The organism is Rhodococcus sp. Q, from assembly GCF_005503035.1.
Lineage (GTDB): Bacteria > Actinomycetota > Actinomycetes > Mycobacteriales > Mycobacteriaceae > Rhodococcus_G.
The window spans coordinates 1-56,499 of record NZ_SCOY01000014.1; the positions used below are offsets into that span (position 1 = coordinate 1).

Annotated in this window: 56 protein-coding genes, 1 pseudogene and 1 riboswitch; of the genes and pseudogenes, 31 read left to right on the forward strand and 26 right to left on the reverse strand. The window is 68.7% G+C overall.

Going from position 1 to position 56,499, the window contains the following annotated elements; genetic code table 11:
- Positions 1-160: 160 nt before the first annotated feature.
- Together FFS72_RS14860 and FFS72_RS14865 are read right to left on the reverse strand one after the other, a co-directional pair.
- Complete coding sequence (locus FFS72_RS14860; protein WP_137874665.1) at positions 161-1,180, reverse strand: AraC family transcriptional regulator; 1,020 nt, start codon at positions 1,178-1,180, stop codon at positions 161-163.
- 7 nt (positions 1,181-1,187) lie between these two features.
- Complete coding sequence (locus FFS72_RS14865) at positions 1,188-2,372, reverse strand: pyridoxal phosphate-dependent aminotransferase (RefSeq protein WP_137874666.1); 1,185 nt, start codon at positions 2,370-2,372, stop codon at positions 1,188-1,190.
- Positions 2,373-2,494: 122 nt separating this feature from the next.
- Here FFS72_RS14865 and FFS72_RS14870 point away from each other — a divergent pair, with 122 nt between their 5' ends.
- Entirely contained in the window at positions 2,495-3,097 is a 603-nt protein-coding gene (locus FFS72_RS14870) for a carboxymuconolactone decarboxylase family protein (RefSeq protein WP_137874667.1), read from the forward strand.
- Here the strand turns inward: FFS72_RS14870 and FFS72_RS14875 are convergent.
- Positions 3,072-4,001: a sigma-70 family RNA polymerase sigma factor gene (locus FFS72_RS14875; protein ID WP_171018690.1), complete on the reverse strand. Its 930-nt coding sequence runs from the start codon at positions 3,999-4,001 to the stop codon at positions 3,072-3,074. The two genes, FFS72_RS14870 and FFS72_RS14875, sit on opposite strands and share 26 nt — an antisense overlap.
- A 257-nt stretch (positions 4,002-4,258) precedes the next feature.
- Here FFS72_RS14875 and FFS72_RS14880 point away from each other — a divergent pair, with 257 nt between their 5' ends.
- The 11 genes from FFS72_RS14880 to FFS72_RS14930 all read left to right on the forward strand — a co-directional run bounded on the left by FFS72_RS14880 (position 4,259) and on the right by FFS72_RS14930 (position 15,391).
- Positions 4,259-5,329, forward strand: a complete 1,071-nt coding sequence (locus FFS72_RS14880) for an ABC transporter substrate-binding protein (RefSeq protein ID WP_137874669.1) — start codon at positions 4,259-4,261, stop codon at positions 5,327-5,329.
- Positions 5,326-5,526, forward strand: coding sequence for a hypothetical protein (locus FFS72_RS14885; protein ID WP_137874670.1), 201 nt, complete (start codon positions 5,326-5,328; stop codon positions 5,524-5,526). The genes FFS72_RS14880 and FFS72_RS14885 overlap by 4 nt, the downstream gene beginning before the upstream one ends.
- Positions 5,523-6,359: an ABC transporter ATP-binding protein gene (locus tag FFS72_RS14890; RefSeq protein WP_137874671.1), complete on the forward strand. Its 837-nt coding sequence runs from the start codon at positions 5,523-5,525 to the stop codon at positions 6,357-6,359. The genes FFS72_RS14885 and FFS72_RS14890 overlap by 4 nt, the downstream gene beginning before the upstream one ends.
- Entirely contained in the window at positions 6,352-7,227 is an 876-nt protein-coding gene (locus FFS72_RS14895; protein WP_137874672.1) for an ABC transporter permease, read from the forward strand. The genes FFS72_RS14890 and FFS72_RS14895 overlap by 8 nt, the downstream gene beginning before the upstream one ends.
- Before the next feature lie 41 nt (positions 7,228-7,268).
- Complete coding sequence (locus tag FFS72_RS14900; RefSeq protein WP_137874673.1) at positions 7,269-8,615, forward strand: LLM class flavin-dependent oxidoreductase; 1,347 nt, start codon at positions 7,269-7,271, stop codon at positions 8,613-8,615.
- Positions 8,612-9,868 (forward strand): MFS transporter, encoded by a 1,257-nt coding sequence (locus tag FFS72_RS14905; RefSeq protein ID WP_249353325.1) that lies wholly within the window; start codon positions 8,612-8,614, stop codon positions 9,866-9,868. Before FFS72_RS14900 ends, FFS72_RS14905 begins: the two co-directional genes overlap by 4 nt.
- Positions 9,869-9,881: 13 nt before the next feature.
- Positions 9,882-10,871, forward strand: a complete 990-nt coding sequence (locus FFS72_RS14910) for an LLM class F420-dependent oxidoreductase (protein ID WP_137874674.1) — start codon at positions 9,882-9,884, stop codon at positions 10,869-10,871.
- Positions 10,872-10,875: 4 nt separating this feature from the next.
- Positions 10,876-11,436: a GNAT family N-acetyltransferase gene (locus FFS72_RS14915; RefSeq protein ID WP_137874675.1), complete on the forward strand. Its 561-nt coding sequence runs from the start codon at positions 10,876-10,878 to the stop codon at positions 11,434-11,436.
- 162 nt (positions 11,437-11,598) lie between these two features.
- A complete protein-coding gene (locus FFS72_RS14920) occupies positions 11,599-12,987 on the forward strand; it encodes a CitMHS family transporter (protein ID WP_137874676.1) in 1,389 nt (462 codons plus the stop codon).
- Between the two features lie 89 nt (positions 12,988-13,076).
- Positions 13,077-14,735: an ATP-binding protein gene (locus FFS72_RS14925; RefSeq protein ID WP_137874677.1), complete on the forward strand. Its 1,659-nt coding sequence runs from the start codon at positions 13,077-13,079 to the stop codon at positions 14,733-14,735.
- On the forward strand, positions 14,732-15,391 hold the full coding sequence (locus FFS72_RS14930) for a response regulator (RefSeq protein ID WP_137874678.1): 660 nt from the start codon (positions 14,732-14,734) through the stop codon (positions 15,389-15,391). Before FFS72_RS14925 ends, FFS72_RS14930 begins: the two co-directional genes overlap by 4 nt.
- A gap of 30 nt (positions 15,392-15,421) precedes the next feature.
- On the opposite strand, the gene FFS72_RS26490 is transcribed toward FFS72_RS14930, so the two are convergent.
- From FFS72_RS26490 to FFS72_RS14950, 6 genes are all read right to left on the reverse strand, one after another.
- Positions 15,422-15,811, reverse strand: a complete 390-nt coding sequence (locus FFS72_RS26490; protein ID WP_171018691.1) for a hypothetical protein — start codon at positions 15,809-15,811, stop codon at positions 15,422-15,424.
- Positions 15,812-15,878: 67 nt separating this feature from the next.
- A complete protein-coding gene (locus FFS72_RS14935; protein ID WP_137874679.1) occupies positions 15,879-16,526 on the reverse strand; it encodes a DUF3239 domain-containing protein in 648 nt (215 codons plus the stop codon).
- Between the two features lie 26 nt (positions 16,527-16,552).
- Positions 16,553-18,232, reverse strand: coding sequence for a DNA repair helicase XPB (locus FFS72_RS14940; protein WP_137874680.1), 1,680 nt, complete (start codon positions 18,230-18,232; stop codon positions 16,553-16,555).
- Between the two features lie 203 nt (positions 18,233-18,435).
- Positions 18,436-18,801 carry a hypothetical protein gene (locus FFS72_RS14945; protein WP_137874681.1) on the reverse strand — a complete coding sequence of 122 codons (366 nt, stop codon included), beginning with the start codon at positions 18,799-18,801 and terminating at the stop codon, positions 18,436-18,438.
- 10 nt (positions 18,802-18,811) lie between these two features.
- Positions 18,812-18,937 (reverse strand): hypothetical protein, encoded by a 126-nt coding sequence (locus FFS72_RS26980; RefSeq protein WP_283235417.1) that lies wholly within the window; start codon positions 18,935-18,937, stop codon positions 18,812-18,814.
- Positions 18,938-19,074: 137 nt separating this feature from the next.
- Positions 19,075-21,360, reverse strand: coding sequence for a helicase-associated domain-containing protein (locus FFS72_RS14950; protein ID WP_137874682.1), 2,286 nt, complete (start codon positions 21,358-21,360; stop codon positions 19,075-19,077).
- Positions 21,361-21,420: 60 nt separating this feature from the next.
- Between FFS72_RS14950 and FFS72_RS14955 the strand changes: the two genes are divergently transcribed.
- A complete protein-coding gene (locus FFS72_RS14955) occupies positions 21,421-21,612 on the forward strand; it encodes a hypothetical protein (RefSeq protein ID WP_137874683.1) in 192 nt (63 codons plus the stop codon).
- Positions 21,613-21,715: 103 nt separating this feature from the next.
- Here FFS72_RS14955 and FFS72_RS14960 read toward each other — a convergent pair whose 3' ends face one another.
- The 4 genes from FFS72_RS14960 to FFS72_RS14975 form a co-directional block, all read right to left on the reverse strand.
- Complete coding sequence (locus FFS72_RS14960) at positions 21,716-22,330, reverse strand: transglycosylase family protein (RefSeq protein ID WP_137874684.1); 615 nt, start codon at positions 22,328-22,330, stop codon at positions 21,716-21,718.
- A 4-nt stretch (positions 22,331-22,334) separates the two neighbouring features.
- A riboswitch (cyclic di-AMP (ydaO/yuaA leader) is annotated at positions 22,335-22,521 on the reverse strand.
- A 146-nt stretch (positions 22,522-22,667) separates the two neighbouring features.
- On the reverse strand, positions 22,668-23,990 hold the full coding sequence (locus FFS72_RS14965; protein ID WP_137874685.1) for a glycosyltransferase 87 family protein: 1,323 nt from the start codon (positions 23,988-23,990) through the stop codon (positions 22,668-22,670).
- Positions 23,990-24,394 carry a YccF domain-containing protein gene (locus FFS72_RS14970; RefSeq protein WP_137874686.1) on the reverse strand — a complete coding sequence of 135 codons (405 nt, stop codon included), beginning with the start codon at positions 24,392-24,394 and terminating at the stop codon, positions 23,990-23,992. Before FFS72_RS14970 ends, FFS72_RS14965 begins: the two co-directional genes overlap by 1 nt.
- Entirely contained in the window at positions 24,394-24,654 is a 261-nt protein-coding gene (locus tag FFS72_RS14975) for a hypothetical protein (RefSeq protein ID WP_137874687.1), read from the reverse strand. The genes FFS72_RS14970 and FFS72_RS14975 overlap by 1 nt, the downstream gene beginning before the upstream one ends.
- Positions 24,655-24,786: 132 nt before the next feature.
- On the opposite strand from FFS72_RS14975, the gene FFS72_RS14980 reads away from it, so the two are divergent.
- Positions 24,787-25,197, forward strand: coding sequence for a cold-shock protein (locus FFS72_RS14980; protein WP_050066572.1), 411 nt, complete (start codon positions 24,787-24,789; stop codon positions 25,195-25,197).
- 103 nt (positions 25,198-25,300) lie between these two features.
- Here FFS72_RS14980 and FFS72_RS14985 read toward each other — a convergent pair whose 3' ends face one another.
- From FFS72_RS14985 to FFS72_RS14995, 3 genes are all read right to left on the reverse strand, one after another.
- Positions 25,301-25,804 carry a DUF2771 family protein gene (locus tag FFS72_RS14985; protein WP_137874688.1) on the reverse strand — a complete coding sequence of 168 codons (504 nt, stop codon included), beginning with the start codon at positions 25,802-25,804 and terminating at the stop codon, positions 25,301-25,303.
- A 51-nt stretch (positions 25,805-25,855) separates the two neighbouring features.
- On the reverse strand, positions 25,856-27,526 hold the full coding sequence (locus FFS72_RS14990; protein WP_171018692.1) for an MFS transporter: 1,671 nt from the start codon (positions 27,524-27,526) through the stop codon (positions 25,856-25,858).
- Between the two features lie 91 nt (positions 27,527-27,617).
- On the reverse strand, positions 27,618-28,442 hold the full coding sequence (locus FFS72_RS14995) for a glutaminyl-peptide cyclotransferase (protein ID WP_249353327.1): 825 nt from the start codon (positions 28,440-28,442) through the stop codon (positions 27,618-27,620).
- A 41-nt stretch (positions 28,443-28,483) separates the two neighbouring features.
- Here FFS72_RS14995 and FFS72_RS15000 point away from each other — a divergent pair, with 41 nt between their 5' ends.
- The 4 genes from FFS72_RS15000 to FFS72_RS15015 all read left to right on the forward strand — a co-directional run bounded on the left by FFS72_RS15000 (position 28,484) and on the right by FFS72_RS15015 (position 34,685).
- On the forward strand, positions 28,484-29,437 hold the full coding sequence (locus tag FFS72_RS15000) for a DUF3027 domain-containing protein (RefSeq protein WP_137874690.1): 954 nt from the start codon (positions 28,484-28,486) through the stop codon (positions 29,435-29,437).
- Positions 29,434-32,166 (forward strand): sacsin N-terminal ATP-binding-like domain-containing protein, encoded by a 2,733-nt coding sequence (locus FFS72_RS15005; protein ID WP_137874691.1) that lies wholly within the window; start codon positions 29,434-29,436, stop codon positions 32,164-32,166. The genes FFS72_RS15000 and FFS72_RS15005 overlap by 4 nt, the downstream gene beginning before the upstream one ends.
- Positions 32,126-32,731: a phosphatase PAP2 family protein gene (locus FFS72_RS15010; RefSeq protein WP_502704121.1), complete on the forward strand. Its 606-nt coding sequence runs from the start codon at positions 32,126-32,128 to the stop codon at positions 32,729-32,731. Before FFS72_RS15005 ends, FFS72_RS15010 begins: the two co-directional genes overlap by 41 nt.
- 64 nt (positions 32,732-32,795) lie before the next feature.
- The gene (locus FFS72_RS15015) at positions 32,796-34,685 is read left to right on the forward strand and encodes a YhgE/Pip domain-containing protein (RefSeq protein WP_137874692.1); all 1,890 of its coding nucleotides are present in this window, start codon (positions 32,796-32,798) and stop codon (positions 34,683-34,685) included.
- Positions 34,686-34,697: 12 nt separating this feature from the next.
- Here FFS72_RS15015 and FFS72_RS15020 read toward each other — a convergent pair whose 3' ends face one another.
- Complete coding sequence (locus tag FFS72_RS15020) at positions 34,698-34,946, reverse strand: DUF2530 domain-containing protein (RefSeq protein WP_050066695.1); 249 nt, start codon at positions 34,944-34,946, stop codon at positions 34,698-34,700.
- Between the two features lie 105 nt (positions 34,947-35,051).
- Between FFS72_RS15020 and FFS72_RS15025 the strand changes: the two genes are divergently transcribed.
- From FFS72_RS15025 to FFS72_RS15040, 4 genes are all read left to right on the forward strand, one after another.
- Entirely contained in the window at positions 35,052-36,506 is a 1,455-nt protein-coding gene (locus FFS72_RS15025; protein ID WP_137874693.1) for an NCS2 family permease, read from the forward strand.
- Between the two features lie 50 nt (positions 36,507-36,556).
- Positions 36,557-36,988 (forward strand): MarR family winged helix-turn-helix transcriptional regulator, encoded by a 432-nt coding sequence (locus tag FFS72_RS15030; RefSeq protein WP_137874694.1) that lies wholly within the window; start codon positions 36,557-36,559, stop codon positions 36,986-36,988.
- A gap of 107 nt (positions 36,989-37,095) precedes the next feature.
- Positions 37,096-37,899, forward strand: coding sequence for a TrmH family RNA methyltransferase (locus FFS72_RS15035; protein ID WP_137874695.1), 804 nt, complete (start codon positions 37,096-37,098; stop codon positions 37,897-37,899).
- Positions 37,896-38,144 carry a DUF2537 domain-containing protein gene (locus FFS72_RS15040; protein WP_137874696.1) on the forward strand — a complete coding sequence of 83 codons (249 nt, stop codon included), beginning with the start codon at positions 37,896-37,898 and terminating at the stop codon, positions 38,142-38,144. The genes FFS72_RS15035 and FFS72_RS15040 overlap by 4 nt, the downstream gene beginning before the upstream one ends.
- Positions 38,145-38,160: 16 nt before the next feature.
- On the opposite strand, the gene FFS72_RS15045 is transcribed toward FFS72_RS15040, so the two are convergent.
- From FFS72_RS15045 to sepH, 3 genes are all read right to left on the reverse strand, one after another.
- The gene (locus tag FFS72_RS15045) at positions 38,161-38,868 is read right to left on the reverse strand and encodes a DUF6928 family protein (protein WP_137874697.1); all 708 of its coding nucleotides are present in this window, start codon (positions 38,866-38,868) and stop codon (positions 38,161-38,163) included.
- A 27-nt stretch (positions 38,869-38,895) separates the two neighbouring features.
- A complete protein-coding gene (locus tag FFS72_RS15050; protein ID WP_502704122.1) occupies positions 38,896-40,059 on the reverse strand; it encodes a polyhydroxyalkanoate synthase family protein in 1,164 nt (387 codons plus the stop codon).
- A 79-nt stretch (positions 40,060-40,138) separates the two neighbouring features.
- The gene (gene sepH / locus FFS72_RS15055; RefSeq protein ID WP_137874698.1) at positions 40,139-41,050 is read right to left on the reverse strand and encodes a septation protein SepH; all 912 of its coding nucleotides are present in this window, start codon (positions 41,048-41,050) and stop codon (positions 40,139-40,141) included.
- Positions 41,051-41,313: 263 nt separating this feature from the next.
- On the opposite strand from sepH, the gene FFS72_RS15060 reads away from it, so the two are divergent.
- From FFS72_RS15060 to FFS72_RS15070, 3 genes are read left to right on the forward strand one after another with little or no spacing between them, the layout of a single operon-like run.
- Positions 41,314-42,192 (forward strand): hypothetical protein, encoded by an 879-nt coding sequence (locus FFS72_RS15060; protein WP_137874699.1) that lies wholly within the window; start codon positions 41,314-41,316, stop codon positions 42,190-42,192.
- Positions 42,189-42,680: a nucleoside deaminase gene (locus FFS72_RS15065; protein ID WP_137874700.1), complete on the forward strand. Its 492-nt coding sequence runs from the start codon at positions 42,189-42,191 to the stop codon at positions 42,678-42,680. The genes FFS72_RS15060 and FFS72_RS15065 overlap by 4 nt, the downstream gene beginning before the upstream one ends.
- Positions 42,681-42,693: 13 nt before the next feature.
- Positions 42,694-43,083 carry a RidA family protein gene (locus tag FFS72_RS15070; RefSeq protein WP_171018693.1) on the forward strand — a complete coding sequence of 130 codons (390 nt, stop codon included), beginning with the start codon at positions 42,694-42,696 and terminating at the stop codon, positions 43,081-43,083.
- Positions 43,084-43,149: 66 nt separating this feature from the next.
- On the opposite strand, the gene FFS72_RS15075 is transcribed toward FFS72_RS15070, so the two are convergent.
- The 3 genes from FFS72_RS15075 to FFS72_RS15085 all read right to left on the reverse strand — a co-directional run bounded on the left by FFS72_RS15075 (position 43,150) and on the right by FFS72_RS15085 (position 47,029).
- Complete coding sequence (locus tag FFS72_RS15075) at positions 43,150-44,604, reverse strand: flavin-containing monooxygenase (protein ID WP_137874701.1); 1,455 nt, start codon at positions 44,602-44,604, stop codon at positions 43,150-43,152.
- Positions 44,605-44,743: 139 nt separating this feature from the next.
- Positions 44,744-45,862: a phosphoserine transaminase gene (gene serC, locus FFS72_RS15080; protein ID WP_137874702.1), complete on the reverse strand. Its 1,119-nt coding sequence runs from the start codon at positions 45,860-45,862 to the stop codon at positions 44,744-44,746.
- 42 nt (positions 45,863-45,904) lie between these two features.
- Positions 45,905-47,029 (reverse strand): citrate synthase 2, encoded by a 1,125-nt coding sequence (locus tag FFS72_RS15085; RefSeq protein ID WP_050066590.1) that lies wholly within the window; start codon positions 47,027-47,029, stop codon positions 45,905-45,907.
- A gap of 229 nt (positions 47,030-47,258) precedes the next feature.
- On the opposite strand from FFS72_RS15085, the gene pdxH reads away from it, so the two are divergent.
- From pdxH to FFS72_RS26795, 6 genes and pseudogenes are all read left to right on the forward strand, one after another.
- On the forward strand, positions 47,259-47,909 hold the full coding sequence (gene pdxH, locus FFS72_RS15090) for a pyridoxamine 5'-phosphate oxidase (RefSeq protein WP_137874762.1): 651 nt from the start codon (positions 47,259-47,261) through the stop codon (positions 47,907-47,909).
- 16 nt (positions 47,910-47,925) lie between these two features.
- Positions 47,926-49,233: an MFS transporter gene (locus FFS72_RS15095; protein ID WP_502704120.1), complete on the forward strand. Its 1,308-nt coding sequence runs from the start codon at positions 47,926-47,928 to the stop codon at positions 49,231-49,233.
- Between the two features lie 78 nt (positions 49,234-49,311).
- Positions 49,312-50,250, forward strand: coding sequence for an aldose 1-epimerase family protein (locus FFS72_RS15100; RefSeq protein WP_137874703.1), 939 nt, complete (start codon positions 49,312-49,314; stop codon positions 50,248-50,250).
- 166 nt (positions 50,251-50,416) lie between these two features.
- Entirely contained in the window at positions 50,417-51,715 is a 1,299-nt protein-coding gene (locus FFS72_RS15105) for a citrate synthase (RefSeq protein ID WP_084734396.1), read from the forward strand.
- 6 nt (positions 51,716-51,721) lie between these two features.
- Positions 51,722-52,078, forward strand: a pseudogene (locus FFS72_RS26790) (FKBP-type peptidyl-prolyl cis-trans isomerase); the annotation flags it as partial.
- Complete coding sequence (locus FFS72_RS26795) at positions 52,079-52,447, forward strand: FKBP-type peptidyl-prolyl cis-trans isomerase (protein ID WP_249353341.1); 369 nt, start codon at positions 52,079-52,081, stop codon at positions 52,445-52,447.
- A 78-nt stretch (positions 52,448-52,525) separates the two neighbouring features.
- Here the strand turns inward: FFS72_RS26795 and FFS72_RS15115 are convergent, their stop codons facing one another.
- Genes FFS72_RS15115 through FFS72_RS15125 form a run of 3 tightly spaced genes read right to left on the reverse strand, consistent with a single transcriptional unit; the run spans position 52,526 to position 56,494 of the window.
- Positions 52,526-53,845 carry a sensor histidine kinase gene (locus FFS72_RS15115; RefSeq protein WP_249353329.1) on the reverse strand — a complete coding sequence of 440 codons (1,320 nt, stop codon included), beginning with the start codon at positions 53,843-53,845 and terminating at the stop codon, positions 52,526-52,528.
- Positions 53,846-53,855: 10 nt separating this feature from the next.
- Positions 53,856-54,560: a response regulator transcription factor gene (locus tag FFS72_RS15120; RefSeq protein ID WP_137874706.1), complete on the reverse strand. Its 705-nt coding sequence runs from the start codon at positions 54,558-54,560 to the stop codon at positions 53,856-53,858.
- Positions 54,561-54,583: 23 nt separating this feature from the next.
- Positions 54,584-56,494, reverse strand: a complete 1,911-nt coding sequence (locus FFS72_RS15125; RefSeq protein WP_137874707.1) for a propionyl-CoA synthetase — start codon at positions 56,492-56,494, stop codon at positions 54,584-54,586.
- Between the last annotated feature and the right edge of the window lie 5 nt (positions 56,495-56,499).

Sequence of the window (56,499 nt, forward strand, 5' to 3'; positions counted from 1 at the left end):
CGCCGTCAGCACGGAATCGACGGCACCGCCGTCAGCACGGAATCGACGGCACCGCCGTCAGCACGGAATCGACGGCACCGCCGTCAGCACGGAATCGACGGCACCGCCGTCAGCACGGAATCGACGGCACCGCCGTCAGTGTGCATCGACGGCACCGCCGTCAGCGGTACGCGCCGGGCGTCGTTCCGGTCCAGCGCTTGAACGCGCGCCGGAACGCGCTCGGCTCCGAGAACCCGAGCCGCGTCGACAGTTCGTCGACCGAGTCGCCGCGCGCCAGGCCGGAGATGGCCGCGTCGCGCAGCACTTCCTCGCGCAGCTGGTTGAGGGAGGTGCCCTCGTTGCGAAGCAGCCGTCGCAGGTGCGCAGCGCTGATGGAGAGCATCTCCGCGATCTCCTCCGCCGACGCGACGCGTCCCGCGGCGCCGCGCTCGAGGACCTTGCGGACCTGCGCTGCCGCGCTGCTGTCGTAATCACGTTCGGAGAACAGGAGATTCGGCGACTCCCGCAGATACTCCTCGAGTGTCTCCTCGGTCTGGATGACCGGTGCTCGCAGAATCGTGTTGTCCAGCTCGATGGATGCGCGTTCGGCGCCGAAGCTGACGGGAACCCCGAAGATGGCGTCGTAGCTGCGCGCGAGTTTCGCGTCCGGCTCGGGATGTGGCAGCCGCGCGGAGGCCAGCTTGACGCGTCGACCCACCAGCCACGCCGCGAACCGGTGCAACAGCATGAGGATGAAATCGGTGAGCAGTTGATCGGCGGCGAGCGCGATCTCCGGAGGAACCGAGGCGTCGCGGTCCGGCATGTCCACGTGCAGCAGTGTTGTCTTCTCACCGAATTCGAGCCGAAGCGGTGACAGTCCGGGCACCACGCGGATCACGTCCGCCATGCGTGCGAGCGCGCTGCCGAGGTCGGGACAGTGGATCATCGTCAGACACACCACTCGGAAAGTGCCGCGGCGCACGGGGGCCGCACCGAGGCCGAACAGTTCGTCGTCCGTCAGGCGCCACGCAGCCTGGGTGAAGCGGGTCAACTGCTCGGGTGTGATGCGCCCCGCGTCCTCGTCGAGGACCGAGAGCGGAATCCCCGCCGCCGACAACGGTGCCGCCATGTCGAATCCGGCTCCCGCCGCCAATATCGCGGCGCGGCGAACGAAATCTGCGGGGACGGTGCGATCGCTCATCGCCGTATCACCATCGTCCCGCCAACCCGTGGAGTCGCACGGCTGCCTCGGTGAGCACCTCGTCCCGTTTGCAGAAGGCGAAGCGCACCAACTGGTTCCACGGCTCCTTGTGGTCGGCGAACACACTCACCGGCACCGCCGCGACCCCGATCCGCTCGGGCAGTTCACGACAGAACGACAGCGCATCCGTCGACGTGGTCAGCGGCGAGATGTCCGCGCAGACGAAATACGTTCCTGCGCTCTCCCGTACCCCGAAACCCGCCTCGGACAGTGCGCTGCTCAGCAGGTCGCGCTTGCGCTGCAGTTCCTTCCGCTGCGCCGTCACCCACGGAATCTCGTGCCTCAGCCCGTACGCGACGGCGGGCTGGAACGGGCCGCCCGCGACGAAGGACATGAACTGCTTCGCCGCGCGGACCGCATCCACCAGTTCGGCAGGACCGCACGCCCATCCCGTCTTCCAGCCGGTGACGGCGAACGTCTTCGCTGCGCTCGACACCGTCACCGTCCGCTCCGCCATCCCCGGCAGCATCCCGAGCGGAGTGTGTGTGCGTCCGTCGAACAGCAGGTGCTCGTACACCTCGTCGCTGAGCACCAGCACGTCGTTCTCGACCGCAACCGCGGCGATCGCCGCCAACTCCGCGTCCGAGAGCACGGTCCCGGTCGGATTGTGGGGTGTGTTCACCACGATCATCCGGGTGTGCGGCCCGACAGCGGCCCGCAAGGCGTCCACGTCGAGGGCGTAGCCGGTGCCGTCCGCGACCAGTGGCACCGTCCGCCGCACGCCGCCCGCGAGGGCAACCGCTGCCGCATAGGAGTCGTAGTACGGCTCGATCAGCACCACTTCCTGGCCCGGCTCGACCAGACCGAGGAGCGTTGCGCTGATCGCCTCCGTCGCGCCGACCGTCACCAGCACCTCGGAGTCGGGGTCGAACCGCTGCCCGTACCGCGCTGCCCTGTCGGCCGCGATCGCCTCGCGCAGTACCGGCATTCCGGGGCCCGGCGGGTACTGGTTGAGCCCGCCCGCGATGGCCTCCCGCGCGGCCTCCAGCATCGCCGCGGGACCGTCCGTGTCCGGGAAGCCCTGCCCGAGATTGATCGCCCCGGTGCGGACGGCGAGCGCCGTCATCTCGGCGAAGATCGTCGAGGTGAACGGCTGCAGGCGGGTCACCGTCTGGACGCGTGGTGCGGGCATCGTCACAGCTTATCGGCCGTGTGTCGGGTGCCCGCGCCGCCCGCTGTCACGTTTACTCGAGCTGTCTCGTCCACATGTCGAAGGCCCTTTCCGGGCGCCCGACGCGAAGTGCAGGAGTAGACATGACCCGCATCGCCCCTCTCGCTCCCTCCGACGCAGGCCCACTGGTCCGGTTGGCCTACCGCTTCATGGCCCGCCAGTTCGGCGCGGTTCCGGAACCGTTCACGGTCGTCGCTCACCACCGCAAGCTGTTCGTGGCCTCGGCCGTGAGCGAACTGGCCGCGGAGAAGGCGTCGACCGTCCTCCCCGCCGCCGTCCGCGACCTCGCCGTGTATCGCGTCGCGTGGACGGTCGGCTGCTCCTGGTGCGTCGACTTCGGTGCCATGCTGATGCGCCTCGACGACCTGGACGTCGACCGTCTCCAGCACATCGAGGAGTTCGAGACCTCTCCGCTGTACAGCGACGACGACCGCGCCGCGATCCGCTACGCCGACGCGATGACCGCCACCCCGATCGCCGTCACCGACGAGCAGGTCGCCGATCTGCAACGCCGGTTCGGCAACGACGGTGTCGTCGAACTGTCCTTCCAGATCGCGCTCGAGAACCAGCGGGCGCGGATGAACTCGGCGTTGGGGATCGTCGACCAGGGATTCAGCACCGACTCGTGCCGGGTGCCGTGGGCGGACTCGGTGTCGGGGGCTACGGCCGAGGAGGCGACGTCCTGATCCCGGTCAGCTTCGACTGGTTCGCGAAATCGTAAGCGGCCCAGACCTTGCCGTTGCGGACCGTGAAACCCTGTACTCGGCCGGGGAAGCCCGGATGGGTGTCGTCGCCCGGCGAGCCGGGTAGGACGAAACCGAGACGGCCGTTGACCAGGACCGGTTCCGCGTCGGCAAGGGCCGCGGGGCCGTAGCGACCGATCAGCCCCAGGAAGAAGCGGGCGAACCGATCCGCGCCGCGCACCACGTTGACCGCCGTCCGCGTGGTGCCGCCGGCGTCCCCGATCACCAGCGCATCCGGGTGCAGTGCGTCGAGCACGGCGTCCAGGTTTCCGCTGGCCATCGCGACGACCAGTCTCTCGACTGCGATGTCGTGGTCGGGGTCGTCGGCGGGAACATCGGCCGCCGCGACCGTTCGCCTGGCCCGGGACGCCAACTGCCTGGTGTTCGCGACCGTGGTGTCGAGTACGCCTGCGATCACGTCGAACGGGACACCGAACCCGTCGTGCAGGACGAACGCCGTTCGCTGATCCGGGCCGAGCGAATCGAGAACGACCATCGCCGCGAGCCGGGCATCCTCGTCCCGCACGACGACGTCGAGGGGATCCGCGGTCACCGTCCCCGTCAGGGGAGTGACCACCGGCTCCGGAAGCCACTGCCCGACATAACTTTCCCGCCGAACGCACGCGCTGCGCAGGTGATCGACACACAGCCGACCCACCACCGTCGTCAGCCAGGCGCGCAGGTCGACGATCGAGTCCGCGTCGGCGTCCTGCAGGCGCAGCCACGACTCCTGAACGGCATCCTCCGCGTCCGCGACCGATCCCGTCATGCGATAGCCCACCGACACCAGGTGCCTGCGGTGTGCCTCGAATGCGTCGACCAGGGGGGATTCGGTCACGCTCACCATTCTACGAGCGCCATCGAGATTAAATCGCACTGCGAGTAATCGGTGACCGGCGTCGGGTGCGGGCATACGGTCGTCCCCACGACATACCGCCTGGGGAGGCAATCATGTTCGAGTGTTGCAGCTGTCGCAGCTGAGTCTGCTTGACGCACAGCCCTTTCCTTCGCACGCCAGCGTCGCCGGTCCGGTGAGGATCCGGCTCTTCGCCGTGCGTGATCCCGTCCCGCGATCCGCGGGCCTCACACATCAGGAACACCTTCATGATTCGTCCACGTCTTGCGCGGACCCTCGCGGCTGTGACCGCACTGCTCACCCTCACGGGGCTCGCCACCGCCTGCTCGTCGTCGGAGACCACCACCACGGCCGACGGGAAGACCGTCCTCCGATACGAGGGCACCACCGGCCAGGTGCAGTTCGCCGAGCTCGCCGAGGATCTCGGGTACTACGAGAAGGTCGAGTTGAACTGGGTCGGGGACAACACCAGCGGGCCGGCCGCGATCCAGAACGCCGCGACCGGGCAGACCGATTTCGGTGGGGCCTTCAACGGCGCCGTGCTCAAGCTCGTGGCCGCGAAGTCCCCGGTCACGTCGGTGATCGGCTACTACGGCTCGGACAAGGAGACGTTCAACGGCTACTACGTGCTCGAGGACAGCCCGATTCGCTCCGCCCGTGACCTGATCGGCAAGAAGGTCGGCATGAACACGCTCGGCGCGCATCACGAGTTCCTGGTCCGCGAGTGGCTGGCCAGGGAGGGTCTGACACCGGACGAGATCAAGCAGGTCGAACTGATCGTGGTTCCGCCCGTCAACACCGAACAGGCCCTGCGTCAGGGGCAGATCGATGTCGGCACCCTCGGGAGTGTGTTCCGCGACAAGGCGGTCGAGCGGGGCGGCATCCGTCCCCTGTTCACCGACGAGTCCCTGTTCGGCAGCTTCACCTACGGCACCATTCTGCTGCGCGACGACTTCATCGCCGACAACAAGGAAGCCGTCGCCGACTTCGTCCAGGGCACGGCGCGCGCCATCCGATGGACCCAGACCACCCCGCGTGACCAGGTCATCGCCAAGTACAAGGAGATCATCGGCAAGCGCGGCCGCGGCGAGACCACCGACCTCGCCGACTACTGGAAGTCGCCGGGCGTCGCCGGCCCGGGCGGCGTGATCACCGACCAGGAGATCCAGCTCTGGATCGACTGGCTGGTGCGCAACGGCGAACTCGAGGACGGCGCGTTGACGACCGGCGACGTCTACACCAACGAGTTCAACCCGTACTTCAACGGCACCTACCCCGTCGACAGTGGCCCGGACGGCCAGGCCCTGGCGGCGAAATGACCACGCAGGCAGGACCAACAGCGTCCCGAGTCGGATCGTGGATCCGGCGTAACGGCGTGTACGCGCTGGCCGCGACCGCCGCGCTGTCGGGACTGACCGCAATCGAGCACTACGCGATCGAGTTCACCCCGAACACCCCAGGCGCGTTCCCATCCCAGAGCGGGCCGACCGATGAAGCACCGGAAGGACTGAAATGAGCACCACTGCCGTGAACCCCGACCGGGTTCGCACTCCCAAGCTCCGCCTGGAGAACGTCACCAAACAGTTCGACGTGCGCGGGACGAAGGACACCTTCACCGCGATCGACGACATCGACATCGACGTCGCGGACGGCGAATTCCTCGTCCTCGTCGGACCGAGCGGCTGCGGAAAGTCCACGCTGCTCGACCTTCTCGGCGGTCTGAGCGAACCGACGTCGGGTCGGATCCTGCTCGACGGCAAGCCCGTCACCGGACCCGGTCTCGATCGGGGGATCGTCTTCCAGCAGTACGCGCTGCTCCCGTGGCGTACGGCACGCCACAACATCGAGTTCGGGTTGGAGGCGAAGGGGCTGCCGAAGAAGGAACGCCACGAGATCGCCGAGCACTACCTCGAACTGGTGGGGTTGGACGGCTTCGGCGACCGCTACCCGCACGAGCTGTCCGGCGGAATGAAGCAGCGGGTGGCGATCGCCCGCAGCCTCGCCTTCGATCCCGAGGTACTGCTGATGGACGAGCCCTTCGCCGCCCTCGACGCGCAGACCCGGGAGTCGTTGCAGGACGAGCTCCTTCGGATCTGGAAGGCGACGGGTAAGACGATCCTGTTCATCACGCACGGGATCGACGAAGCGATCTACCTGGGGCAGCGGGTCGCCGTCCTGACGTCGAGGCCCGGCCGGGTCAAGACGTTCGTGGACATCGACATCGACCGCAGCGGCGAGGACGTGCGCTCGTCGGAGCAGTTCCGTCAGTATCGGCACCGCATCTGGACACTGCTGCACGGCGAGGTCGAGCGCGCACAGGTGATCGAGAAGGAGTCGGTCAATGTCTAGCGCGCTGGCCGCACCGGAGGCCCTCGCCGAGTCCGTGCCCACTCCCGAGGTCGTGTCGGACAAGGCACCCGCACAGCGTGATCCGGGGACCGCGAGGCGGGTGGGCGCGAGCGTCGGGCCGGTGATCTGGAGGATCGTCAAGCCACTCGTCGCGATCGTCGCTTTCCTCCTGCTGTGGGAGATCGCCCCCCGTGTCGGCTTGGTGGACGAGGTGTTCCTACCGCCGTTCAGCACGGTGATCGGCGCCCTGCTCGACCTCGCCCAGAGCGGTGAGCTGTGGACACACGTCTCGGCCAGCCTCTCCCGAGCCGTGATCGGCTTCTCTGTGGCGCTGGTCATCGCGATTCCCCTCGGCATCGCGATCGCCTGGTACCGGCCGGTGTCGGACTTCCTCAACCCGATCCTCGAAATGTTCCGCAACACGGCCGCATTGGCGCTGCTGCCGGTCTTCATCCTGATCCTCGGCATCGGCGAGCAGTCGAAGATCGCGCTGGTGATCTACGCGTGCACCTTCCCGATCCTGCTGAACACGATCTCCGGTGTCCGCACGGTCGATCCGCTCCTCATCAAGTCCGCGTCGTCGCTCGGACTCTCGCCGATCCGGCTGTTCCAGAAGGTGGTGCTGCCCGCCGCCGTGCCCACCATCTTCACCGGTGTCCGCATGTCCGCGGCGGCGTCGATCCTCGTGCTCATCGCTGCCGAGATGGTCGGCGCGAAGGCCGGCCTCGGATATCTGATCACCGCTTCCCAGTTCAACTTCCAGATCCCGGACATGTACGCGGGCATCGTCGCCATCTCGATCCTCGGTCTCACGATCAACGCGATCCTCGTCCTGATCGAACGCCGACTGTCCCGCTGGCGCGTCTGACGCCGGTCCTCGTTCGCTCCACCACCACGAAAGCACCTCTCATGTCACAGAATTCCCGACAGTTCCACCTCAACGCCTTCCTGATGGGAGTCGGTCACCACGAGGCGGCCTGGCGTCACCCCCGCACCGAAGCGCACCGGGTCCTGGACGTCGCGCACTTCCAGGAGCTCGGCCGGATCGCCGAACGCGGCAAGCTCGACTCGGTGTTCTTCGCCGACGGTCTCGCCGTCGGGCCGCGGGTCAAGCACAACGCCCTCGCCGTGTTCGAGCCCGTCACCCTGCTGTCCGCGATCGCCGTCGCGACCGAGAAGGTAGGCCTGATCGCGACGGCGTCGACCAGCTACAGCGACCCGTACAACCTGGCACGCAAGTTCACCTCGCTCGACCACATCAGCGGGGGCCGGGCCGGCTGGAACATCGTCACCTCGGCGGGCGCGGACGAGGCCGCCAACTTCGGCGTCGACGGCATCCCGGCCCACCGTGGCCGGTACGAGCGGGCGGAGGAGTTCGTCGACGTCACCCTCGCGCTGTGGGACAGCTGGGAGGACGGCGCGGTCGTGCTCGACGAGGAATCCGGTGTCTTCGCCGACCCGGACCGCGTCCACACCATCGATCACGCCGGTGAGCGGTTCCGGGTGAAGGGGCCGCTGAACGCCCCGCGCTCCGCGCAGGGCAGGCCGCTGTTGGTGCAAGCCGGATCGTCGGAGAGCGGCAAGGAATTCGCCGCCACACATGCCGAGGCGGTGTTCACGGCGCAACGCACGCTCGCCGAGGGGCAGCAGTTCTACCGCGACCTCAAGACCCGCGTCGTCGCGCACGGACGGTCCGCCGACGACGTCAAGGTGCTGCCCGGCATCGTCCCGTTCATCGCGGACACGAAGGAGGAGGCCGAGGAACTGGAACGATCCTTCACCGACCTCATCTCGCCCGAGTACTCCCTGCGTCAGCTGTCGCTGATGCTCGGCGTCGACCTCACCGAGCATTCCCTCGACGCGCCGCTGCCGCCGCTGCCTCCGGTCGACCAGATCGAGGGCAACAAGAGCCGCTACCAGCTCGTCAAGGACCTCGCGGAGGAAGGGCGGACGGTGCGGGAACTGATCGGTCTGCTCGGCGGTGGACGCGGCCACCGCACGTTCGCGGGCACTCCCGAACAGATCGCCGACGAACTGCAGACGTGGTTCGAGCAGGGCGCAGCGGACGGATTCAACATCATGCCGCCGTACCTGCCCGGCGGACTCGACGACTTCGTCGACCGGGTCGTCCCGATCCTGCAGGAACGGGGGCTGTTCCGCACCGAGTACACGGCGGACACGCTGCGCGGTCACTACGGTCTCGGCGATCCGGGCAACCGGTTCACGGAAGAGCTCGCCCACGACGTGAGCGCATGACGCGGAGCCCGTCGCCGCTGCGGCCGTTCGTCGGCACGGTCTTCGTACCCGCCGCGATCTTCGGGATCGGTCAGGGAGCGGGTGCCCCGGTCATCGCGCTCGTCGCGCACGACATGGGGGCCTCCCTGGCCGTCTCGGGGCTGATCGTCGCGGCCGTCGGGTTGGGTGCGGTCCTCGGCGACCTACCCGCCGGGCGGCTGGTCGCCGTGTTCGGGGAGCGTCGATCCATCGTCGGAGGCAGCCTGCTCGGCGCGGCGGGCGTCCTCGTCGCATTGCTGTCCACCACGCCGTGGATGCTCGCCGTCGGCGCGGTCATGACCGGTCTCGCCAACGCGGTGTGGGGACTGGCACGCCAGAGCTATCTCGCTGAGGCCGTGCCGCTGCACGCGCGGGCGCGGGCGATGTCGGCCTTCGCGGCGATGTGGCGCCTCGGCTTCTTCGTCGGTCCGCTCCTCGGCGCGGCCACCATCGCCGCACTCGGCACCCGCGGCGGATTCGTCGTCCAGTTCGTCGCGATCCTCGTATCCGGGTGGCTGATGGCGCGGGTGCCGGACATTCCGCGACCGGACGCCGAGTCGGATGGAAAGCACTCTCACGCGACGCTGCCCACCATCGTGACCCGGCATCGGCGCCTGCTGTCCACACTCGGGGCGGGGTCACTGATGATGGGCGCCGCGCGGGCCTCCCGCGACGCCGTGCTGCCGCTGTGGGCCGTCCACATCGGTCTCGACGCCACTCAGGTCAGCCTGGTGTTCGCGTTGAGTTCGGCCGTCGACCTCCTGTGTTCGTATCCGGCGGGACGGCTGATGGACCGCTTCGGCAGGAGGTTCGTCGCGGTGCCGTCGCTGTTTCTTCTCGGCGTCGCGTACGCCGCCATCCCACTGACGGACACCCTGGCGACGTTCGCCGTCGCGGCGGTGGTGCTCGGTGTCGGCAACGGATTCGGTAACGGCGTCATCATGACGCTCGGTGCTGACATCGCGCCGCCGCAGACCCGCGCCGAGTTCCTCGCGGCCTGGCGACTCACTCACGACAGTGGCATGTTCGCCGGTCCGCTCGCGATCGGGTTGCTGACCGGGGTGATCCCGTTGGGCGGTGCGATCCTGGCGTTGGCTGGATCCGCGGTCGTCGGCGCCGGACTGCTCGCCCGCTACATTCCGCGGTACGTGCCGTGGCCGCCGCCGGAGAAGGCCTCCGAGCTTGCGGAACGTCACGGTCATGTCGCATCATCCGAGGTTGTAGCCGATGCGTAGTAGATTGTCTCCCATGCGATTCGGGATGTTCGTACCTCAAGGCTGGCGGTTGGATCTGACGGGCATCGCGCCCGCGGACCAGTGGAACGTGATGAAGGACGTCACCCTGCGGGCCGAGTCCGGTCCATGGGAGTCGGTGTGGGTGTACGACCATTTCCACACGGTGCCCGCACCGACGCGAGAAGCCACCCACGAGGCGTGGTCACTGATGTCGGCGCTCGGAGCGGTGACGTCCACGATCAGGCTCGGACAGATGTGCACCGCCATCAGCTACCGCAATCCCGCCTATCTGGCGAAGGTCGCCGCCACCGCCGATCTCATCTCCGGTGGCCGGATCGACATGGGCATCGGCGGCGGATGGTATGAACACGAGTGGCGCGCATACGGTTACGGATTCCCGTCCGCAGGTGAACGACTCGGTCGGCTCGACGAGGGTATCCAGATCATGCGGCAGGCCTGGACCACCGGAAGCGCCATCCTCGACGGCAAGCACTATCAGGTGGACGGTGCGATCGTCGAACCGAAACCATTGCAGGACGGTGGCATTCCCCTGTGGATCGCGGGCGGAGGGGAGAAGGTCACGCTGAAGATCGCCGCGAAGTACGCGCAGTACACCAACTTCGACGGCACCCTCGATGGGTTCACCCACAAGTCCGCGATCCTGCGCGACCACTGCGCCTCGGTCGGTACCGACTTCGACGCCATCACCCGCTCCGCGAACTACAACATCGCGATCGGCGCCACCGAAGCCGAGGTCGAGGACCGGCTGGCGCAGACGCGCGACCGCATTGCGCGCTACGCGGGCGACGAGCTCGCCGACGCCTCGATGTCCGCCTTCCGCGGCATGCCCGGCGTCGGGACGCCGGAGCAGATCGTCGAGAACCTCACCGCGATCCGCGCCCAGGGCCTCGAGTACGCCATCTGCTACTTCCCCGAAGCCGCGTACGACACCTCCGGGATCGAACTCTTCGAACGCGAGGTCATTCCCGCATTGCAGGGGTGAGGCGATGTTCGTGGTGAACCTGTCCGGAGGCGGGCTGGTGTTGACACCGCCCACCCCGGAGGATGTCGAATCGATCACCAGATGCTGCCAGGACGAGGCGATCGGACGGTGGACGACGATGCCGGTGCCGTACCGGCTGGCGGACGCGGAGGCGTTCGTGACCAAGGTTGTCCCGGCCGGCTGGGCCGACCGCAGCCCCACCTGGGCGATACGCCGTGACCCCAACGGTCCGGTCGCCGGGATGATCGGTCTCGCAGCCCGGGACGCGTCGGCGGCCGAGGTCGGGTTCTGGCTGGATCCCGCCATGCGCGGCCTCGGGCTGATGGCGAAGGCATTGAATCTCGTGTGCGACTTTGCCTTCCGCCCGGACACGCTGGCCCTCGAACGAGTCGAGTGGCGGGCGTTCGTCGGCAACGCCGCGTCGGCGGCGGTTGCCCGGCGGGTCGGGTTCCGGTTCGAGGGCATTGTGCGCGCCGGCGGACTGCAGCGCGGCGTCCGCCGGGACATGTGGGTCGCCGGACTGCTGGCCACCGACCCCCGCGCGCCGGCTTCCGACTGGCCGTGACCGTCGACGAGTGCCTCGCGGGCCCCTGAGCAGAACGCGCAAAACACGGCAATCGCACGCAACCGAGCGATCGATATGTGTCCTGGCCCACACTCGTTCGAAACCGCGACACCGTCCCACGACCGGTCGGTGCCTCGGGCCGAAACGAGAAGGTGGGCAACGATGCTCGTAGCACTGGGCTTCCTCATGGTCGCCACGTTCATGTACCTGGTCCTGGCGAAGCGGGCGACACCCGTCGTCGGGCTGATCCTCGTCCCCGTCGCATTCGGACTCTTCGCCGGTGCAGGCACCGACATCGGGTCGATGATCGTCGACGGAATCGAGAGTCTCGCCCCGACGGCGGCGCTGCTGTTCTTCGCGATCATCTTCTTCGGAATCATGATCGACGTCGGACTGTTCGACCCGCTGGTGAGGCTGATCCTGCGGCTGGTCAACGACGATCCCGCACGCCTCGTCGTCGGTACCGCGGTACTGGCGATGGTCGTCTCCCTCGACGGTGACGGCTCGACCACCTTCATCATCACGACGTCCGCGATGCTGCCGCTGTACCTCAAGCTCCGGGTGAGCCCCGTCGTGCTCACCGTCGTCGCGGGCCTCGCCAACGCGACGATGAACATCATCCCGTGGGGCGGGCCCACCGTCCGCGCTGCGAGCGCACTCGGGCTGTCACCGTCGGACGTGTTCGTGCCGATGATCCCGTCGCTCGTCGTCGGACTCGTCATCGTGCTGCTGTTCTCGATGCACCTCGGCGTCATGGAACGCCGTCGTCTCGGCAAACTCGTCCTCACCTCCGAGCCACTGCTGGCCGGGGTCGGGGCACGCGGGTCCGGCGGCGGAACCGGGTCGGCGGGATCCGGCGGTGACGGCGACGCCGACGGCCCAGCCGAGGTCGGACAGATGGCCGGCGGTCTAGACCCCGACCGCGACACCCTGCGCCCGCGTCTGCTGCCGTTCAATGCGGCCCTGACCGTCGCGCTGCTCGTGGTGCTCGGGCTCGACGTCATCCCCATCCCGGTGCTGTTCATGGTCGCCGCGGCCATCGCGCTCGCCGTGAACTTTCCCCGTGTCGCGGACCAGTCCGAGGCCATCGCCCGGCACTCGTCGAGCATCGTCTCCGTCGTCGCGATGGTGTTCGCCGCCGCCGTCCTCACCGGCGTCTTCCAGGGCACCGGCATGGTCGAGGAGATGGCGCTGTGGCTGACCGGGATCATCCCCGATTCCCTCGGTCCGTTCCTCGCGGTCATCACCGGACTGCTCAGCATCCCGTTCACGTTCTTCATGACCAACGACGCGTTCTACTTCGGGGTGCTGCCCGTGCTCACCGAGACCGCAGCGCAGTACGGGATCGAGCCGGTCGAGATGGCGCGAGCGTCCATCACCGGACAGCCCGTGCACATGCAGAGCCCACTCGTCCCCGCGATCCTGCTGCTGGTCACCCTGGCCGGTGTGTCCCTCGCCGACCACCACCGCAAGGTGCTGTGGAGGGCCGCGATCGTGTCGGTAGCCATGCTCGTCGTCGGAGTCCTGCTCGGGCAGATCCCGCTCGGCTGACTGCCGCAGGTTCCGTAATGTCACATTGGCGTACGTGACGTGAGCGAATGTGACATTACGGAACGTCGAGCAGAAGGCAGGTGGTGGCGATGAAGCTCCGCACCCAGGTGCTGCTGCTGCAGAGCGGCGTCGTGGCCGTCGCCCTGGCGATCGGCTTCGGATTCTTCGCCACCACCACCGCGGACCGGGTCGCCGACGAGCACGGGGAGCGGGCACTGGCGATCGCCCGGACCGTCGCCGCGGACGCCGAGGTCCGCGCCGACGTGGCGCGGTTCGCCGCTGCCGACGACGGCGTCGTCTCACCCGGCAACGAGGAACTCGTCGACTCCGCGGTCCAGCAGGCCGCGGAGTCGACGCGCGTCGCCACCGGTGCCCTGTTCGTCGTCGTCACCGACGAAAAAGGTCTGCGGCTCGCCCATCCCGATCCGGACCGGCTGGGCCTGCGGGTCAGTACCGACCCGGCGGCACTCTCGGGTGCCGAGGTGGTGGTCCGCGAACGCGGAACCCTGGGCGACTCGGTTCGGGCCAAGGTCCCGGTGACCTCACCGGACTCCGGCGCGGTCGTGGGTGAGGTCAGCGTCGGCATTTCGACCGAGGAGGTCGGCGCCGACCTGTGGTCCGATCTGCGGTGGGCGGCACTGGTCGTCGCGCTGGCTCTCGGCGCAGGCGTCCTGGGGTCGGCGTTGCTGGCGGCGCGCTGGAAGAAGCTGACACTCGGACTCGAACCGGAACAACTGGCCCAGCTGGTGCGTGAACAGGAGGCCGTCCTCCACGGGGTGGGGGAGGGGATCGTCGGCATCGACGCGGACGGTGTCGTGACCGTCGTCAACTCCGACGCCGCCCGCCTACTCGAACTGCACGGCGGTGTCGGTGATCGCGTCGACGAAATCGGCTTGACGCCAAGGCTTCTCGACTTGATCGACAACCCTGCCGGCGAGGCGGTCGTCGCGGCGGTCGGCGGGGACGGAGTGGTGCTGGCGATGGCGAGCCGTGTGGTCCGCGACGGCCGCGACCTCGGTGCGGTGCTGTCGGTGCGGGACCGCACCGACGTCGAGCACCTCACCCGAGAACTCGACTCCGTCCAGGCCATCGGGTCCGTCCTGCGGGCGCAGCAACACGAGTTCGGGAACCGCCTGCACCTGCTGTACGGCCTGCTCTCCCGCGGAGACACGGCGGCCGCCACGGAGTTCCTCGAGACGCTCGTCGGATCGGGCGGTGTGGTGGACGAACTCGCCGGGGCCGAGGACATCGCCGACCCGCATCTACGGGCCTTCCTGATCGCGAAGGCCGCGCACGCCCGGGAACGCGACGTCACCCTGGTGCTCGGCGAGAACACGTGGATACCTTCACATCTGGTGCATCCGGTGGACGTGACGACCGTGGTCGGCAACCTCGTCGACAACGCAGTCGACGCCGCCGCAGCGGGACCGACACGGCCCGCGGAAGTGGAGATCGACCTCGTCGAACACGACGGCACGCTGATCGTCACCGTCGGGGACACCGGACCGGGTCTCGCCGTCGACCCGGAGGATGTGTTCCGGGAAGGGGTGACCACCAAACCTGCCGGCGACCGCCCGGGCGGCAGGGGTATCGGGCTGGCGCTGACGAGACAGCTGGTACGCCGTCACGGCGGCGACGTCGTCGTCGGTGACCCGGGTGGGCGTCGCACCGCCGAGAACCCCACGGGAGGGGCATTATTCGTGGCAACGTTGCCGGGAGTGTGCGAATCGAGCGGAGGGCCGTCGTGACACAGGTGCGGGTACTCGTCGTCGACGACGACTTCCGGGTCGCGGACCTGCACGCGGGGATCGTCTCGGCGATGGGTGGCTTCGAGATGGTCGCGGTCGCGGGGACTCTCGCGGCGGCCCGCGAGGCGGTCCGGTCGAACGACGTCGACCTCGCGCTCGTCGACGTCTATCTGCCCGACGGCTCCGGAATCGAGTTCGTGCGCGAACTACGTTGCGATGCTTTCGTTCTCGGGGCCGCCTCCGAGGGCGTCGCGGTCCGGGACGCGATGACCGCGGGCGCGTTGGTGTACCTCGTCAAACCCTTCACGGACACCGAACTCGCCCGCCGCCTCGGCGCGTACCTGCACTACCGTCGGATCGTCGCCGACCGCACCCTCGACCAGTCCCGCATCGACAGTGCGCTGGCGTCGTTGCGGGCCGCGCCGAAGGTCGAGGACGCCTCCCCGCAGCAATCCGTGACCCGCAGCAGGATTGTCGAGCTTCTCGCCGGGTCCGATCAGCCGCTGTCGGCGGCCGAGGTGGCGGTGGAGATCGGCGTGTCCCGCGCGACCGCGCAGCGCTACCTGGCGGCGCTTGTCGCCAAGGGGCGCCTACGGGTGCAGTTGCGGTACGGCGCGACCGGCCGACCCGAGCAGGAGTACACGCTGGTGGTGTGATCCGGCTCGGGTGGCTGTGTCGACTGGCGCTCAACCCACCTCGTCGTTACCACTTGGACCACTGGATTCGCAAAGGTCCCGATAGAAATCAGGACGGTCGGCGCCGAAGATCATAAAGGGCAGTCCAATCGGTGCGCAGAAACCGAATTGGAAGAGGACGTCGTCTGCGAACCCGCCGAGTCCGTTGCCGTCCTGAGAGGCGGAGTCGGCCGAACCGAAAAGCACGAACGGTGTCGGCGACTCTGCAGACGCCGGTCCGGCGCCGATCAAAGTCCCTCCCGTGAGTGCTGCTGTGACGGCGACGCCGGCGACGAGTCGGCGTCGGATTCCTGACGACATGGTGATCCCCCTCTGGACGTGTGCGAAGAGTTCGGCGGTCGATCGCATGATGATCGACGGAACTGCCGAGAATGGTCCCATGCACGAACCGTCCGGGTGGTGGATCGCGAAATATTCTGTTGTGTACAACAATTCGACGTGGAGGTGCCTACAGGTCGACGGGGATCTGCTGGTTCTTCGCCCGCGGCACGTCGTCAGCCAACGGGATCGACTTCGTCAGGAGCTTCCACTCGGCGTTCGGGATCTGCTCGATGGCGCGGCGGATCACCTTCGGGTCGCGGGTTCCCCACGCGATCGGCATCGGGCTGACCATCTCCCACGTGTCGGACTGCGAGTTCGTCGAACGATCCGACAGCACCGAAACCGACGGAACCCGCTCTCCGACGTTCGTCATCGCGTGGCCCGGCAGGGTGCGGATGGTTCGGGTCACCAGCGCGTAGTGCGGACGGTCGGCCGACGGCTTCGCGGTGTTCACCAACGCCATCAGCGTCGCGCCGCGCGGACGCGTCACCGCCACGATCGCGGGCACCAACTCGCCATTCGCGTACAGGTCCTCCACCGACCCGACCTTGCGAGGCGCCCAGAAGGCCATCCACACCGACCCCACCGCCGCCACGATCGCGACCGCGCCCAGCGCGTACGACCACGGGTGCGCGAGCACGATCAGCCACACCGCGAGCGCGACGAACAGCAGCGCCGTGATCAGAGCGGCCCAGCGCAGACGACGGACGTCACCGACCGTCTCGTTGACCGACTTGGCATGGGCGGAGTCCACGGGGAATTCGAAGCGACGCACGGTCCTATTCCTACCCGATCCTCGTCCTAGCCGATCGCCGGGCCGAGAAGGTCGTCCGCATCGGTGATGCGGTACGCGTAGCCCTGCTCGGCCAGGAACCGCTGCCGATGCGCCGCGTACTCGGAATCCAGGGTGTCGCGAGCGACGACCGAGTAGAAGTGCGCCTGCCCGCCGTCGTGCTTGGGTCGCAGCAGCCGGCCGAGGCGCTGCGCCTCCTCCTGCCGGGACCCGAACGTGCCCGACACCTGCACCGCCACCGACGCCTCGGGCAGGTCGATCGAGAAGTTCGCGACCTTGCTGACCACGAGCGTCTTGATCTCGCCGACCCGGAACGCGTCGAACAACTGCTCGCGTTCCTTCGTCTTCGTCGACCCCTTGATGACCGGTGCGTTCAGGGCCTCGCCGAGTTCGTCGAGTTGGTCGATGTAGGCGCCGATCACCAGGGTCTGCGAATCCTCGTGCTTCGCCAGGATCGACTTGACCACGGCGTTCTTCGTGCGGGCGGTCGAGCACAGCTTGTACCGCTCCTCGGGTTCCGCCGTCGCGTACGCCATCCGCTCCGCGTCGGTGAGCGTCACCCGCACCTCGATGCAGTCGGCGGGCGCGATCCAGCCCTGCGCCTCGATGTCCTTCCACGGCGCGTCGTACCGCTTCGGTCCGATCAGCGAGAACACGTCGCCCTCGCGGCCGTCCTCCCGGACCAGCGTCGCGGTCAGGCCGAGACGACGCCGGGACTGCAGGTCCGCGGTCATCCTGAAGACGGGCGCGGGCAGCAGGTGCACCTCGTCGTAGATCACCAGGCCCCAGTCGCGGGAGTCGAACAGTTCGAGGTGCTTGTACTCGCCCTTCGTCTTGCGGGTGATCACCTGGTACGTCGCGATGGTGACCGGACGGATCTCCTTCTTCTCACCCGAGTACTCGCCGATCTCCTCCTCGGTGAGCGAGGTGCGGGCGATCAGCTCCCGCTTCCACTGCCTGCCCGCGACGGTGTTCGTCACCAGGATCAGCGTCGTGGCCTGCGCCTTGGCCATCGCCGCGGCGCCGACCATCGTCTTGCCCGCACCACACGGCAGCACCACGACACCGGAACCGCCCGCCCAGAACGAGTCGGCCGCCATCTCCTGGTAGTCCCGCAGATGCCAGCCGCCGTCCGCGGAGCCGGGGAATCGGCCCTCGTAGTCCAGTTCGATCGGGTGCGCCTCGCCGTCGACGTATCCGGCGAGGTCCTCGGCGGGCCAGCCGATCTTGAGCAGCATCTGCTTGAGATGGCCGCGCTCGGACGGATGCACCACGACGGTGTCGTCGTCGACCTGCGCGCCCAGCATCGGGGCGATCTTCTTGTGCCTGCGCACCTCGGTGAGCACGGCCCGGTCCAGGCTCACGAGCACCAGACCGTGCGCCGGGTTCTTCACCAGCTGCAGGCGCCCGTAGCGGGCCATCGTGTCCACGATGTCGACGAGCAGCGGCTGCGGCACGGCGAAACGCGAGAAGGTGACGAGCGCGTCGACGACCTGCTCGGCGTCGTGGCCGGCGGCGCGCGCATTCCACAGCGCCAGCGGCGTCACGCGATAGGTGTGCACGTGCTCGGGTGCGCGTTCGAGTTCCGCGAACGGTGCGATCGCCTGCCTGGCCTCGTTCGCGCGTGGGTGGTCGACCTCGAGCAGCAGGGTCTTGTCGGACTGGACGATGAGCGGTCCGTCGGTCACGTGCGCCTCCTAGCGATGACAACCACTCCATTGTCCACGGAAGGACGAGGAAGGGGGTCGACCCTGCTGGAAGGGAGGCGACGTGACCGGACCGCGAAGCATCGGAATTCCGCACCCAACACGGTTGGGGAAGCGGAAATCCGATCACTTGTCTCGGCAGTTGCCGATTATTCGAGAATTCCGGAGTTTTCCGGATCGACAATTCAGCGGGTGGAGGCGAAATCCTGACGGATATCCATCACCTGCACGATCGCCTCGGAAATTCCGGCCCGGTATCCGACCTCACGCTCGGTGATCCCGGCGGTCGCGTCGAGTTCGTTTTCCAGCCGATCCTTGATCCGGTCAAGGGCCAGAAGTGTTCTTTTCACGAACGGGCCTTCATTTCTGTTTGATTCGGTGTGGGGCGCGAGTGCGCTCTCGTCGAGGACGAAGATTCGCGCCGAGGTCAGCGCCGCCTTGCGCCCGTGTGCTCGGGGATCCTGTGAGGCGCTGCCGTCGGCGTGCCCGGAGAACTGTCGGTACAGCGTTTCGAGTACTCGGGAGGCCGGTGCGGCCGTGTCGGACTGCACGCCTTCCCCGCTAGTGACGCTTGCGTTTGCGGATGAACTCGCCGGCCTCCGTTGCGCGGTCCCGTTTTTCCGCTCGCCTTTCCTTCAACGTCTGGGCGGGTTTTTTCATGATCTTGCGGGAATTTTTGTCTGCCATTGTCGCTCCTTAATTCGAAGAGGCAATCACTGGCCCAGACCATACGTCATTTCCTGGAAATAGCCAGTCCCGCAGGTACGGGTGGTTTTCCGGTGACGGACGCGACGCGGACACCGGGTCGCGGCGTCCGGCAGCGGTCACTCGACGAGCGCCACCGACGTGACCCGGTGCAGCGTGAAACGCCGGATCGCGCCGTCTGCAGGGTCGAACGCGTCGAGCTGGCCGCCGCCGACGCTGACGGGGTCGACGATCCGCACCGACGCGACGCCCTGCGCGTCGACGTACCCGATCCGGACGCTGCGCTTGACCTTCACCGCCAGTTGCAGCAACGCCATCGTCGCCGCGCTGCCCGCACGGCTGCCGTCCGATCGGACCCCGGCACCGCGCTGGGTGGTCGCCGCGGCCCGCTCGCCTGCCCGCAACTGCCGGACCAGCTGCTCGTACTGCTCCGGGGTCGGCGGCGCAGGCTCGCGTCGGGTCGGCCGCTCGCGGCGCTTCGCGACTCGGGCACCGGGACGTCGCAGGTCCACGATCGCACCCGACGAATCCTCGCCCGCGGGTGCGAAACCGACGCGGCGCAATCGTTCGAGGACGTCGCCGAGCTCGGCCTGCGACACCGCGACCGTCGGAGCCAGTGCCCGCAACGCCAGTTCCTCCGCGACCGGCGACGCCAACACCTCCGCGAGCGTCGCCGGATCGTCGCAGCGGACGAACGACCGCGCCACCCCCGCCCGCAACCGGCCGTGCCTGCGTGCGACGTCGTCGATCAGATAGGTGAGCGCCTGCGGGACCGGAGTCTTCGAGTGCGTCGCGAACAGGGCGTGCAGTTCGGACGCCGTGCGCCCGGCGTCGAGGGCACGCCGGACACTGGATTCACCGACCCGGTACACGGTCGCCGCGCCCGCCGACTCGACGTCCGCCACCTGGTGAACCTGAGCCAACAGTTCCGGCACCAGCGGTCCCGGCGCGACGACCGTCAGATCCGCCTGCACCAGGACGTAGTCGATCGGTTTCGGCAGCGCGGCCGTCATGTCCGCCAGAACCGACTCCGGCGGTCCGTCGTGCAGCAGGCTGCGACCGGGTGACGCCACCGCGCCCCGCCCGACGAGCCCGACCGCGGTCGCCTCGGCGAGGGTGTGGCCGATCGCGGACACGCCGAGCCGCATCGACCACCGGGGCCTGCGCCACGCGACCATCGCGGCCACCTCGTCGGGGGTGGCGGCCACACCGGTCCCGAGTTCGGCGACCAGTTCGAGGACGAAGCGCCGGTCCCGGGGCGCGCCGGAGGCCCGCACCTCCTCCGACAGGGCCGCGATCGGCTTGTCGTTCGGGTCGCGCAGTCCGACCGTCCACGGCCGCCGCGGCAGGTCGAGCCAGGACTGGGCGAGCGCCTGCCACCGGTGCGCGGTGTTCCCGTCCAGCCACGCGTCGGCCGCGAGGGTCGGCGCCCAGTAGTCGTCGCCGGTGTCCGACGCGGGCAGCGGGTCCGGGGCGCCACTGGCGATCAGACCCGCACCCGCGAGGAGTTCGAGGATGAGACCGATCCGTCCGTCGTCGACGCCGACGGACTTGGCGAGCCGCCGCGACTCCCGGACACCGAGCCCACCGGCCTTGAGCGTGGGGGCGGGGTGCTCACCGAGCGCGGCGAGCACCTCCTCGCAGTGCCGGATCATCTCCAGTGCCTCACCGGCTGCGGCAGCGTTGACCTCGGACGCCGTGCGCTTGCGCCCGCGAACGGCGGGCGGGGTGAGGGTGTCGGGGTCGGTGACCGTCTCGCCGCGCAGGACCTGGCCGACCTGGTGCGGCAGCTCGACGGTCTGCGCGTCGAGCCAGACGAGCAGACCGGAGGCGAGAAGTCGCTGCACCGGACGATCCGGCGACGTGTCCGGCGCGGCATCCCGAGTCCTGCCGATGGGGGAGCTGGTCGCGAGGGTTTCGAGAAGTCGTCGTTCGTCCGGGGTGAGCGCGGCGAGTGCCTCGGTGATCTGCTCGGCCGTCAGCGTCGTCGTCGCCGGGTCCACCCGCCAACCGACGGCCTCCCGGGCCGCAGGTGTCACTCGCAGCAGCCCGCTGCCCCACACGAGCGCCCGATCCCGGAGCACGGTCAGCGCGCGGTCGACGGATCGTGCGGGGGCGCGGCCCGCGACCAGTTCGCCCAGCCGTTCCCGGGAGACACCGGTGTCGATGGCCCCCTCGCGGGCCAGCAGCCCGACGAGCGTGAGTTCGAGCACGCTCAGGTTGTCCGCGACCCGCAGGACCGACGCCCGCTGTTCGGCGCGCGACGCCAGCACCGACAGGTTCGCCGGCGGTGGTACCGCCAGGTCGGGGCGGAGTCGAAGCAGCTCGGCGAGCTCGGCGTCGCTGCGTTCGCCGAGCCAGGTCGCCAATTGTTCCGGGGTGGCGGCGGGATCGATGTCGGTCATCACTTATCAGATTAGAGACCTGGGCTGTACCCGATGACGCGTCGGTGTCAAAATGGCCTCGTGGCTAACAATTCGAGCAAGACCTACGTTGACAACGGCTGGCCCTCGCACATCAAGGAGGGTGACCACGCCGTCACCGAGCTGTCCTCGACCCGGTCGGGTGGGCTGTCCCCGTTCGGTGAGGAGATGGAGTTCCCCCTGCCGGTGTCGGAGCTTCCGTACACGCACCCCGTCACCGTCGTGAACCGCTGAGCCGTCGGCGGCCGAGCAGCCGGCCGACCGGCCGGACCCGACACGTCGAAGGCCCCGCACCCAATCCGGGTGCGGGGCCTTCGACATGTTCGAGGTGGTGCGATCAGTTCTGGGCGAGCTGGGGCAGGTGCGTCGTGAGGAAGTCGATGACCTGCGGGTTGAGCTTGGCCTGCTCGTAGAGGGCCTCGATCTGCGGGTCGACGGCGACGCGGGTCTTGACGGCCTCGAAGGTGCTGTCGAAGGAGTCGAAGATGTCGGCGGCGCCGTCCGTGGTGGGAACGCTCGTGACGGCAGGGGCCTCGGGTGCGGCCTCGACCGTGGCGGCGGGCGCGGTGCGTGCGGTGGGGCCGCTGGTCAGCCCGAGGCTGGACGAGCAGGACGGCCATGCGCCCCAGCCCTGCGAGGCGAGGACCTTCTCGGCGACGACGATCTGCTCCTCGCGGGTGGCCTGGTTGGCGGTCGCGGCGTACTCGCCGCCACCGTGCGCGTTCCAGGTGCTCGGCGAGAACTGCAGTCCGCCCTGGTAGCCGTTGCCGGTGTTGATGCCCCAGTTGCCGCCGGCCTCGCACTGCGCGAGCCGATCCCAGTCGGAGTCGGGTGCTGCACTTGCGGGGGCCGCGAAGGCCGCGCCCGCTGCGCCGAAGACCGCGGTCGTGACGACGACCTTGGCGGCGTTCTTACGCGTGTTCGTGGGTTTGCGATGACGTCCAGCGCTCATGGGAGTTTCCTCTCCGCACGCGCCTGCGAGGTCAGCTGTCGGGTTCGGGCTGAGAGGTCGCCCGGCCGTGATCGCTCCGTGATGGTGCGAACTGCGGCTTCACCCCAAGGAAGGTCACTTGCTCACCTACCGGTGTCCACTGGGGACGTGGGTCCCCCGTCCTCGTCCCTGGTGTTCTGTGGGAATCCGTTCCGCGGGACAAGGTTTGGCGCGGCGGTCCGGACTGGCCGGAACACCGACCGGTGATGACCGTACGTGGCCGATCGCACTGCGTCATCTCCTACCGCAACGGCGTGTTTCCCGGCATTTCACCCGTTGGTGGGGGTGTTTGTGCTGGTCAGACGGCCGCGGCTCGGTCGAGACCGCCCTGTGACCCAACCGTTATGTGAGGCACATCACAATCTTCGGGTGGTGCGGTCCTGGCGGTTCGCAGGCCGTCACGCACACACGTCACCAGCACCACGACGGCGGTCACCACGAACACCAACGGATACACCGACTGCGTCACCGGAACGACGGCGTCCGGGACGGGCACCATGAACAACCCGATCGCGTAGACCCCGTCGGGAAACCCGTGCGCCCAGGACAGCAGGGGAGCCGCCAGTGCCACCGGGACCAGCCACGCCGTCGCGCGTCCCGCCCGCAACGCCCGATCCACCGCGAGGATCAGCAGCGGCACGAACCACACCCAGTGGTGGCCCCAGGAGAACGGTGAGACCGCACAGGACGTCAGGCCCACCATCGTGACGGCGAGCAGTTGTCGTCCACTCCGCTGCGCGCCCCAGGCCGCGGCCAACCCGAGCGCCGCCAACACCGCCGCGACCGCCAGCCACAGCAGCCGGGGCGGCTCGGCCACGTCGAGCCAACGTGCCAGGACGCCCGATGCGGACTGGTTCGCGGGCCACGCCGTCTCGCCGATCCGAGTGGAATGCCAGATCACGCCGGTCCAGTACGCCCGCGAGTCCGAGAAGATCACCACACACCCCACCGCCACCGTCGCGGCGAACCCGCCGATCGCGACCGCCGCGGCCCGCCACTGGCGAGTGAGAAGGAGATGGACGACGAACAGTGCGGGCGTCAGCTTGATCCCCGCGGCGACGCCGGCCCCGAGTCCACGCAGCCTGCTGCCCTCGGGGCGCCCGAGATCCCACAGGATCAGCAGCATCAGCAACAGGTTCACCTGGCCCAGCCAGATCGTCGTCCGGACGGGTTCGAGCCAGCTCAACGAGATCGTCAGCAACGCCGTCGCGATGTGGAGGGTGCGGTCGGTCCGGTAGCCCAGCAGCCGCCAGCACAGCAGTACGACGAGGTACAGGGCGACGAAGTTCACGAGGGCGCCGAGGAAGACCGTCATCTCCGGAGAGAACAGCCGCAGCGGAGCGAACAGGACGGCGGAGAACGGCGGGTAGGTCCACCACATGCCGCCGTGCAGAGCGTGGTCGTACAGACCTGCGTCGGACAGAACGGTGGCACCGCCGCTGCGGTACACCAGCAGGTCGAGTCCGTTACGGAACAGGCCCCACAGGGGCTGGCCGAACGGAATCACGCGGTCGTGTGCGACGACGACCGCGACGGCGAGCGCGCCGAGGGTTCCGAGGAACAGGGGATGCGAGGGGAGCGACCGCCCCGCATCCGGGTCGGTGCGGGGCGGTGGGGTCATCAGGCCGGGCCGGGCTGATAGGTGCGGGCGGTGCCGACGTCGACGATGTCCTTGCCGAGCGGCATCAGCGAGATCGGGATCATCTTGAGGTTCGCGATGGCGAGCGGGATGCCGATGATCGTGATCGCCATCGCGAAGGCGGTGATGACGTGGCCGATGGCCAGCCAGATGCCGCACAGAATCAGCCAGATCACGTTGCCGATCAGCGAACCGACGCCGGACGTCGGTTTCTCCACGACCGTCTTGCCGAACGGCCAGAGGGCGTAGATGCCGACGCGGAACGCGGCGATTCCGAACGGGATGGTGATGATGAGGATGCAGCAGATCACACCGGCCACGAGGTAGCCGAGTGCGAGCCACAGGCCGCCGAACACCAGCCAGATGATGTTGAGGATGATTCTCATCACGTGTCCTGTCCCCGGGCGCGCCTGCCGGATCGCAGCGCGGAACCGATGCCGAAGAGGAATCCGATGGGGCACAGCAGTGCCGCCAGGTACAGCGCGAGACCGGGCGTGTTTCCGGTCGCGGATACGACGAAGATTGCGATGACGGCCAACAGGCCGACGAAGAACAGTGCGATGCCGATGCGGAACAGCAACAGCCCGCTCGTGGGCGGGGTGCCGTTCGCTGCGGGGGAGTCGGTGCCGGGAGTTTCAGGTGCCACGCACCCACGGTATCGCCACAAACCCGTGTGCTCCGGAGGGGCACGCGGGGGTAGGATGCAGTCATCGCGTCCCACACCAGGTGGGGCGCGTTCGTTTATGTGGTCGATCTACTTGGATGAGCAGGTGACGCGGTGCCTACCGGCAAGGTGAAGTGGTACGACGCTGAAAAGGGCTTCGGCTTCCTCTCCCAGGACGAGGGTGAGGACGTGTACGTCCGCTCGTCGGCACTGCCCGCTGGAACCGAGAGCCTCAAGGCCGGACAGCGGGTCGAGTTCGGGATGGCAGCCGGGAAGCGCGGCCCGCAGGCGCTGAGCCTGAAGGTGCTCGATCCGGCACCCACATTGCGGCAGGCGAGCAGCAGGCGCGACGACGTCGCCCGCAAGCACACGCCCGACGAACTGCACGGCATGGTCGAGGACATGATCACGCTGCTCGAGGCGAAGGTACAGCCCGACCTGCGCAAGGGCCGATACCCGGACCGCAAGACGGCGCAGCGGATCTCCGAGGTCGTCCGGGCCGTCGCCCGCGAACTCGACGCCTGACTCGATGCCCGCCGCGCACGGGTGAGGGGAACCTCATCCTCGGAGCGAGCAGACCAAAGGAGCCCCCGGTCGTGTGACCGGGGGCTCCTTTTGTCTGCGGTGGCTACTGCGCGGACTGTTCTGCGGCCGGGTTCAGCCCGGGCAGTGTCTGCACGGCCCACACCGGGGCGAAGTCCCTCGACGAGGGCTGCTGGATGATCACGCCGAGCAGTTGCTCGTTCTCCCGCGTCGGCACCGTCACCGAGTAGACCTCGCCCGGCGTGTAGTCGCGGAAACCCTCGAAGACCTCACCGGTGCGGGGATCGCCGAACTGGACGTTGAGCCGCCAGTCGCCCTCGGCGATGTCCTTGGGCAGCGACATCTGCAGCGGCGTACCCGCCTGGACCGGAAGGTACGCGACCTCGAGGTCCGCGCAGCGCATGGTGGAGTCGCACACACCGGCCTGGACGTCGACGGTCTTGCCGTTCGAGTACGCGGTGACGACCGGCAGCGTCTCCGGCGCGTCGCGCACGAGCAACGTGACGACGGTCGCGAGACCGCCCGCGGCCACCAGTGCGATCACCGCGACCACCGCGAGGATCTTCTTCGTCCGGGCTTGCATGCTCATCGTGTCCGTTTCTCGTTCTGTCGTTCCCCGCCGGGTGTGACGGGTTCTGTTTCAGCCGGCCCGGGAGTCGGTGCCGACGGGTGCTTCCTGGTTCGCGTGTTCGGGCCGTTTGCCACCGAGACCCGGGAGCAACGAACGGCCACGGTAGGTGAGGTAGGTCTGCGCCAGTCCGAGGATCAGGACCACCGAGATGACGGTGAAGCCGATCCAGTACTGGGTGGGCAGCAGGATGCCGAGGGTGCCGCCCACGACCCAACTCAACTGAAGCACGGTCTCGGAACGTCCGAAGCCGGACGCGATGGATTCCTCGGGCAGATCCTGCTGGAGCGACGCGTCGAGGGACACCTTCGCAAGGGCGCTGCCCGCGGACGCGACCAGCGCCGCGAACGCTGCCGTGAGGAGGCTGTCGGTGACGGCGACCAGGATCGCGACCGCGGTCACGGCGGCTGTGCAGCGAACCACGACCAGTGCGGGCTTGCCGAGTTTGAGCCGCGCGCCGGTGGCGTTGCCCGCGAAATTGCCGAGGCCGGCGGCCACGCCGACGAGACCGAGCATCGCCGCCTGCATCCACGGTTCGTGTTCGGTTCGCGACTTCGCGACGAACGCGATGTACAGCGTCAGGAAGCCGGTGAGGACGCGAATCGTGCCGTTGCCCCACAGTCCGGTGATGGTCGCGCGTCCCAGGGGTTGGCGGCGCTTGTCGGGGGCGATCGTCTCTCGTTGTTCGCGGGTGATCACCTCGGTGACGGCGTCGTCGCCGTGATACGCGAGCGTCGCGGGCACTTCACCCTCGGTGACCTCGACCCAGGCCGGGATCCGCATGCTCAGGTACGCGCCTGCGATGGTCAGGGCCGCGGTGAACCACAGGACACCGGTGGAACGGAACGCGAACGCGATGATGCCCGCGGCGGCGCCCGCGACGATCGTGCCGCCGATCAAGCCGAACACGGTCAGGCGTGAGTTCGTTCGCACCAGGTCGATGTCGGGCGGCAGGACGCGAGGCGTCACGGCGCTCTTGAGTACCGAGAACGATTTGCTCAGCACCATCATGCCGAGCGCACACGGATACAGCGCCCAACTGTCGAAGTGGAACACGAGCAGCACGGCGAGCACCGTCCGCAATGCGAACGACGACGCCAACGCGATACGCCTGCCCCGCTGCAACCGGTCGAGAGCCGGGCCGATGAGCGGCGCGATGACCGCGAACGGTGCGATCGTGATGAGCAGGTACAGCGCGACCTTCGTCTTGTCCTCTCCGGTCGCCGCGGAGAAGAACAACGTGTTGGCCAGCGCGACGGCGATCGCGGCGTCGGTCGCGAAGTTCGCCATCACCGCGTACGTCAGGTGGGTCAGCCCGGACTTGTCGGCCCCGTCCGCGGTCGCGGCACGCCGGAACGTGGCGATTCCGCGGTTGGTCAGTTCGCGGCTGCGCATCGCAGCGACCCGAGTCACCGTCAGTTTCCGGGGAATCGGAGGCGGCTTCGGGGCACCCGTCCGCGCGGACCGCACCTGTTCGGTTGGCTGGTCGGCGCTCGAGTCTGGGGCGTCGTCCGACGGGCGGGCCCGCCCCGACGTCGGATGCAGCGGCGGCAGGGGTTCGCGGCGGCCCGTCACGCGCCGCGGCGGCGGGTAGTTCGAGTAACCGGGGTGCACCGAGCCTCGCCCGCCGTCGGCGGGCTCCCGACGGCGGTCGGGTTCGGAGGGGTGGCTCGGTCCGGTCACGACTCCAATTCTGTCCTAGTCGGCGGCGCGACAACCAGAAGGCCTGCCGACGATTGCCGTCACAATCGCTGCGCGCCCCGGTGCGGGTCGGTCACGGGACGAATCGAACGTCGAATGTGAGCGGATAGAACTTGCCGGTGATCAGGAAACGGTCGGTCCCGGGGATCGCCGCGATGCCGTTGAGGACGTCGGCGTTCGCGGCCTGTTCGGGTGTCAGCAGCCCCGACGCGTCGATCAGCGCCGTCACCTTCCCGGTGGTGGGGTCGATGCGGACGATCTTCGAGGTCTGCCACACGTTCGCGTAGACGGAGCCGTCGTCGGTGCATTCGAGTTCGTTGAGTTGGTCGAGCGCTCGGCCGTCGAGGGTCACGTGCACCGACCCGACCTCGTCGAAGGTCACGGGGTCACGGAACGTCAGCGTGTCGGAGCCGTTGCTCATCACCAGTCTGTCGGGTTGTGCGCACAGCCCCCAGCCCTCGCCGTCGTAGGTGACTCGTGACTGTTCCGTGAGGGTGGTGCGGTCGCGGGCGAACGCCACGCCTTCCTTCCACGTCAACTGCCAGACGGTGTCGCCGCTGACGGTCAGCCCCTCGCCGAACATGTCGTCGGGCAGGGGAACGCGGACCCGCTCGGCGCCGGTGTCGAGGTTGCGTGCGCTGATGTACGACCACCCGGCCAGTCCGGTGCCCTCGACCAGTTCGCCGTCGGAGATCTCGAAGCCCTGGGTGAAGGCGCTGGGGTCGTGCGGGCGGGTGCTCTGCACCTCGACGTGCAGCCGTTCCACGGAGGTCGTGGAGCTGCCGAAGGCAGTCGGTTCGACGTCGGTGGAGCCTGCCGCACATCCGCCGAGTACGACGGCGACCAGTAGTGCGGTGGCTGTTCGTGTCGCGCCGCCGACCAGTGGGGAGTGGGTCACTCAGTCAGCATGACAGCCCGATCGGGTGCGGAGGCGGTGTGATGCGGCAAAATGGAATCGTGCATGTGCAGTCTGTCTCCAAACTCCGCCCCGTGCGTCCCCTGCTGGCCGATGCCGTCGAGGCCGCCCGACGGGCATTGACCGACCTCGGTGAGGATCAGGTCGGAGAGCATCTCGGTGTCACCGCCGACGATGACACGACGGTGACGCACCGCTTCGCGGCGACGATCCCCGGCTACCACGGGTGGGTGTGGGAGGTGGTGCTGTCCGCGCTGCCCGACTCCGACCGGGTGACGGTGAACGAGTCGGCACTGCTGCCCGGCCCGGAGGCGCTCGTGGCGCCGGAGTGGCTGCCGTGGGATCAGCGGGTGCGTCCGGGTGACCTGTCGCCCGGCGACCTGCTCGCGCCGCGCGCCGACGATCCTCGGCTGGTGCCCGGCTACGTCGCGACCGGCGACCCGGTCGTGGACGACGTGGCGTTCGAGGTCGGGCTGGGGCGCAAGCAGGTGATGAGCCTGGAGGGCCGCCTGGACGCGGCACAGCGCTGGTACGACGGGGACCACGGACCCGACTCGGAGATGGCGAAGGCCGCGCCCTCGACGTGTGCGCTCTGTGGCTTCTACCTTCCGTTGGCCGGCTCGCTGCGTGCCGCGTTCGGGGTGTGCGGTAACGAGTTGTCCGCCGACGGACAGGTCGTGCACGCCGAGTTCGGTTGCGGCGCGCACTCCGACACGGAACTGCCCACCGGGGCGGGTACCCCGAAATACGACGCGTTCGACGACGGCGCCCTCGAGGTCGTGGAGTTGCCTGCTCCGGCGGTGCCTGCCCCGACGGAAACCTCCGAGGCAGTCACGGATGTGGCCGAAGCCGTCGAGACCGTCGCCGACGTGACCGAGCCTGCCGCCGAAGCCGCCGAAGCCGCCGAAGCCGCCGAAGCCGCCGAGACCGTCGCCGAGGTGGCCGAGACCGGGACGGATTCGGCGCCCGCCGAGTGATCGACCCCTTCGGCGCAGACGCACTGCGCGCGGCGACGCTGCTCGCATGGACCTCGTCGCCGACGAGGCTGCGTGAGGACGCCGCCACCGAGTCCGATCTGGTGCGCGGCGGCTACCGCGACCGGGTGCTCACCGAGTTGGCGCAGAACGCCGCCGACGCGGCGGCCCGGGTGGGGGTGCCGGGGCGTCTCGACGTCCGGCTCGACGTCGACGGCCTTCATGTGGCGAACGTCGGGGCGCCGCTGGACGAGTCGGGTGTGCAGGCCATGTCGGCGTTGCGGGTGTCCGGCAAGACCGAGGGCGTCGGACGGTTCGGCGTCGGGTTCACCGCCGTCCTCGCGATCGGCGACGAGGTCGAGGTGCGTTCGGTATCCGGGTCGGTCGCGTTCTCCGCGTCCAGGACCCGTGCCGAGCTCGATCGGGCGGGGCTCGCCGCACCGGAGTCGGGGATTCCGGTGCTGCGGCTGGTGTGGCCGACGGATGCGGTGCCCGCTCCGGGTTTCGACACCGAGGTGGTGATCGCGCCGCGCGACGGCGTCGATCTCCGCGCTGTAGTCGCTGCGATGCGTGAGGAAGCAGTGGATCTTCTGCTGGAACTTCCTGCGCTGCACTCGATCCGCATCGGTGACGCCGAGTTCGCTCGAACCGGGACCGACCTCGGTCGTGGTCTGACGGAGGTCGCTGTCGGCGACCGGGTCTGGTGGCAGTTCACGGGGCCGTCGGCGCGGTGGCTGGTGCCCGTCTCGGACGGGTCGGTTCGTCCCGTCGACGGTGACGTGCTGCGTGCGCCGACCCGAACCGACGAGGAACTCTCCCTGCCCGCGTTGGTCGTCGCGTCGGCCGATCTGCAGCCGGACCGCAGGCGCATCATGCCGGGCGCCGCGATTGCCCATCTGGCGGACGGGTACGCCGAATTCGTTGCGGCGCTGCCGGAATCGGAACGAACGGCACTCGTCCCGCTGCCGGGTTTCGCGTCCGGTGCCGTGGACGAGCAGTTGCGTGAATCGGTGCTGCGCGAACTTGTCGACAACCCCTGGCTGCCCGGCGTCGACGGCGCGTGCCTGCGGCCCCGCGATGCGGCGGTGCTGCCGGGCCTGACCGCGGAGTTGGCGGAGCTGCTGACCGACGCCGTCCCCGGCCTGGTCGCCCCCGACCTGTCCGGGCAGTCCGACGCGCGCGCCCTCGCCGCGGTCGGGGTGCACCGGATCGGGTTGGCGCGACTCGCCGAACTGCTCGCCGGGCAGGATCGCGCGCCCTCGTGGTGGGGGCGGTTGTACGAGGCGTTGACCCCGCTCGTCGTCGACGCTCTCGCGGTCGAGGAGTTGGCGGCGATCCCGGTGCCACTTGCGGACGGACGAACCGTCACCGGACCGCGGACCGTCGTGCTCGGTGAGGGACTCGGCGGCGCGGGCGTCGACTGGGTGCGTCTCGTGCACCCGTCCGCCGCGCATCCACTGCTCGCGCGACTCGGGGCCACGGCGGTGCACGCGCTCGACGTGCTGTCCGATCCGGCACTGCGCGATCGCATCGACGCGCTGTGGGACGGCGACGGTGACCCCGACACCCTTGTCGATGCAGTTCTCCCGCTGGTCGCTGGGGTGTCGACAGGGTCGTTGCCGGGTTGGCTCGGTGGACTTCCGCTGCCCGACCGGTTCGGTGAGTTGCAGGCGGCGGACGAACTGCTGCTGCCCGACGCCCCGCTCGCAGACGTGCTGGTGTCGGAGTCTCCGTTCGGGACCGTTGCGGACCGGATCGTGGACGTGCACGGCGCCGAGGCGCTGCGGGCGCTCGGCGTCGGGTGGGGCTTCGCGGTGCTGCGGGCGGAGTTGCCGACCGGCCCCGACCACGACCTCGACGACGAATCGGACTGGTGGGCAACACTGTCCGACGATCCGGAGGTGCTCGTCGCGGTCCGGGACCTCGACCTGGTCGACCCCGATCGGTGGCCGACGGCTCTGACCCTGCTGGCGTCGGACCCGGAGACGGCCGCCCTGCTCGCGGACCGCGACGGATACACCGCGTGGTGGTTGCGCAGGCACGCCTGTGTCGACGGCGTCCCTCTGTCGTCGCTGCGTTCGCCGGACGATCCGACGTTCGAGGGCCTGCTCGATCCGCTCGACCACCCCGACGCCGACGCCGTGTCGGGTGCGCTGGCGGCGGACCGGATCGAAAGCACCGCGACCGCGGAGGCGCTGCTCGACGGGCTGGCGGATGCGAACCGCGCGCCCGCGCCCGCGGTGATCGCGCGGACACACCGGTTGCTGGCGGAGGCCACCGCCTCGGGGGTGCTCGATCTCGAGGCGCTGTCGCCGCCTGCGCGGGTCCGGACGATCGCGGGTGTCGTCGTCGACGCCACCGACGCGATGGTGCTGGACCGTCCGTGGCTGGCGTCGGTGATTCCCGCGGACCGGTTGGTCGTCGGGGACCTCGCCTCGGCCGGCGCATTGGCGGACCTGCTCGACGTGCCGCTCGCGGCGGAAGCCGTGCACGGTGAGGTGCTCGGTGTCGGTCGCGTCGGTGACTGGGGACGTGAACCGGACGCCGTGCTGGCGTCCGTGACGTCGGGTCGGCCACTGCCCGCGGGTGCGGTGGTGCTGCACGACGACCTCACGGTCCGGCTCTCGGGCGCACGCGACGGCGACGTCGCGGTGCCGTGGTGGGTCGACGATTCGGGGCGCACACATGTCGATGTGCGTCGGATCGATGTGGGGGTGGCCGGTGCCGGGTAACTCGTTGGATCAGGCCGTGCTCGACTGGATGGTGTCGCTGCGCACCCCGTGGCTCACCGATGTGGTCACCGTCGTCACCCACTTCGGGGACACGATCGTCGCGACCGCGATCACCGTCGCGGTGGTGCTCACGTTGCTGCGGCGAGGTCGGGCGCTCGATGCCGTCATGGTCGGCGGCGCGATGGCCAGCGGATTCCTGCTGATGAGCGGCTTGAAACTGGTGTTCGGGCGCGATCGTCCGCCCGTGCCGGTGCGCCTCGTCGAAGAGATCACCCACTCGTTCCCGTCCGGGCACGCGATGATGTCGGCGATCCTGGTGTGCGTGGTCGGCGCGGTTCTGGCCCGCGGTTCGGGTCGCCTCCGGCCGATCGTGGTCGCGGGTCTGGCCCTGTGGACGATCGCCATCGGACTCTCTCGCGTGTACCTGGCGGCACACTGGTTCACCGACGTGCTGGCCGGGTGGGCGCTGGGGATCGGGTGGGCGGCCGTGTGGATCGTGGGAACTGCCCGGTACGGTCGCTCCCGCGACGCGTCGGGCGAATCCGGCGAAAAGGCTACGCCGTAGCCCCCGGTTCTCTACCCTGACCAACTTGGACGTCTGTCCAGTAATCGCCGCAGGGAGAGAGCCGATGTCGCGACGAACCCACCTGACCCGCACCGCACTTGCCGCGCTGGTCATAGCGCCGCTCGCGCTCCTCGGTTTCTACATGTGGGCGCTGTGGAACCCGGGCGACACCGTCTCGCGCCTGCCGGTCGCCATCGTCAACGCGGACGCGGGCGCCGACCTCGACGGCAGCCGGTTGACGGCGGGTGCCGACGTCACCGCCGCGCTCGTCGAGGGCGGCGACGTGAACTGGCACGAGGTGAGCCTCGACGAGGCCAGGGACGGTGTGGACGACGGCCGGTACTACTTCTCGGTGGTGATCCCGGAGGACTTCAGCCGCGACATCGCGAGCGCGGCCAGCGGAGCAGGGGAGAAGGCGCGGCTCGAGGTCGTCTACAACGACCACAACAGCCTGGTCGCCACCCCCGTCGGCGAATCGGTGATGGCGCAGGTGCGATCCGCGGTGTCGGAGACGATCGGCGAACAGTCCGTCGATCAGGTGCTGCTCGGACTCGTCGACGTCGGCAAGGGTCTGTCCGAGGCGGCGACCGGTGCCCAGCAGCTCAACGACGGCACCGGGGAGGCGCTCGCCGGAACCACCGAACTCGCCGCGGGCAGCGCCGAACTCGCCGCGGGACTCGATGAGGCGTACGCGGGCAGCATCGAACTGGTCGACGGCACCGGCCAGCTCGCGGCGGGAGCAGGGGAGGCCGCCGCAGGATCGGGCGAACTGAGCGCCGGACTCGGTCAGCTCGTCGCGGGCACCGACGAGCTCGGCGCAGGTGCCACCCAGATCAGCGAGGTCATCGACACCGTCGTCGGACCGTTGGTGGACGCGGCCGTCGCGGCGGGCCTGTCCGGCGACGAGACCCTCGCCCAGCTCCAACAGCTGCGCGACGGAGCCCGGCAGATCGCGTACGAACTCTCCGACCCGAACGCCGACTACCGCGGTGGTCTCGAATCCGCCGCGGCGGGTGCCGCAGAACTGAACACCGGCCTCGGACAGCTCAGCGACGGCGCCAACCAGCTCGACGCGGGTGCCCGCGAACTCTCGACCGGTCTCGGTCAGCTCGACGAGGGTGCAGGCCAGCTGCGGGACGGCCTCGGTCAGCTCCAGGACGGGGTCGGGCAGCTCGACGCGGGCAGCGCGGAACTCGCGACCGGGCTCGCGGACGGTGCGAAGCAGGTGCCGCAGTTCACGGACACCGAGCGGGCCGCCACCGCCGGTGTCATCTCGTCGCCGGTCACGGTCAGCGCCAACAACGTCGCGCCCGCGGTCGGTTTCGGGCCCGGTGTGATCCCGGCGTTGATGTCGGTGCTGCTGTTCCTGATCGGCATCCTCACCTGGTTCGTCGTCCGGCCGCCGCGTCGTCCGCACGACCGCGTGCACGAGTCGATCGTCCGGGAGGGGTTGCGCCGTTACCGGGTTCCCGCCGCGGTCACCGTCGCCGCGGCCGCGCTGATGGCCGTGCTGTCGATGACGGTCGCCGACGCGGAGCCGCCCAGTGCGCTGGCACTGTTCGCTGTGCTGCTGCTCGTCGGGGCGGCGGCGATCGCGACGGCCCGACTGTTCACGGTCGTGTTCGGTGCGGTGAACGGCACCTTCGTCGGGCTCGGTGCCCTGATGATCCAGGTCTTCGCGTTCGGGGCGGTGTTCCCGATCGAGCAGATGCCCGCGCCGCTGCGCTTGCTCCACGATCTGATGCCGCTGACCTACGCCCGCAACGCGATTCGTATGTCACTCGTCGGCTACTGGGGTCCCCGCTTCTGGCTGGCGATTGCTGTCCTGGTGGCGCTGGTCGCCGGGTCGGTCGCGCTGACCATCTGGTGGCGCAGCCGTCATCGCGACGACGACAGCGACATGGGGCAGGAACCCGGTCCGGTCACCGAGCGCATTCCGGTCCCGACCGGATAGGCAGGCCTCGACTCAGTTCAGTCCGCGCTGCGCGGTGCGGCTACCGCGGCGCGCAGCGCGACGCTGGACCAGGTAGAGCAGTGTCCCGATCGCGCCGAACGCCAGGCCTGCCCAGCAGACCGGGAGCGCGGATTCCCAGCGGTCGCCCGAGACGAGCACCACGACCGTCGCGACGAGCCACGCGACGGTGCCGACCACGAGCACCGGCCGGGGGTCGGTCAGTCGCTCGGGCAGCAGGGGATCGTTACGCGTGTCACTCACCGACACGACGCTACCGGCACGCGTATTCGGCCGCTGCCTGCTACGTGCCTTACGCTCCTGTGGCGAGCGCTGTGCTTGCACACTTTGGGCCTTGAGGACGGGAAGATGGCGGGAACGTCTCGGATACTGGACAACTATTTCAAGATCACCGAGCGTGGATCGACCATGAACCGCGAGGTTCGCGGTGGCCTGGTCACGTTCGTCGCGATGTCCTACATCGTTGTCCTGAACCCACTGATCCTCGGTAGCTTCTCGGCGGACGACGCGGCGGCCAAAACCGATGTTCTGGGCAACATCCTGCCCGTCACCCAGGTCGCGGCCGTCACCGCGCTCGTCGCGGGACTGATGAGTATCGCGTTCGGCATCGTCGCGAACTATCCCTTCGGCATCGCCGCCGGCCTCGGCATCAACACACTCCTCGCCGTCACCATCGCGCCCCAGGTCACCTGGCCGGAGGCGATGGGCCTGGTGGTGATCGACGGCATCATCATCGTCGTCCTCGCGATCACCGGATTCCGGACCGCGGTCTTCAACGCGATTCCCGACGCGCTGAAATCGGCGATCGCGGCGGGCATCGGCATGTTCATCGCGTTCATCGGTTTCGTCGATGCAGGCTTCGTGCGGCGCATCCCGGACGAGGCGGGGACCACCGTCCCGGTCGGTCTGGGCATCAACGGCTCGATCTCGTCGTGGCCGACCGTGGTGTTCGTGTTCGGTGTGCTGCTGATGGGCATCCTCGTCGCCCGCCGCGTCCGCGGCGGCCTGCTCATCGGCATCGTGGTGACCACCGTCCTCGCCGCGATCCTCGAGGCGGTCTTCGACATCGGCCCGTCCGCGGGAGTCGACCCGAAGGGCTGGAACCTCACCGTCCCCGGCATGCCCGACGTGCTGCTGCAGACGCCGAACCTCTCGCTGGTCGGCGACGTCAACCTGTTCGGTGCATTCACCCGCATCGGTGTGCTGTCCGCGAGCCTTCTCGTCTTCACCCTGGTCCTGGCCAACTTCTTCGACGCGATGGGCACGATGACCGGGCTCGGCAAGGAAGCCGAACTCACCGACAAGCACGGCACCCTGCCGAATGTCGGAAAGGCGCTGGTCGTCGAGGGCACCGGCGCGATCGTCGGCGGTGCGGCCTCGGCATCGTCCAACACGGTCTTCGTCGAGTCGGCGTCGGGTATCGCCGAGGGCGCGCGAACGGGACTCGCGAACGTCGTCACCGGTCTGCTGTTCCTGGCCGCGATGTTCCTCACGCCGCTGTACGGGATCGTCCCGATCGAGGCGGCCGCTCCCGCGCTCGTGGTGGTCGGTGCGCTGATGATCGGTCAGGTCCGCGACATCGACTTCACGAAGTTCGACGTCGCCCTGCCCGCGTTCCTGACGATGGTCGTCATGCCGTTCACCTACTCGATCGCCAACGGCATCGGCGTCGGCTTCATCGCCTGGGTCGTGATCGGCGCCGCGAGCGGCAAGGCGAAGCAGATTCATCCACTGCTGTGGATCGTCGCCGGACTGTTCGTCGCATACTTCGCTGTCGGTCCGATAACCGACGCGCTCACCTGAACAGCGCGATAACCTGAACCAGTTGTCTACCAGTGCCGTATCCTCCGTGAGTGACCTTGGATACCCGCTCACTCGCCAGTGATCTGTCCCTGGCTGTCGTGCGCCTGTCTCGACACCTTCGCGGGCGACGGGCCGATTCCCCGGTGTCGTTGACGCAGCTGTCCGCGATCGCCAGCCTCGACGAGCACGGGCCGATGACGCCCGGTGGACTCGCAGCGAAGGAGCGAGTGCAGCCGCCGTCGATGACCAGGGTGATCGCCTCCCTCGCCGAGTTGGAGTTGGTGGCGCGTACCCCGCACCCCACCGACGGCAGGCAGATCATCGTTTCGCTCACCGACTCCGGGCGGGCCCTGCTCGCCGACGAGACCAGCGCTCGTGAGAAGTGGATGACCAACCAGTTGGCGGGTCTCGACGAGGAGCAGTTGCATGTGCTTCGCCGCTCGGTCGACATCATCGGTGGGATGGTCACGAACTCGGAGTAGTCGGGGAACCGGGGTGTCACTGGGGGAAATCGGGGGATGGCGAGTGTGGCGATCGGCCTACTCGCAGGGGTGGAAATCAAGTCGGCTCGGTGCGGCAAGATGGTCGCGTGGCTGACGTTATCGACATCGACAATCCCGCGGATCCGCGGCTGGACGACTTCCGCGATCTGAATTCCTCGGATCGTCGACCCGACCTGCCGGACGGTAAGGGCCTCGTCATCGCCGAGGGCGTACTCGTGGCACAGCGACTGCTGGCGTCGCGTTTCCCGCCGATCGCTCTCCTCGGGGTTGACCGTCGGCTCGGCGAACTCGCAGACGACCTGCGCGACGTCGACGTCCCGTTCTACCGGACGTCCGCGGACGTGATGGCCGAGGTGGTCGGGTTCCACCTCAATCGCGGCGTCCTCGCCGCGGCGCACCGTCCGCCGGCGCTCGACCTCGATGACGTGCTCGCCGGGGCGCGCACCGTCGCAGTGCTCGAAGGTGTCAACGACCACGAGAACATCGGCTCGATGTTCCGCAACGCTGCGGGCCTCGGTGTCGACGCCGTCCTGTTCGGCGACCGCTGCGCGGACCCGCTGTACCGTCGGGCGGTTCGGGTGTCGATGGGGCACGTGCTGCGGGTGCCGTTCGCCCGCGTTCCGGAATGGCCGCACGGTCTGCAGAGGCTGCGGGACAAGGGTTTCCAACTCATCTCCCTGACTCCGAACCCGGAGGAGAAGACGCTCGCCGAAGCGATGACCGGTGAACGGGTGGCACTGCTGCTCGGCGCCGAAGGTCCCGGCCTGTCCGAGTACACGATGCGCAAGACCGATGTCCGTGCCCGCATCCCGATGGCGCCCGGGACCGATTCGCTCAACGTCGCGACCGCCGCGGCGATGGCGTTCTACGAGCGCGTCCGCCTCGGATGAGCGGTCCCTCCGTGGTCGTGACCGTCTTCTCCGCGGTGTTCTTCACGGCCCTGGTGATCGCCTGTGGTGCCGCGATGATCGCCGTCCACCCCGTACTCGCGGCCGTCGTGAACGTGATCGTCGCGGTCGGTGTCGCGCCATCGCTGTGGCAGTGGCGTGCGGTTCCGGTGTGGCGCTGGGTGGTGTACGGGGCGGTAGCAGGGACCATCGTCGGGTGGATCGCGCTGCTCGCCGGAGTGCGCTGAGCGGTGATCCGGTGGGTCAGCCGGCCCTGCGGTGCCACCACCGCCTGCGCCGCCGAACCTCGATTGCGGCAGGCGGCGGTGCCGGAAGCTCCTCACCTGCCGCGTAGAGGGTGAAGCCGCACACCGTCAGATCGGGAGGCGACAGTTCGCCACCGGCTGCCGCGTAACCGAACCCGAGCCACTGCAGGTTCGCGGCGTCGGCGAACTCCCCAGGATGAAACGGCAGCGACAGCGGGTCCGGGAACCTGTCGAAGGAGCGTCGCGGCGGGTGCTCGCCCGCCCAGTACGGTCGCTCCCACACCAGCGGCAGTCCGATGTTCTCGTGAATGAACGACGCTGTCGCACTGAAGGACCGCCGCAGCTCCCCGTGCTCCCAGTACGCGAACGATCCCCACGGCAGCGCGTCCTCGGCGCAGACGAGATAGGTGCGCTCGGAAGCCAGTGGCCGCGTCCATGATCCGTCGAGTGTCGACGGCCGGTTCTGCGCGAGATCGGGGGAGCAGACCACGGTGACACCCGGATAGGTGCCGACGAAGACCTCGCGGGCCGACGGAGCCGCGGACGTGGCGAGCGAGTCGGAACGCAGTGGTACCGCGGTCATTTCGGGATACAACTGCCGGACCAGTGCCCGCGCGGCGTCGGGGTCCGGAGTCGCGTGGTCGCGGAGGACGGAAACGGGATCGAGGGCGTCGACGTACCAGATGCTCGATGCTGTCGGCTCCACTCCGTGCACCCCGCTTCCGTCGAAGTCCTACGAGCGTACGACGGCGACCGCGGATTCGTCGTCCGGACACCGCGCGCCGTCGGGCACCGTGGTCTCGGGCAGATCCGCCGACTCGGCTTTCGCCCTGCCGAGGAACTCGTCGAGGATCGCCCACGTGGTGTCGCGCGCCTCCGGTCCGGCCACCAGTCCGAGGTGGCTGCCCGGAACGGACTCGAACCGCACGTACGGCGACCCGGTGAGCAGTCCCGTGATCGGTTCGACCGCGGCCGCGGGGGCGATCACGTCGGTGGTGCCGCCGACGCCGAGAACGGGAACGCTGATGTCCGCGAGGTCGACAGTGCGGCCTCCGATGTGGAATTGACCTGTGGCCAAGTCGTTTCCGAGGATGAGGCGGCTGCACATCTGGTGGAAGATCCGCGCCGGGTACCCGGGCATCTCGGCCATGAACCGGTCGATGGCCTCCATGCGTGCGAGCGACTCGGTGTTGGTGAGGTTGCGGGCGACGAACCACGGCTTCAGCAGTTCACGGTGCGGCGCCGTCACCCGATAGGCGGCCTGGACGACGGGGGCGGGAAGTCCGCCGAGTAGCCGCGTGACGGCCGTCAACGGGCGCTCGGTCGTGTACCTGCCGATCACGCGCAGCGGGCTGATCACCGGGATGCGGGTGTAGTCGATCGGAGTGCCGATCGCCGTGACCGACCGAATGGGAAGGTCGGCGTGCGCTGCCGCGGTGAGCAGCGAGATCGTTCCACCGAGGCTCCACCCCACCAGGTCGACCGCCGCACCCGCATGGCGGTCACTGATGTACCGCACCGCGTCGGGCACGATGCCGTCGAACCACGCCTCGAAGCCGAGATGACGATCGTCGGCGGTCATCGTCCCGTAGTCGAGTTGGTATGGCGCGTGGCCGCGCTCGACCAGTTCGGCGGCGAGGCTCTGGCCTGGCCGCAGGTCGTAACAGGAGGCGGGCACGGCGAGGGGCGGGACCATCAGGATCGGCCGTGTCGCGGTCTCGGGTTCCGGGCCGAACCGGTAGAGGTCACGGTGTGGCCCGGAGCGGAGCAGTACCGAGGGGGTCCGGTGGGCGGGGGAGACACCGCCGCCGAAGGTCAGCGCCCAGGCGTTCCGGGCGGCGGTGTCCAGGTCGTCTCGCGTCGGTAGGTTGTTAACCAGTCGGGCCGGGTCGAGCAGGCGCACGTGCGTCCCCTGTCAGTCCTTCAGTAGATGTAACTAAAGGTTACAGTGAGTTCCGATCTCGACGCCCCGGTGGTCAGCCGCGACTGCTGCTGCGGACACCCAGGAGCACGTCGTCCCACGACGGCAGATGCGGCTTTCCCCGCTTGTCCTTGGCGCCTTGATGCTGAGGGGCCTGCCGAGGAAGATGCTCGTCGAGGTCGTCGTCGGCAGGCGAGTCGGTTCCCTCGGCGCGCGGGTCGCTCGGCTCCGGTTCGACGTCGACGATCTCCGCCGGTTCGTCGGTCACCGTGCGCTGACCGTCGACGGAGTCCGAGTGGTCGTCGATCGGGTCGTCCGCGGTGTCGACGTCCGCGGGGGCATCGAGGGCCAGTGGTGCGACCGGTGCGAGCCCCCGCAGTGGACGTCCGAAGTCCGGGTCCAGGAGATCCTTCGCCGCGGCGTCGAGGGCCGCGATCGTGCCGCCGTGTGAATCCGGCTGGTACCGCCAGTGCGCCGCGTTGCGGGTGCGACCGGCCTGCCACTGGAGTTGCGCGACCCAGTGGCCGTCCTCGTCGCGCCAGGCATCCCAGTCCGCATCGTCGAGTTCGTGTCCACGGGCACGGAACGCCATCGCCACGATCTCCGCGAGCGTCTCGACCGTCGGGCCGTTCTCCCGGACCGGATGTCCGCCCTGGGCCAGCGACGCCGCGCGACCGCGTTCGAGCAATACCGGGTGCGCGAACCTCTCCACCCGCTTGAGGGAGACGCCCGCCTCCTCTGCGACCTGCTCGACTGTCGCGCCTGCGCGAATACGGGCCTGGATTTCCCGTGGGCGCAACTGGCTCTCGGTTTCGATCTCGATCTGCCCGAAACGGGCAATGTCGCCGCGAGACGCCGCCCGCAGCTTGTCGTCGGCAGGGATCCGGAACCGTTCACCTGTCTCCGAGTCGGCGCACACCACATGCGATCCGCCGGGCTCGAGTCCGATCACCGAGAGTTCTCGCACACTGACCTCCTCATCGCATTCGTCTCGCGATATCGCCCGGGCCGACTGTAATCGACCCCCGCCGACGGCTGGGGGACGACACGCCACACCCGGCGAGGCTGTCGGCCTCGGCCCGGGTTATAGTCTCTAGTTCTCCTTGAGGGTTGGAGTCCGGAGAAGCCCCGTACCGAAAGCCGCGCGGCGATAGGATCGACGCGACGAGCCGACCTCCGCAGGTGGCGGAGTCGGCATCCTTCGGGACGGTTCGCGGCGAGGGCTGAGCGATGGTCGACAGCGGTTTCCAGGACGACGTAACCGAGGACGCCGGGCGCGCCCGATCACCCGCGCGGCGTGCCTTCGACGCCTTCGCGGCCCTACTCGACGGCCCGCTCACCGGACTGGCGCCGTGGATCGTCCTCGCCGTGTTCGAGGGTCCGGGGCGGTTGGAGGAGGCGGCCGGTGCCGCGCTCGCGCTCTCGGTGCTGTTCCTCGTCGTCGACCGGGTGCGCGGACGGTCGGTGAAACTCCTCGGTGTCCTCGACGTCGCCTTCTTCGGGACGCTGATGATCGTGCACTTCGTACTCGACGAAGCGGGCCAGGAGTGGATGGAGACGTGGATCGGCGAGATCGCCAACATCACCCTCTTCCTCGTCGCGGCCGGATCCATGCTCGCGCGGGTTCCGTTCACCATCCAGTACGCGCGCGAGGAGGTGGACGAGCAGTACTGGCACACGCCGAGATTCCTACACGTCAATTACGTGATCACCGGTGCGTGGGCGCTCGCCTTCCTGGTCGCGGCGGTCGCGGGGTTCGTCGGCGACGCGATCCTGCACGACAGCGACAACATCTGGACCGGCTGGGTGATCCAGACCGCCGCGATGCTGTGCGCACTCCAGTTCACCCAGTGGTATCCGGACGTCGTGGAGGCCAGGGCCGCGGCGGAGGAGGGGGAGCCCACGACTCCGGTACCCGGCATCGCGGAACTCCTCGGGCCGCTGGCGACCTGGCTCGTGCCGATCGGCATCATCACTCTCGCGATGGACGGTGGGCCGACGTGGCTCGGCATCGCCTTCATCGCGATCGGCATCGGCACCAACTCGTTGCTGCGACGGTCCACGGACCAGCAAGCGACGGACACAACTGAGGAGAAGGCACCGTCATGACCAACCTGAACGACGTCGACACCCGACACCTACGGCGGGCCGTTGCGCTGGCGGTCGAAACCGGGGACGCCGGGAACCGCCCCTTCGGCGCGGTCGTCGTGGACGCCGAGGGGGAGGTCGTCGGCGAGGGCGCGAACTCGGTCGCGACGTCCGGCGACGTCACCGAACACGCGGAACTCGATGCGATCACCACTGCCTGCGCCGAGGGGAACGCCGACCGACTGGTCGGCGCCGTCGTGTACGCCTCCGGTGAGCCCTGCCCGATGTGCGCGGCGGCGATGGTGTGGGCCGGGGTCGGCCGCGTCGTCTTCGCCGCTGCCGCCACGGATTTCGGAGCGATCCTTACCGGTGGGCCACGGTTCTCGCTGAGCTGTGCTGACGTCGTCGCGTCCGCCGGGACGGGGGTCGAGGTCAGCGGCCCGCATCTCGGCGAGGAGGCTCTCGCCCCGTTCCACAGGTACGTTGCCGAGGAGCATGTGCGGGCCTGACACAATCTGCGGCATGTCGAATCGAAACAACATCTCGTCCGGCTCCGACTGGGAGGCGAAGATCGGATACTCGCGCGCCGTCCGCATCGGGCAGCACGTGCAGGTCTCCGGAACCACCGCGTCGGGCCCCGACGGCCCCGTCGGCGGCGACAGTCTCGCCGAGCAGACCCGGGAGGCGTTGCGCCGCATCGTCGCCGCCCTCGCCGAGGCAGGCGCGAAGCCCGAGGACGTCATCCGCACCCGCATGTTCGTCACCGACATGAGCCGCTGGGAAGAGGCCGGACTCGCCCACGGTGAGGTCTTCGGCGAGATCCGTCCCGCCACCACCATCCTCGAGGTCAGCAAGCTGATCGACGACGCCCTGCTCATCGAGATCGAGGCCGACGCGATCGTCGCGGAGTAGTCCTCTCCTTCGCCCGTCCCCGGTTCGGCCGAACGCCACGTTCGGTCGAACCGGGCGGGGCAGGGGTCAGCTGAAGTGCATGACGCCGTCGTCGACGGTGCGGTGGCGCAGCGTCACCAGGTCGTGGACGTAACTCATGCCGAGTTGCCAGGGGGCACGCGAGCCGGAGTGCGGGAACTGGTCGATGGAGCGCTGCACGTAGCCGGCGTCGAAGTCGAGCAGCGGCCGCGTCGTGATCGTCGGGTCGTCGTTCTCGGGGACGCAGACCGTCTCGCCGTGGCGGTCCATGCGGGCGAGCAGGCGGCAGAAGTACTCGGCGACGAGGTCGGCCTTCAGCGTCCAGGAGGCGTTGGTGTAGCCGATGGTGAACACGAAGTTGGGGATGCCGCTGAGCATCATTCCCTTGTACGCCAGGGTTTCCGGAAGTGACACCGGTGTGCCGTCGACGAGGAGTTGGGCGCCACCGAAGATCAACAGGTTCAGGCCGGTCGCGGTGACGATCACGTCGGCGTCGAGTTGGGTTCCCGACTCCAGGGCGAGGCCGGTCTCGGTGAACGTGGAGATGCGGTCGGTGACGATCGATGCGGTGCCGTGCCGAATCGAGCGGAACAGGTCGCCGTCGGGGACGAGGCACAGGCGCTGGTCCCACGGGTTGTACCGCGGCGTGAGGTGGGTGTCGATGTCGTAGCCCGCGGGGAGTTGCCGCTCCTGGGCCTTGCGGAGGAACTTCTTGACCAGCCGTGGCTTCCGCTGGCTGAGCTGGTAGATCAGGATCGAGATCGCGACGTTCTTCCACCGTGAGATGGGGTAGGCGATCCGATCGCCGACGAGCCGGCGGAGGGTGTTGTTGATCGGGTCCTTCGCGGGGAGGGAGGCGATGTAGGTGGGGGAGCGCTGCAGCATCGTCACGTGCTCGGCGTCGCCTGCCATCGCGGGGACGAGTGTGACGGCGGTGGCGCCGCTGCCGATCACCACGACCTTCTTGCCGGCGTAGTCGAGGTCGACGGGCCAGTGCTGCGGGTGCACGATCCGGCCACGGAAGCGTTCGGTGCCTTCGAATTTCGGGGTGAACCCCTCGTCGTAGCGGTAGTAGCCGGTGCACGAGTACAGGAACCGGGCGGTGAGTGTCACCTCGCGGCCGGCGTGCTCCGCGGTGACGGTCCACACGCGGTCGGTGGACGACCAGTCGGCTCGGATCATTCTGTGCCCGAATCGAATCCGTTGATCGATGCCGGACTCCGCCGCGGTGGCTCGCACGTAGTCGAGGATCGCGGGACCGTCGGCGATGGACTTCTCGTCGGTCCACGGCCGGAAGCGGTAGCCGAGGGTCTGCATGTCGGAGTCGGAGCGGACACCGGGATAGCGGAACAGATCCCAGGTGCCGCCGATGGAGTCGCGTGCCTCGAGGATCGTGAACGTCTTGCGGGGGAACGCATCCTGAAGGTGGCGGGCGGCACCGATACCCGAGAGTCCTGCGCCGACGATGAGGACGTCGACGTCGGGGGTGATGCTCGTGCTCATGGTGACCCTCCGTGTTCAGGAGAACTGCGTGTGAATCAACGTAGCACTCAAAATTGGCCCGAAGAGCTCGAACGGCCCCCGGCTCGAGAGCCGAGGGCCGTTCAGACCGTGCATGGGAATCAGAGCTGCCCGAGGATGGTCAGCCGAGCTGGGAAACGACCCAGTCGATGCTCTTGGTCAGCTGGCTGATGTCCTCGGGATCGATCGCCGGGAACATGCCGATGCGCAGCTGGTTGCGGCCCAGCTTGCGGTAGGGCTCGGTGTCGACGATGCCGTTGGCGCGCAGGACCTTCGCGACCGCGGCGGCGTCGACGTTCTCTGCGAAGTCGATCGTGCCGACGACCTGCGAACGCAGCGCCGGATCGGTGACGAACGGGGTGGCGAACTCGGACGCCTCGGCCCACTCGTACAGCCGCGACGAGGAGTCCTTGGTGCGAGCGGTGGTCCACTCCAGGCCGCCGTTGCCGTTCATCCAGGAGATCTGGTTCTCGAACATCAGCAGGGTGGCCAGCGCCGGGGTGTTGTACGTCTGGTCCTTGGTGGAGTTGTCGACCGCGATCGGCAGCGACAGGAACTCCGGCGTCCACCGGCCCGAGTCCTTGATCTCCGCGACCCGCTCGAGCGCCTTGGGGCTCATCAGCGCGATCCACAGGCCACCGTCGGCCGCGAACGACTTCTGCGGCGCGAAGTAGTAGACGTCGGCGTCCGTGATGTTGACGGGCAGGCCGCCCGCGCCCGACGTCGCGTCGATCGCGATCAGCGCGTTCTCCGACCCGGCGGGGCGGCTGACGGGCACCGCGACACCGGTCGAGGTCTCGTTGTGCGCCCAGCCGATGAGGTCGACGGACGAGTCGGCGACGATCTCCGGCGCGGTGCCCGGATCGGACGAGACGACGATCGGGTCACCGATGAACGGGTTGCCCTTGGCGACCGACGCGAACTTCGACGAGAACTCGCCGTAGGTGAAGTGCTGCGAGCGCTCGCGGATCAGACCGAACGCGGCGGCGTCCCAGAATGCGGTCGAGCCGCCGTTGCCGAGGACGACCTCGTAGCCCTCGGGCAGCGTGAACAGGTCACGCAGGCCGGAACGTACGCGACCGACGACGTCCTTGACCGGCTTCTGGCGGTGGCTGGTGCCGAACACGGACGCGCCCACGTCCACCAGGTGCTGCAGCTGTTCGGGACGGACCTTGGAGGGTCCGCAACCGAAACGGCCGTCGACGGGCTTGAGGTCGGCGGGGATGATCGGGGTGCTCATCGAGTGTCCTTCTGCGTTTGATGGTGACGAGGCGGGAGAGAGTTAGCGGGCGATCTTGTCCCAGCCGGCGACGGACTCGGGGGTCCGGGGCTCGGGTCCGGTGTAGATGGCGGCCGGGCGGACCAGCTTGCCGAGGCGCTTCTGCTCGAGGATGTGCGCACACCAGCCCGCGGTGCGGCCACAGGTGAACATCGCGGGCATCATCGCTGCCGGGACCTCGGCGAAGTCGAGGATGACCGCGGCCCAGAACTCGACGTTGGTCTCGATGGCGCGATCCGGGCGGCGCTCACGCAGCTCGGCGAGGGCGGCCTGCTCCAGTGCGGCCGCGACCTCGTAGCGCGGTGCGTTCAGGCGCTTGGCGGTGTTGCGCAGCACGCGGGCCCGGGGGTCCTCCGCGCGGTACACGCGGTGACCGAAGCCCATCAGCTTCTCCTTGCGGTCGAGGATTCCCTTGACCAGGGCGCGGGCGTCGCCGGTGCGCTCGGTCTCCTCGATCATCGGCAGCACGCGGGCCGGTGCGCCGCCGTGCAGCGGGCCGGACATGGCACCGACGGCACCGGACAGCGACGCTGCGACGTCGGCGCCGGTGGAGGCGATGACGCGGGCGGTGAAGGTGGAGGCGTTCATGCCGTGCTCGGCGGCGGACACCCAGTAGGCGTCGATCGCGGCGACGTGCGCCGGGTCCGGGTCGCCCTTCCAGCGGATCATGAACCGCTCGGTGACGGTCTTCGCGGCGTCGATCTGCTTCTGCGGCACCGCAGGCTGGTAGATGCCGCGGGCGGACTGCGCGACGTAGGACAGGGCCATGACGGCGGCGCGGGCGAGGTTCTCGCGGGCGGTTTCGTCGTCGATGTCGAGGAGCGGCTCGAAGCCCCAGATCGGGGCGAGCATCGCGAGGCCGGCCTGGACGTCGACGCGGACGTCACCGGTGTGGATGGGAAGGGGGAAGGGCTCGGCGGGCGGCAGGCCCTGACCGAACTCGCCGTCGACGAGCAGTGCCCAGACGTCGCCGAAGGTCACGCCCTGCTCGACGAGATCCTCGATGTCCACGCCGCGGTAGCGCAGCGCGCCGCCGTCCTTGTCGGGTTCGGCGATGTCACTCGTGAAGGCGACAACGCCTTCGAGTCCGCTGACGAATCCTTCAGGTACTGCCGCGCTCGGTGCCATTCTCGTGGACTCTCCTCATCCGAGTGCCGCCGGTCCGGGCCGCACTAGCCGATTCGTCGGTTGCACGTGATCGGGATGCGGGCACGTGTCAGCCGCGGTCACTCGAACTCTATCCCGTTCGGCGTCACCGGTGAGCAGGGCATACCCGGGAGTAACGTGTTCGGCTGTGCCGTCCGATGCCGAAGTGCCCGCCGACCAGCGTTCGGCCGATCCCGTCGACCTGTCCGCGATGCGGGTGGCCTATGCGGCACAGGAGTCGAATTCTCCTGCGCCGGAATTGAACCTGGATGTCGCGACCGTCGCGGACGGCTGGTTCGTGCTGCTGCAGCGGTGGATCGACCAGGCCAGAGCCGCCGGGACGTCGGAACCCAATGCGATGGTCCTCGCGACCGTGGATGCCGACGGCAGGCCCGCCTCGCGAACGGTGCTGTGCAAGGGACTTTCGGAGGAGGGCTTGGTCTTCTACACGAACCACGGCTCGAACAAGGGGCGTCAGCTGGAACGGTTCCCGTACGCGTCGGCGACGTTCGCGTGGACGGCGTTCGCCCACCAGGTGACCGTGCGTGGCGAGGTGTCGCGGGTGCCGGACGAGGTGACGGACGCGTACTGGCGGACGCGACCGCGTGGATCGCAGCTCGGGGCGTGGGCGTCGGATCAGTCGGAGCCGATCGAGTCCCGGTCCGCGCTGGACGCCCGCCTGGTGGAGGTCACGGCACGATTCGCCGACCTCGAGGAGGTGCCACGACTGCCGGGGTGGGGTGGTTTTCTGCTCCGGCCGAGCACCGTGGAGTTCTGGCAGGGGCGTGCGAATCGCATGCACAACCGGGTGATCGTGACGCGCGGTGATGCCGGATGGTCGGCGCAGCGGCTGCAGCCCTGACTGGTAGAACTCTTTAGTGACTCGAACGACACGCGAATCGTCGCAGCCCACGACCGTGCGCAGGCGACGTCTGCTCGCCGACGTCACGCCGCTGCGCGAGCCGCACTACCGACGCCTGTGGACGGCGGGCATCGTCACCGTGATCGGTGCCCAGCTCAGCGTCGTCGCGGTACCCCAGCAGATCTACGAGATCACCCGCAGCTCCGCCTACGTCGGCCTCACCGGGGTCTTCGGCCTCGTGCCGCTCGTCGTGTTCGGGCTCTGGGGCGGCGCGCTCGCCGACGTGATGGACCGGCGCAGGCTGCTCACGATCACCACGCTCGGCATGATCGCGACGTCGGTGCTGTTCTGGATCCAGGCCGCGCTCGGCATGAGCAACGTGTGGCTGGTCCTGGGGTTGTTCTCGTTGCAGCAGGCGTTCTTCGCCGTCAATCAGCCGACGCGGGCGGCGATCATCCCGAGGCTCGTCCCCGGTGACCAGTTGCCCGCCGCGAACTCCCTGAACATGACGGTCGTGCAGTTCGGCGCGATCGCGGGACCTCTGCTCGCGGGAGTGCTGATCCCGTCGATCGGGCTGGCGAGCCTGTATCTGATCGACTCGATCGCGTTGCTCGCGACGCTGTGGGCCGTCGTCCGGCTCCCTCCGATACCGCCGACCGGCCCGACGACCAGAGCCGGACTCCGATCGGTGCTCGACGGGTTCGCGTACCTGTCCACCCAGAAGGTGCTGCTCGCGTCGTTCGTGGTCGACATCATCGCGATGGTGTTCGGCATGAGCCGGGCGTTGTTCCCGGAGATCGCGCACGAGACGTTCGGTGATCCCGCGTCCGGTGGCACCGCGCTCGGACTGCTGTTCGCCGCGATGTCCGCGGGCGCGGTGCTCGGCGGCGTGTTCTCGGGTTGGTTGCCGCGTGTGCGACGCCAGGGTCTCGCCGTCGTCGTGTGCATCGTGTTGTGGGGCCTGGCGATGGTCGGCTTCGGTGTCGCGGTCGGGTTCGCCGATCCGGACTCCGGACCACTGTTGCTGTGGGTGGCGCTCGGATTCCTCGCGTTCGGTGGTGCCGTCGACATGGTGTCCGCGGCGTTCCGGTCGACGATGCTGCAGCAGGTCGCCCCCGACGACATGCGGGGTCGACTGCAGGGCGTCTTCATCGTGGTCGTCGCGGGCGGCCCACGGATCGGGGACGTGCTGCACGGCGTCGCCGCCTACGCGTTCGGCACCGCCGTCGCCGCGGCGGGCGGCGGAGTGCTCGTGGTCGTCGGCGTCGTGTTCGCGTGCCTGGCGTTCCCGATGTTCCTGCGGTACCGGGTGGGTCGGGGCTGACGACCACCTCGTTGACGACTCCGTCACGGCCGCACAGAAAGGCTTGCGCTGGCGTGAGGGTCGGGGACACTGGTCGCCATGCGTGAGCCCGTGTACGAGATCGAGTTCGGAGACCATCGAGCGGAGGTCGTGTCCCGAGGCGCCGGCCTGCGCTCGCTCACGAAGTCGGGTCGCGCACTCACGGAGCCGTGGCCTAGGGGGACGGGGCACACGGGCGCCGGTCAGGACCATCCGCCTCTGTCCGCGGGCCTGGTGCTGGCGCCGTGGCCCAACCGGATCCGGGACGGGAAGTTCTGGTTCGACGGCGTCGACCACCACCTGGCACTCACCGAACCGGAACGCGACAACGCCATCCACGGCCTGGTTCGCCGCGACGACTGGCAGCTGGTCGACCACTCCGCGCATCGCGTCGTACAGACCATCCGCGTCGGCCTGCACAAGGGCTGGCCGTACCCGCTGCAGCTGACGGTGACCCACGAGCTGGGCCCGGACGGCCTGACCGTCACGCACACCGCGGTCAACATCGGCGCGACCCCGGCGCCGTTCGGGCTCGGAGTCCACGCGTTCCTGCGGGTCGGAGACGTCCCCCTCGACGAGTGCACGCTGCGCCTGACCGCGGGCACCTGGCTTCCGCTCGACCCCGAGCGGATGCTGCCGCAGGGCCCGTCGAAGGCCGTCGAGGGCACCGAGTTCGACTTCACCTCGCCGCGCAGTCTGGACGGTGTGCAGCTCGACACCCCGTTCAGCTCGATCGTCCCCGACCACGACGGGCGCGCGCGGCACGAGCTGCGAGCGCCGGACGGGACCGGGACCGTGTTGTGGACGGACCGAACCTTCGGGTGGGTGCAGGTGTTCACCGCGGACCCGGCGCAGGGGCAGGGCTACCCGGGGCGGGGACGGGCGCTCGCCGTGGAACCGATGACCTGTCCGCCGGACGCATTCAACTCCGGAATCGACGAGATCGTGCTAGCTCCGGGAGCGGACTGGTCGGGCCGCTGGGGTATCACAGCCGTGTGACCCTCGACCGAGGAAGCGATGTGATCGCCAGGTCAGCGGATTTCGTTACGGTACGAACCGGCGAAAACGACGACCCGCCCTGGGCGGCTGTGGGCGACTGCGACTAGGTTCTCTTATCGACTGACTTTTGCAACTCGCAAAGCCTCGAGTTTGAGAGGGATCCTCCGTGCCCGCTGTCGATGACACCACGCCCACACTCAGCTACCCGGGTGGCGCACACTCGATGTCGATTGCCAAAGCAACCGAAGGCAACGACGGTATCGAGCTGGGTAAGCTCCTTTCCGCGACGGGGTACACCACCCTCGATCCCGGATTCGTCAACACCGCCTCCACCAAGTCGGCGATCACCTACATCGACGGCGACAAGGGCATCCTGCGTTACCGCGGATACCCGATCGAGCAGCTGGCGGAGAACTCCACGTTCATCGAGGTCAGCTACCTGCTGATCTACGGTGAGCTCCCGACCACCGACGAGCTGGCGGCGTTCACCACCCGCATTCAGCGGCACACGCTGCTGCACGAGGACCTCAAGCGGTTCTTCGACGGCTTCCCGCGCAACGCGCACCCGATGCCGGTGCTGTCCTCCGCGGTGAACGCCCTGTCGGCGTACTACCAGGACTCGCTCGACCCGGACGACCCGGAGCAGGTGGAGCTGTCCACCACCCGTCTGCTCGCGAAGATGCCGACGATCGCGGCCTACGCGTACAAGAAGTCCGTCGGGCAGCCGTTCCTGTACCCGGACAACTCCCTGTCTCTCGTGGAGAACTTCCTGCGTATGACGTTCGGCTTCCCGGCCGAGCCGTACGAGGTCGATCCCGAGATCGCCAAGGCCCTCGACATGCTGCTGATCCTGCACGCCGACCACGAGCAGAACTGCTCGACGTCGACGGTCCGGATGGTCGGTTCGTCGGACGCCAACCTGTTCACGTCGGTGTCCGCGGGCATCAACGCCCTGTGGGGTCCGCTGCACGGCGGCGCCAACCAGGCCGTGCTCGAGATGCTCGACGAGATCAAGGCGAGCGGCGGCGACGTCAAGGAGTTCGTCCGCAAGGTCAAGAACAAGGAAGACGGCGTGAAGCTCATGGGCTTCGGGCACCGCGTCTACCGCAACTACGATCCGCGCGCCGCGCTGGTCAAGAAGGCGGCGGACACGATCCTCTCGAAGCTCGGCGGCGACGACGAGCTGCTCGACATCGCGAAGGCGCTGGAAGAGGCCGCGCTGACCGACGAGTACTTCATCGAGCGCAAGCTGTACCCGAACGTCGACTTCTACACGGGTCTGATCTACCGCGCGATGGGATTCCCGACGCGCATGTTCACCGTGCTGTTCGCGATGGGCCGGCTGCCCGGCTGGATCGCGCACTGGCGTGAGATGCACGAGGATCCGGCCACCAAGATCGGCCGTCCGCGTCAGATCTACACCGGCTACACCGAGCGCAACTTCGTCGACCTGGGAAGCAGGTAGTCACTCATGAGCAACGCCCCCGAGATCGAGCCCTGGGACGGTCCGGCCCCCACCGAACTGGTGGCCGAGGACATCACCGTCGGTCACGGTGCCGAGGCGACCCCCGGTTCGAAGGTCGAGGTGAACTACCACGGCGTCGAGCTCGAGAGCGGCGAGGTGTTCGACTCCTCGTTCCTGCGTGGCGAATCCATCACCTTCCCGCTCGCCGGTCTGATCGCCGGCTGGCAGGAGGGCATCCCCGGCATGAAGGTCGGCGGACGCCGCAAGCTGGTCATCCCGCCGGAGCTGGCCTACGGTCCCGCGGGCTCGGGCCACCAGCTGTCCGGGAAGACGCTGATCTTCGTCATCGACCTGCTCGATGTCGTGGTTCCTCCGCCGGTCCCCGAGGTGGAGCCGGCCACGGGTCCCGCGCCGACGGAGCTCGTGATCGAGGACATCACCGTCGGTGACGGCGCGGAGGCGCAGCCCGGTGGCGTCGTGGACGTGCACTACCACGGTGTCGAGTTCGACACGAACGCCGTGTTCGACTCCTCGTTCCAGCGGGGCGACTCGGTGAAGTTCCCGCTTCCCCGACTCATTCCCGGTTGGCAGGAGGGCATCCCCGGCATGAAGGTCGGCGGACGCCGCAAGCTGACGGTGCCGCCGGAGCTGGCGTACGGCGCCGCAGGTTCCGGGCATCCGCTCGGTGGCAAGACGCTGGTCTTCATCATCGACCTGCTCGGCACCAACTAGAGATTTCCCGAACGAGGGCCCGCATCGCATACGATGCGGGCCCTTTTTCGTCCGGGGAGCTGTCGGGCGGGTGCTGCGTCAGGCGCGAGCCGGGAACTCGAACACCAGTCGGGTGCCGCCGAGGTTGCTGTCCTCGAACCAGGCACGGCCGCCGTGCAATTGGGCCTGCTGCTCGACGAGGGACAGACCGAGACCCGAGCCACCCGCTGCGGCGTGGGATCCCCGCCGGAACCGCTCGAAGACCACCTCACGTTCGGCTTCCGGGATGCCGCACCCGTTGTCGTCCACCGTGAGCCGGACGGTGCCGTCCGTCCGCCGCTGCACGGCGAGCACGATTTCCGTTGCACCGCCGTGCCGCACCGCGTTCGACGTCGCGTTGTCCACCGCCAGGCGCATGCCCGCGGGCAGACCGAGGATCACCAGCGACGGTTCGGCTTCGACCCGCACCCGCAGATTCGGGTGCTGACGCTGCGCGTCGTGCGCTGCCGCGTCGCACAATTCGGCCAGATCCGTCGCGACGTGGTCGCTGTCGCTGGACAGTTCGCCGGACGCGAGCCGTTCGAGCGCGGACAGCGTGGACTCGACGCGGCCCTGGGTTCGCGCCAGGTCGGCGAGGATCTCGGCCCGCTGCGTCGCGTCGAGTTCGAGTGTGGACAGCACCTCGATGTCGGTACGCATCGCGGTCAGCGGGGTCCGTAGTTCATGTGCGGACGCCGCCGCGAAGTCGCGTGCCGTTTCCAAGGCCTGCTCTGTTCGACCCTGTGCCTGAGCGATCCGGCCGAGCATCTTCTCGATGGCCAACGCCAGTTCCTCCGCCTCCCGCACACCCGACACTTTGGCGGGTTGCGGTGCGTCACGGGCGATCTGGTGGGTGAGCCGCACGATCGGCCGCACGGCGCGGCCACCGAAGAACCAGCCGAGGACGGTGGCCGCGGCGACGGCGAACGCGCCGGCGATCAGCACCCACTTGCGCTGGTCGGTCGTGATGTCCCGGGCCTCCGACGCGGGTACCGCCAGCGACATCAGCATCGGCGAGTTCGGTATCGGGGACGTGGAGACCCGGTAGTCGACGCCGTCGACGTCGACAGTGCTGGCGCCTGCCTCGGTGACGGGCAGTTTCGTCGGGGTGCTGGCGATGACGTCACCGGTTCCGGTGGAACGGATGGTGATCGCGAACGCGCCGCCGTCGCCGAAGGTCGGCAGGAACGATGCCGCGGTCGCGATGTTCGCCACCAGGACACTCGACGCGGTGTCGAGTCGGCGGTCCAACTGCGCCATGTTGTTCCGGGAGATCGCGAGCGAGACGAAGATGCCGAGCAGGACGACGATGACGGCGGCGCCGAGGGCTGCGGCCGCCGCGACACGCGCACGCAGCGAGTACGAACGCCGCCGACTCACGATGCGAGCCTCACGCCGGTTCGCGGAGCACGAAACCGACTCCCCGAACCGTGTGCAGGATGCGGGCATGGCCGTGCGCTTCGAGTTTGCGGCGCAGGTAGCCGACGAAGACGTCCACGACATTGGTGTCCGCGACGAAGTCGTAACCCCACACCAGTTCCAGCAGTCGCTCCCGACTCAGCACCACACCGCTGTTGCGCACCAGGATCGCGAGAAGTTCGAATTCCCTTTTGGTGAGATCGATCTCGTTGCCGTCGAGGGTGGCCCGGCGGCCCGGGAGATCGAGAGTGAGGAGTCCGACGGTGACGCTGCCCGGAGGCTGCGGCGGCGCGGGGGCCGCGCGCCTGCGCAGCATGGCGTTGATCCGGGCGACGAGCTCGGCGAGCACGAACGGCTTCACCAGGTAGTCGTCGGCGCCGGCCTCGAGACCTGCCACCCGGTCGTCCACCGACGAGCGGGCGCTGAGAACGCAGATCGGGATGTCGTTGCCCATCGCGCGCAGTGCGGTCACCACGCTCGCGCCGTCGAGGACCGGCATGTTCATGTCCAGTACGACCGCGTCGGGGGAACGCTCGGCGACCATGGTCAGGGCCTGGGCACCGTTGGCCGCGGTGAGGATGGTGAACCCGGACAGGCGCAGCCCCCTGCGCAGGGACGAGAGCACGTCCTCGTCGTCGTCGACGACGAGGAGAGTGGCGGAAGCGGTGTCGGTCACCTGGCTATTGTGCCTGCACGCTGTCACCCGGCTTCGGGGCCGAGGAGTTTCGCGAGCGCGTCGAGGACCGCGGGGTCTTCGATCGTCGACGGCACCGTGTAGTCCTCGTGGTCGGCGATCTGCCGCATCGTCTTGCGGAGGATCTTGCCGGATCGCGTCTTCGGCAGCGCCTGTACGACGGTGACGTCGCGGAACGTGGCGACGGCACCGATCTGGTCCCGGACCATCGCGACCAGTTCGGTGCGCAGCACCTCGTGGTCGATGTCGGCACCCGCCTTGAGCACCACGTAACCGCTGGGCCGCTGTCCCTTGAGATCGTCCTTGATGCCGACGACGGCGCATTCCGCGATCGCCGCATGCTGCGCGACGACGGCTTCCATCGAGCCCGTGGACAGCCGGTGACCTGCCACGTTGATGACGTCGTCGCTGCGGCCGAGCACGAACACGTACCCGTCGGCGTCGATGTACCCGGAGTCGCCGGTGAGGTAGTAGCCGGGGAAGGTCGACAGGTACGACTTCACGTACCGGTCCTCGTCGCGCCACAGGCCGGCGAGGGTGCCGGGCGGCAGCGGCAACTTGATGACGATGTTGCCTTCGGTGCCCGCCGCGACTTCGGTGCCCGCACCGTCGACGATCTGCACGCGGTAGCCGGGCACCGCCACCGTCGGTGAGCCGGCCTTGATCGGCATCGGCTCGAGGCCGCGCAGGTTGGCGCAGATGGCCCACCCGGTTTCGGTCTGCCACCAGTGGTCGATCACGGGAATGCCGAGCTTCGCGGTCGCCCACTCGTAGGTGTCGGGGTCAAGGCGCTCACCGGCCGCGAACAGCGTCGTCAACGTCGAGGTGTCGTACTTCGCGAGTTCGGCTGCTTCCGGGTCGACCTTCCGGATGGCACGGATTGCGGTGGGCGCGGTGAACAGTGCCCGCACCTTGTGTTGTTCGACGATGCGCCAGAAGGCGCCCGCATCGGGGGTACCGACGGGCTTCCCTTCGTAGAGGACGGTCGTCGCCCCGACGAGCAGTGGGCCGTACACGATGTAGGAGTGGCCGACGACCCAGCCGACGTCGGACGCCGTCCACATCACCTGGCCGGGGCCGATGTCGTAGATGTTGCGCATGGACCAGGCCAGCGCGACCGCGTGCCCGCCGTTGTCACGGACCACGCCCTTCGGCTTCCCGGTGGTCCCGGAGGTGTAGAGGATGTACAGCGGGTCCGTGGCCGCGACGGGTACGCAGTCGGAGGGCTCGGCGTCCGCGGTCGCGGCGTCCCAGTCGAGCCAGCCGTCGTGGTCGGCGGCGCTGCCGGGGATCTGCTCGCGATTCTTGACGATGATCGTGCCGGGGGCGTTGTCGGTGAGGCCGAGGGCACGCTCGACGATCGGCAGGTATTCGATGGTGCGGCCCGGTTCGAGACCACCGGACGCCGTGATCAGGGCAGTGGGCTGCGCGTCGTCGATGCGGGCGGCGAGCTCGGCGGCCGCGAACCCGCCGAACACGACGGAGTGCACGGCACCGATGCGGGCGCACGCGAGCATCGCGACAGCGGCCTCGGGGATCATCGGCATGTAGACGATGACCCGGTCACCCGCGGTGACGCCCTGCGCGGCGAGCACGCCCGCGAAGCGCGAGACCTCCCCGAGCAGATCCGAGTACGTGTACGTGCGGGTGGTGCCGAGCATCGCGGAGTCGTAGATCAGTGCGGCCTGGTCGCCTCGCCCCGCCGCGACGTGCCGGTCGAGGGCGTTGAAGCAGGTGTTGACCCGCGCATCCGGGAACCAGCGGTACATCGGAGCTGCGGAGTCGTCGAGGGCTTTCGTCGGCGCGGTGATCCAGTCGACGGCGTCGGCAGCCTGCAGCCAGAACCGGTCCGGCTGCTCGATGCTCTCCCGAAAGGCGTTCGCGTAGGTGCCCTCGGCATGCTCGGCTGACGTCATCGACT

What these genes read in the sequence shown, in the direction of transcription:
- FFS72_RS26980 (WP_283235417.1), bottom strand. Translation starts at nt 18,937, where the DNA reads ATGGCAGACAAAAATTCCCGCAAGATCATGAAAAAACCCGCCCAGACG.
- FFS72_RS14920 (WP_137874676.1), top strand. Translation starts at nt 11,599, where the DNA reads ATGCTCGTAGCACTGGGCTTCCTCATGGTCGCCACGTTCATGTACCTG.
- FFS72_RS14960 (WP_137874684.1), bottom strand. Translation starts at nt 22,330, where the DNA reads ATGAGCGCTGGACGTCATCGCAAACCCACGAACACGCGTAAGAACGCC.
- serC (WP_137874702.1), bottom strand. Translation starts at nt 45,862, where the DNA reads ATGAGCACCCCGATCATCCCCGCCGACCTCAAGCCCGTCGACGGCCGT.
- FFS72_RS14925 (WP_137874677.1), top strand. Translation starts at nt 13,077, where the DNA reads ATGAAGCTCCGCACCCAGGTGCTGCTGCTGCAGAGCGGCGTCGTGGCC.
- FFS72_RS15015 (WP_137874692.1), top strand. Translation starts at nt 32,796, where the DNA reads ATGTCGCGACGAACCCACCTGACCCGCACCGCACTTGCCGCGCTGGTC.
- FFS72_RS14915 (WP_137874675.1), top strand. Translation starts at nt 10,876, where the DNA reads ATGTTCGTGGTGAACCTGTCCGGAGGCGGGCTGGTGTTGACACCGCCC.
- FFS72_RS15065 (WP_137874700.1), top strand. Translation starts at nt 42,189, where the DNA reads ATGACCAACCTGAACGACGTCGACACCCGACACCTACGGCGGGCCGTT.
- FFS72_RS15085 (WP_050066590.1), bottom strand. Translation starts at nt 47,029, where the DNA reads ATGGCACCGAGCGCGGCAGTACCTGAAGGATTCGTCAGCGGACTCGAA.
- FFS72_RS14890 (WP_137874671.1), top strand. Translation starts at nt 5,523, where the DNA reads ATGAGCACCACTGCCGTGAACCCCGACCGGGTTCGCACTCCCAAGCTC.
- FFS72_RS14870 (WP_137874667.1), top strand. Translation starts at nt 2,495, where the DNA reads ATGACCCGCATCGCCCCTCTCGCTCCCTCCGACGCAGGCCCACTGGTC.
- FFS72_RS26490 (WP_171018691.1), bottom strand. Translation starts at nt 15,811, where the DNA reads ATGGGACCATTCTCGGCAGTTCCGTCGATCATCATGCGATCGACCGCC.
- FFS72_RS14880 (WP_137874669.1), top strand. Translation starts at nt 4,259, where the DNA reads ATGATTCGTCCACGTCTTGCGCGGACCCTCGCGGCTGTGACCGCACTG.
- FFS72_RS14985 (WP_137874688.1), bottom strand. Translation starts at nt 25,804, where the DNA reads ATGAGCATGCAAGCCCGGACGAAGAAGATCCTCGCGGTGGTCGCGGTG.
- FFS72_RS14885 (WP_137874670.1), top strand. Translation starts at nt 5,326, where the DNA reads ATGACCACGCAGGCAGGACCAACAGCGTCCCGAGTCGGATCGTGGATC.
- pdxH (WP_137874762.1), top strand. Translation starts at nt 47,259, where the DNA reads ATGCGGGTGGCCTATGCGGCACAGGAGTCGAATTCTCCTGCGCCGGAA.
- FFS72_RS15070 (WP_171018693.1), top strand. Translation starts at nt 42,694, where the DNA reads ATGTCGAATCGAAACAACATCTCGTCCGGCTCCGACTGGGAGGCGAAG.
- FFS72_RS14860 (WP_137874665.1), bottom strand. Translation starts at nt 1,180, where the DNA reads ATGAGCGATCGCACCGTCCCCGCAGATTTCGTTCGCCGCGCCGCGATA.
- FFS72_RS14865 (WP_137874666.1), bottom strand. Translation starts at nt 2,372, where the DNA reads ATGCCCGCACCACGCGTCCAGACGGTGACCCGCCTGCAGCCGTTCACC.
- FFS72_RS14905 (WP_249353325.1), top strand. Translation starts at nt 8,612, where the DNA reads ATGACGCGGAGCCCGTCGCCGCTGCGGCCGTTCGTCGGCACGGTCTTC.
- FFS72_RS14910 (WP_137874674.1), top strand. Translation starts at nt 9,882, where the DNA reads ATGCGATTCGGGATGTTCGTACCTCAAGGCTGGCGGTTGGATCTGACG.
- FFS72_RS15040 (WP_137874696.1), top strand. Translation starts at nt 37,896, where the DNA reads ATGAGCGGTCCCTCCGTGGTCGTGACCGTCTTCTCCGCGGTGTTCTTC.
- FFS72_RS14900 (WP_137874673.1), top strand. Translation starts at nt 7,269, where the DNA reads ATGTCACAGAATTCCCGACAGTTCCACCTCAACGCCTTCCTGATGGGA.
- FFS72_RS14965 (WP_137874685.1), bottom strand. Translation starts at nt 23,990, where the DNA reads ATGACCCCACCGCCCCGCACCGACCCGGATGCGGGGCGGTCGCTCCCC.
- FFS72_RS14875 (WP_171018690.1), bottom strand. Translation starts at nt 4,001, where the DNA reads ATGGTGAGCGTGACCGAATCCCCCCTGGTCGACGCATTCGAGGCACAC.
- FFS72_RS15100 (WP_137874703.1), top strand. Translation starts at nt 49,312, where the DNA reads ATGCGTGAGCCCGTGTACGAGATCGAGTTCGGAGACCATCGAGCGGAG.
- FFS72_RS15010 (WP_502704121.1), top strand. Translation starts at nt 32,126, where the DNA reads ATGTGCGTCGGATCGATGTGGGGGTGGCCGGTGCCGGGTAACTCGTTG.
- FFS72_RS15060 (WP_137874699.1), top strand. Translation starts at nt 41,314, where the DNA reads ATGGTCGACAGCGGTTTCCAGGACGACGTAACCGAGGACGCCGGGCGC.
- FFS72_RS14950 (WP_137874682.1), bottom strand. Translation starts at nt 21,360, where the DNA reads ATGACCGACATCGATCCCGCCGCCACCCCGGAACAATTGGCGACCTGG.
- FFS72_RS15075 (WP_137874701.1), bottom strand. Translation starts at nt 44,604, where the DNA reads ATGAGCACGAGCATCACCCCCGACGTCGACGTCCTCATCGTCGGCGCA.
- FFS72_RS15000 (WP_137874690.1), top strand. Translation starts at nt 28,484, where the DNA reads ATGCGGCAAAATGGAATCGTGCATGTGCAGTCTGTCTCCAAACTCCGC.
- FFS72_RS14895 (WP_137874672.1), top strand. Translation starts at nt 6,352, where the DNA reads ATGTCTAGCGCGCTGGCCGCACCGGAGGCCCTCGCCGAGTCCGTGCCC.
- FFS72_RS14970 (WP_137874686.1), bottom strand. Translation starts at nt 24,394, where the DNA reads ATGAGAATCATCCTCAACATCATCTGGCTGGTGTTCGGCGGCCTGTGG.
- FFS72_RS15025 (WP_137874693.1), top strand. Translation starts at nt 35,052, where the DNA reads ATGGCGGGAACGTCTCGGATACTGGACAACTATTTCAAGATCACCGAG.
- FFS72_RS15125 (WP_137874707.1), bottom strand. Translation starts at nt 56,494, where the DNA reads ATGACGTCAGCCGAGCATGCCGAGGGCACCTACGCGAACGCCTTTCGG.